We start from the raw sequence: 55,836 nt of genomic DNA on the forward strand, positions 1-55,836 counted from the left end.
GTCGATGCGGTCCTTCTTTTCCTTGACTTCCGACTCGGTGACGCCGCCGACGCGGATGACGGCTACGCCGCCGGAGAGCTTGGCCAGCCGCTCCTGCAGCTTTTCCTTGTCGTAGTCGGAGGTCGTCTCCTCGATCTGGCCCTTGATCTGGGCGACGCGCGCCTGGATGGTCGCCTTGGTGCCGGCGCCGTCGATGATCGTGGTGGTGTCCTTCTCGATCAGCACGCGCTTGGCGCGGCCGAGCATCTCGATGGTGACGTTTTCAAGCTTGATGCCGAGGTCTTCCGAGATCATCTGGCCTGATGTCAGCACGGCGATGTCTTCCAGCATCGCCTTGCGGCGATCGCCGAAGCCCGGCGCCTTGACGGCCGCAACCTTGAGGCCGCCGCGCAGCTTGTTGACGACCAGCGTCGCCAGAGCCTCGCCCTCGACGTCCTCGGAGATGATCAGCAGCGGCCTGCCGCTCTGCACCACCGCTTCGAGGATCGGCAGCATCGCCTGCAGATTGCCGAGCTTCTTCTCGTGGATGAGGATGTAGGGCTCTTCCAGCTCGACGCGCATCTTGTCGGCATTGGTGACGAAATAGGGCGAGAGATAGCCGCGGTCGAACTGCATGCCTTCGACGACGTCGAGTTCGGTCTCTGCGGTCTTGGCTTCCTCGACGGTGATGACCCCGTCATTGCCGACCTTGTCCATCGCCTTGGCGATCATCTCGCCGACGCTGGCATCGCCATTGGCGGCGATGGTGCCGACCTGTGCGATCTCGGCCGACGACTTGACCTTCTTGGCCTTCGCCTTGATTTCCACGACGACAGCCGCGACAGCCTGGTCGATGCCGCGCTTGAGATCCATCGGGTTCATGCCGGCCGCGACCAGCTTGGCGCCTTCGCGTAGGATCGAGGCGGCCAGCACCGTGGCGGTGGTGGTGCCGTCACCGGCGAGGTCGTTGGTCTTCGAGGCCACTTCGCGCACCATCTGGGCGCCCATGTTCTCGAACTTGTCGGCAAGCTCGATTTCCTTCGCGACGGTGACGCCGTCCTTGGTGATGCGCGGCGCGCCATAGGCCTTGTCGATGATGACGTTGCGGCCCTTGGGGCCGAGCGTGACCTTCACCGCATTGGTGAGGATCTCGACGCCGCGCAGCATGCGGTCGCGCGCGTCGGTGGAGAATTTTATTTCCTTGGCAGACATGATTTTTATCCAGTTCGTTCGGAGAAAATGAGGTCAGGCAGCTTTCTTGGCGGCCACGATCTTGTCGGTTGCAGCCGTCTCGCTCTTGTCGATGACGCCCATGATGTCGGCTTCCTTCATAATCAGAAGGTCCTCGCCGTCGATCTTGACCTCGGTGCCCGACCATTTGCCGAACAGGATGAAGTCGCCGGCCTTGACGTCGAGCGGAACAAGCGCGCCGGTTTCGTCGCGTGCGCCAGGGCCGACAGCGATGACTTCACCCTCCTGCGGCTTTTCCTTGGCAGTGTCGGGGATGATGATCCCGCCCTTGGATTTGATATCGCCTTCGGCGCGACGAATGACGACGCGGTCGTGGAGTGGCCGAAATTTCATGGGAACTTTCTTTCTGGGGCCGGCACAGGCGGCCACGCCCCCCTCTATAGACGCGTTGGCACTCGATAGATAGGAGTGCCAAAAATTATTCGCGGACCGCATTAAATATTCAAAAGTATTATTTCGGCTGGCCGTTTCGTGATATCCGCAGAATGTCAAATAATTCAAAAGATTGAATTTTGCCGATCGAGTGCCTATTTATCGGACAAGTTCACTTTCACGGTTTCAGGCACAAGGGAGATTTCTTCGATGGCCGAAGGCAATCAGACGATCATGGAAAAAGCTGAAGCCCGCTTTGTCGACAAGCAGAAGAAGACAGCGGAGAAAAACAAGGCAACCGCCGAATATATGTCCGAGGCAAGAGCCAGGGAGATCAAGACGGCAAGGCTGAGAGAGCTTCGGCTGGCCAAGGAAGAGGCCGATCGTGTCGCCGAGGCCCTCAATCCGACGCCGAAGAAGAAGCGGGTGACCAAGAAAGTCGCGGAGGCCAAGACATGAGCCTCACCTTCCCCAACCGCAGCCGCAGCTATGACGAAGCGGGCCAGCGCATCCGTTTTGTTGGCCATGACGGCATGTTCCAAATCTCCTTTTCCGTCGCTGCCGACGCCATGGCCAAGATGCGGCCGGGCACTGCTGCCGACGAAGCCGGTTATCTCCAGACATTCGACACCGAGAGCAGCGCCATCCGCGAGGTGGCGTCTAAGGCTTACGACCGCACCCACAAGAGCATGTATGTGCTGACGGCGGCCGATTTCGGCTGAAACGGCGGCGAGTTGGCGCTCACCGCGGTCAGGTCTTGCGCTCGGCCCTTTCGCGGCGTTTGACGTCGCGGACATTCATCTGCACGACCATGTCCTCGGCCTCGCGCGGCCCCATCCCGACCATCACCTTTTGCCGGACAACCGCAGGCTGGCCGGTGAAGACATCGATGATGCTCCAGCTCTGGGGAAGCTCCATGCGCAGCGTGTAGCGGTTGGCCATCCCGGTCAGCCTTGCATCGTGAAAAACACGGCGCCCAGGATCAGCACCGTCCAGGCGACGACCGACAATTTCAGCACCATGCCGCCATGCACCGCCACGAGCTTCCGCAGGTGCGACACACCTGCCGACGAGACCGGTGCCGCCGCCAGGGCGACAGGGGCCTTGAGGCCAAGTTTTCCAAAGACGGGCAGCAGCGACGGTTCACGCACGAAAGGCCTCGAATGTCAGGGAAAAGCGAAGCAAGAACGCTCGGCTCCCTTCCATAGCACTCTTTTCGCGGGTGCCGGCATGCCAAATGCAAGACAGGACTGCTTTAACGGCCGGTCCGCACCGCCTTGGTAACGCACAAATCTATTCGTGGGGGCTGACTGCCCGTGGGGCAGATTGGGACTGCTGTCGACGCGAAATTTTGGAGGCCTCGCCTCGGGATCGAACCGAGGCTTCAGAGATTTGCCGTCTCCAGCGTAGCCGCTCCGCCACGAGGCCATGGCTGTTGAAGTAGCGGCCAAATATTTACGGAAAGGTTAATCCCCGAGGGATTGTTCAGAATTTCGGCGCGATCTTCAGAGCGTCCGCCAGCACATATGGCGGCCAGGCTTGCTGCCCCGCAGCGCCAACCCTTTGCCGGACCTCGCTTCCCGCGCACGCTGCGATCTTTCACGCCTCGAGCGGCAGCCCGCCCCGTCTCGACCGAGGGCCTCCAGCACTGCGACTGGCGCTCTTCCCCTGAGCTACGTGCTGCCGGCGCTGCTTTACCCCCGCGTTGCATTCGGAGGAAGAGAGCCGAAGGCCCAACCAGTTTTTTCCCTTGAACGGCGATCCGATCTGGCCTAGCTTCATCTGAGAAAAGGTTTTCTCAAACAATTTCGATCGGGCTCGGCTACCTGCCGGGCCTCATTCAGGTCGGTAAGAGAAAACCTTTTCCCAACCAAGGACTTTCGGCGCGATGCCATCGGACGATCTGCCTGTTCCGGTCTTTTCCAAGCCAGTCACCTTGCGTGACGTGGCGGCGCAGGCCGGCGTCAGCGTCGCCACCGCATCCAAGGCGCTCAACAGCCAGGGCCGGATGACAGCCGAGACGCGCGAACGCATTCGCGAGACCGCCCGGCGGCTTGGCTTCCGGCCCAACAGCCTGGCGCAGAGCCTGCTCAGGCGGCGCAGCTTCACCGTCGGCCTGCTCACCAACGATACCTATGGCCGCTTCTCGCTGCCGCTGATGTCGGGCATTTCGGACGCGCTGGTCGACAATGGCGTCTCGGTGTTCCTGTGCAATGTCGAGGAAGATCCGCGGCTGGGCCAGATGCATGTCGACGCCATGCTCGACAAGCGCGTTGACGGCATCATCGCCACCGGCAAGCGCATCGATCGCCATCTGCCCGTCGACCTCTCCAATCTGCGCGTCCCGGTGATCTATGCCTTCACGCAGCCCGACCCCGACGCCGTCGCCTTCGTCTCGGACGATGTTGGCGGCGCCCGGCTGGCCGTCGAGCATTTCTGCCGGCTTGGCCGCAAGCGCATCGCCCACGTCACCGGGCCGGCGAGCTTTGCCGTGGTGCACGCGCGAGTCCAGGCTTACCGCGACGTGCTCGTCGAAAACGGTCTCCCGGTCAGCGAGCCGCTGCTCGGCTCCTGGTCGGAAGCCTGGGGTCACCAGGCGGTTGCGCAACTGTTCGACGGCAAAAGCGAAAGGCCGGACGCGGTCTTCTGCGGCAACGATCAGATCGCGCGCGGCGTCATCGATGCTCTGCGCGAACGCGGCCTCGACGTCCCCAGTGATGTCGGCGTCATCGGTTTCGACAATTGGGAGATCGTGGCCGAGGCGACGCGCCCGCCGCTGACCTCTGTCGACATGAACCTGGTCGCGCTCGGGCGCGAGGCCGGGTTGACCCTGCTTTCGCTGGTCGGCGGCAAGCCCGCCGCGCCGGGCATTCGAAAACTGCCGTGCCGGCTGGTGGTGCGGCAGTCATGCGGCCATCCGCCGGGTGGCTGAAAACGAAGCGCCGCGCAATCGGCGCCAAGCCGCGGACCGCGGCCAACCTTGGAGGAGGAGAACATGAGGAACCTGATTGCCGAACTGGCCCTGGCCGCTGCCGTTCTGGGCGGCGGTCTCGGTACTGCCGCCGCCGAGACGGCCAACATCTGGGTGCGCGCCGACGGCTCGAATTTCATGCCGAGGATCGTCGATGCGTACAACAAGGCGCACACCAACCAAGTCAAGCTCGACATCATTCCCAATGCCGAGATCATCCCGAAATACGGTGCCGCGGCCGCCGGCGGCACAGCGCCCGACGCGCTGTCGCTCGACCTGATCTACACGCCCTCCTTCGCCGCAGCCGGCCAATTGGAGGACATCACCGACTGGGCAAAGTCCCTGCCGTATTTTGCCAGCCTGTCGCCGGCGCATGTGAAGACCGGCACCTACAAGGACCACATTTACGGCCTGCCCTTCTCCGCCGACGCCTCGGTGCTGATCTGGAACAAGAAGCTGTTCAAGCAGGCCGGCCTCGACCCCGAAAAAGGTCCGGCCAACTGGGCCGAGATCGCGGCCGATGCCGAGAAGGTCAATGCGCTCGGCGGCAACATCAAGGGCTTCTACTTCTCCGGCAATTGCGGCGGCTGCAACATCTTCACCTTCACGCCGCTGATCTGGGCGTCTGGCGGCGACATCCTGAGCGAAGACGGCTCGAAGGCGACGCTGGACAGCCCACAGCTGCGCGGCGCCATCGATCTCTACCGCTCGATGGTCAAGAAAGACCTGGTCCCGGCAGGTGCGCAGACCGACACCGGCGCCAACTTCTTTGCCGCCTTCGCCGCCGGCAATATCGGCATCTCGCCGTCCGGCGCCTTCGCCATCGGTGCGCTCAACACCCAGTATCCCGATATCGACTACGGCGTCACCTTCCTGCCGGGCAAGGACAGCGGCTGGTCGTCCTTTGCCGGCGGCGACAATTTCGTCGTCACCAAGGGCACCACGAAACTGCCCGTGGTGAAGGAGTTCCTCGACTTCGCCTATTCGCTCGAGGGCCAGACCATCCTCGCCAAATACGGCAGCCTGCCGGTGCGCGGCGACATCGCCAAGGAGGCGCTGAAGGATCTCGATCCGCGCTACCAGGTCGCCGCCGAGGCCATGGCCAAGGGCAAGACACCCTATTCGGTGGTGTTCAACGACCTGATCAACTCCGCCAACGGGCCGTGGACGCAGATGATCAACGAGGTCTTCTTCGGCGACGATGTCGACGGCGCCATCGCCAATGCGCAGGAGACGATGCAGTCGATCATCGACCAGGCGCCGCAGAAATAAGCGCCAACCCCACCTCCCCCTCGAGGGGAGGTCGGACCGCAGGTCCGGGTGGGGTCGCCTCGGCAGTGCTCGACGTTCCTTTTTCGTCAGTGCGCTGCGCAGAGGACCCCACCCCCGGCCTTCGGCCGGACCCTCCCCTCAAGGGGGAGGGGGACGCAGCGCCAAGGGAACAGCCATGACCGTCATCACCGCAGCAACCCCTGCCCCGCCCCGCGCCCGCAAGGTCGCCAGCCGCCAACAATGGATCGGCCTGCTCTATGTCGCGCCGGCTGTCGCGCTGGTCGTCGTCTTCTTCCTGATCCCGCTCGGCATGACGGCGTGGATGTCGCTGCACAATTGGCCGCTGATGGGCGAGCACAGTTATATCGGCCTCGGCAACTACGTCGCCATCCTGCGCGACACCAGGTTCTGGAACGCGCTGCGCTTCACCGCCTACTACACCGTGATCGTCACCATCGCGATCTTCGTGGTGGCGTTTCCGCTGGCGCTGTTCGTCGAAAGGCCGCGTCCGCTGACCAATCTCTACCGGACCATGTTCTTCATGCCAGCGGTGGTCGGTTTCGCCTCGGCCAGCCTGCTCTGGTCATGGCTGTTGAACGTCGATTCCGGCCTGTTCAGCCCGGCCGCCTATGACCTTGGCCTGATCGACAGGAAGTTCAACCTTCTGGCCACCTTCCAGCCGGCCTTCTGGTCGATCATCGCCATGGTCGTCTGGAAGGTCGCCGGCTTCACCATGATCATCCTGATGGCCGGCCTGCAATCGATCCCGCAGGACCTGCAGGAGGCGGCCGTCATCGACGGTGCCGGTCCGTTCGCCAGGTTCCGGGCGATCACCTTGCCGCTGATGCGTCGTACGCTGGCGCTGGCGCTGATCCTGTCGGTCGCCGGCTCGATCCTCGCCTTCGACCAGTTCTACATCATCCTGCGCGGCGGCCCGCGCAACCAGACGCTGACGGCGGTCTATTGGATCTTCAACCAGTCCTTCGTGTCGTTCAAGCTCGGCTATGGCGCGGCACTTTCCATGGTGCTGCTCGTCGTCCTGGTGGCGCTCAGCCTCGTCCAGCTTTGGCTGTTGCGCAAACCCGAGGGGCTCGACTGATGGCGCAGGCCGCCTCCCGCAACCGCAAGCTCCTGGCCCGTATCGGCGAGCATTCGACCGGCATCGTCGCCTCGGTGCTGTTTGCCGCGCCGATCGTCTGGGCGGTGCTGTCGGCGTTCAAGCCGGCGGCCGAAGCACGCCTGCCGCCGCTGCCGCCCTGGCCGACGACAGGCTTCTCGCTGGAGAACTACGCCACGCTCAACAGCTTCGGCGACGGGCTGTGGGTCTCGGCGCAAAACAGCATCTATGTCTCGGTGATGACGGTGGTGCTGTCGGTGGCCGTCAGCGTGCTGGCCGGCTACGGCTTTTCGCGGTTCCGGTTTCCGTTCAAGGACCTGTTCTTCATCCTCATCCTGTCGACGATCATGATCCCGTTCCAGTCGATCCTGACGCCGATCTTCCTGGTGCTGACCAAGCTTGGCCTGCACAACACGCTGACCGGCCTGGTCGGCGTCTATGTGACGCTGCAACTGCCGTTCTCGATCTTCATGATGCGCAACGCCTTCGACGCGGTGCCGCGCGAAATCGAGGAGGCCGCCCGCATGGACGGCGCCAGCAATCTCACAATGCTTTTGAAGGTGATGCTGCCGCTGGTCTGGCCGGGCGTAGTCACCATCGCCCTGTTTGCCTTCCTCGGCGCCTGGAACGAATTCCTCGCCGCCCTCGTGCTGATGACCGACCAATCCAAGTTCACGCTGCCGGTGATGATGACCGCACTGCAGTCGGGCCGCTTCGGCGCCATCGACTGGGGCGCGGTGCAGGCGGGCGTCACCGTGATGATGGTGCCTTGCCTCATCCTGTTCCTGGCGCTGCAGCGCTTCTACATCCGCGGCCTGATGGCCGGGGCCGTCAAATAGAATGGAGTGAGTTCATGACCGCATCGCCATCCGCAAAAACCGGAGACCCAAAGCTCGCCTTCCGCCCGCTGCCGGTGCCGCAGGTCGACGTGCACGGCTTCTGGGGCGACCGCGCCGACGCGGTGGCCACCCGCACCGCCGACATCCTCTACGAACGCTGCGTCGAGGCACGCATGCTGGAGCAGATCGATCCGGACCGGCCCTCACCCGGCGTCGTCATCCCCTTCCACTCGCCCTCGCCCGACGAAGCCGACCGCCAGGGCGCGGAATTCACGGGATCGACGGTGACCACGCAGATGTTCTGGGATTCCGATCTCGGCAAGACCATAGAGACCGCGGCCTATTCGCTCTACCGGCGCAAGAACCCGCAACTGGAGAAGAAGATCGACGCCGTCATCGACATGTATGGCAGACTGCAGCAAGAGGACGGCTATCTCTCCAGCTGGTACCAGCGCATCCAGCCCGGCAAGCGCTGGACCAACCTGCGCGACTGCCACGAGCTCTACTGCGCCGGCCATCTGATCGAGGGCGCGGTCGCCTACTACCAGGCGACCGGCAAGCGCAAGCTGCTCGACATTATGAGCCGCTATGCCGACCACATCGCCTCGGTGCTGGGGCCGGAGCCCGGCAAGAAGAAAGGCTATTGCGGCCATGAGGAGATCGAGCTGGCGCTGGTCAAGCTGGCGCGGGTGACCGGCGAGCGGAAATACATGGAGCTGGCGAAATACTTCATCGACCAGCGCGGCCAACAACCGCATTATTTCGACGAGGAGGCGCATGCCCGCAACGCAGACCCCAAGGCCTACCATTTCAAGACCTATGAATACAGCCAGTCGCACATCCCGGTGCGCGAGCAGGACAAGGTCGTCGGCCATGCGGTCAGGGCGATGTACCTTTATTCGGGCATGGCCGACATCGCCACCGAATATGGCGACGAAACGCTGCGGGTGGCGCTTGACCGGTTGTGGGACGACCTCGCCACCAAGAGCCTCTACATTACCGGCGGGCTCGGCCCGTCGGCGCACAATGAGGGCTTCACCAGCGACTACGACCTGCCCAACGAGAGCGCCTATGCCGAGACTTGCGCCGCCGTCGGCTTGGTGTTCTGGGCCAGCCGCATGCTCGGCATGGGACCGAACGCCCGCTACGCGGACATGATGGAACGCGCGCTCTACAATGGCTCGATCTCCGGCCTGTCGCTCGACGGCTCGCTGTTCTTCTACGAGAATCCGCTGGAAAGCCGGGGCAAGCACAACAGATGGAAATGGCACCGCTGCCCCTGCTGCCCACCCAATATCGGACGCATGGTCGCCTCGATCGGCAGTTATTTCTACAGCCTGGCCGACGATGCGCTGGCCGTCCACCTCTATGGCGACTCGACCGCCCGTTTCGACATGTCGGGCGTCCCGGTCAGCCTGACGCAGACGAGCCGCTATCCCTGGGACGGCGCCGTCGAGATCACGCTTGAACCGCAGGCGCCCGTCGAATTCACCTTGCACCTGCGCATTCCCGCATGGAGCGCCAATGCCCAGTTGAAGGTAAACGGCGAAGCCATCAAGCTGGCTGAAATCACCAGCGACGGCTACGCCGCGATCAAGCGGACATGGAAAAAGGGCGACAATGTCCGGCTCGATCTCGAAATGCCGATCGAGCGGCTCTATGCCAACCCGCAGGTGCGCCAGGATGCCGGCCGCGTCGCGCTGTCGCGCGGTCCGCTGATCTACTGTGTCGAGGCAACCGACAACGACAGCCAGCCGCATCGCCTGACGCTGCCGCGGACGGCCACCATCGAAGCGCAGCACCGGCCGGAACTTCTCGGCGGCGTGGTGACGCTGTCAGCTACCGCGCAGGCCGATGCCGTGGACGACTGGCAAAGCGGGCTGTACAGGCCCGAGGCGCCGGCCACCGCGCAGACGCGCTTGACCGCCATTCCCTATTTCGCCTGGGACAACCGCGAGCCCGGTGAGATGCTGGTATGGCTCAGGGACGGCTGAACGACCGGCGTCCGATCTCCTCGGCCACCAGTTCCTGCAACCGCCACAGATTGCGGTCGCGGATGCCGCAGGCTTCGAGGTGGCGGATCGTCTCGAAAAGATATTGCGCGCCCGAGCCCCAATGACCGACGGCTGTGACCAGCGTCGCCGCGATCGTCTGCTTGTCGAGCTTGCCGGCATAACGCGGATTGGCGGGATCGACGACGAAGCCGAGCGCGCGGCATGGGCCGCCTTCGGTCCTGACCTGCAGCCAGCGCGGCACGTTGACGGCGGGCAGGATGGTCATCTCGCGGCGCAGCAGCGCTTCGAGATTAGCCGCCACCGGCTCCGCGATCTCGAACACCATGCCCTGGCACTGGCCGCCGCGATCGAGCGCCATCATCAAGCCGGGCTTTTCGACCGTGCCGCGAAAACGCTGCACCGTGAAGCAGAACGAACGATGCCAGCCGCTGGCCACCGCGCGTTCTCCGCCCCTCACCTCCCCGGCGGGCTTCCACAGCAGCGAGCCATAGGCAAATAGTTTCAGCGGCCCGGCCGGAGCGCCGGCCAGCAACTCGTCGCGGATGCGCGCATAGTCGGCATCGGTCATGTGAACCATGCCCGGCGTCGGTCCGGCATCCTCGACAGCACGCATGGTGTGGGCGACCAACGCCTCGGTCAGCGCCATCACCAACTTGCGCGGGGCCCCCGCCGATGCGGTGGAAATGGCCTTGCTCATCTTCGCGCTCCCAGCCTCACCGCCATGTTGCCGAAGGCTGGAAGATTCTCAAAGCGTGCAGCCGAGATAGATCACGAGTGGCCGATACCGCTCTTGCGTGAGCGTCTTGGAACAATGTTGCCGGCAAACTGTTCTGTTCCTTGCCGGAGGATGCCATGAACGACGCGTCGGCAAAGCCCGTTGGCCCCGTCCTTTCATCGGCGGAGCGCGTCAACACGCTGTCGCATTTCCACCGCGCCGAGATCGCTCGCATGGCGGGATGGCGCGACCGGCTCGACCTGACGACCAACTGGGCAATCACGGTGGCGGCGGCGCTGCTTTCGGTATCACTGTCGACGGCGAGTGCACATCACGGCGTGCTGCTGTTCGCCATGCTGCTGATCCTGTTGCTGCTGTGGATCGAGGCGCGCCGCTATCGGTTCTTCGATTTCTATCGGGCGCGCGTACGCCAGTTCGAACGCCACTATTTCGCGCAGATCTTTTCCCCGCAGCCCGACTTCGCCTCGGACTGGCTGCTCATCGTCGGCGAAGGCCTGCGCGCGCCAAAGTTCCTGCTGTCACAGCGTGTCGCGCTGGCGCGCCGCCTGCGGCGAAATTACCTCTATCTCTTCCTGATCCTGCTGCTGGCCTGGGTCCTCAAGATATCGACCCCGAGCCTTCAGGCCGGAAGCGTCAGGATCGGCTTTGTCGGCTCGCTTCGCGAGGCCGTCGACAGTGCCGCCCTCGGCCCTATTCCCGGCCTGGCGATCGTGGCAATTGTTGCGGCATTCTATATCGGGCTGCTCGCCTTCGCTTTTTTCGCGGCAGACGACGACGGCGAACTCTCCTTCGGCGACGTCCATGTCTGACAGCAATGTCTGGCGACAGGCGGCTGCAACGCAAATGGACGCCCGTGCGTTGTGATGGTCAGTCGCCGCGGCGTTTGAGGGAACCCATGACCTGTCGATCGGCAACGACGTCACGCAACATTGCGCTGGCCCTTATGCTGGCCGTGTTCGGCATGGCGCCGACAGGCCAGGCCTTGGCCGCGCAGCCGACCGGCCACGCCTCTGGCATGGGCGGCTCGGCGGAGGGGCTGTTTGTCGCCGAGATCGTTCTCTTGCTCCTGGTCGGCCGCGGCCTGGGCGAGATCTTCCAGCGCTACGGCCAGCCGGCGATCATGGGCCAGCTGATCGGCGGCATCCTGCTCGGGCCTTCTCTGTTCGGCTGGCTGTGGCCCGAGGCGCAGCACCTGATCTTCTCGACCGACCCGGCGCAAAAAAGCATGATCGACGCGGTCTCGCAGCTGGGCATTCTGCTGCTTCTGCTCTTGACCGGCATGGAGACCGACCTGCGCCTCGTACGCCGGGTCGGTGCTGCCTGCTTTTCGATCTCGATCACCGGCGTCGTCGTGCCTTTCGTCTGCGGCTTCGCAATGGCGCAGTTCCTGCCCGACGCGCTGCTGCCCGATCCGGCGCAGCGCATCGTCGCCGGGCTGTTTCTCGGCACCGCGCTGTCGATCTCCTCGGTCAAGATCGTTGCCATGGTGGTGCGCGAAATGAACTTCATGCGCCGCAATCTCGGCCAGGTCATCATCTCCTCGGCGATCATTGAAGACACGATCGGCTGGCTCATCATCGCCGTCACCTTCGGCATCGCCACCAATGGCAGCCTGCAGCTCTTTCCGCTGGTCACCACGGTCGCCGAGGTGGCGCTGTTCATGGTGTTTTCCTTCACCATCGGCCGCCGTCTGGTGTTCACGCTGATCCGCTGGAGCAACGACTCTTTCCGCAGCGAGTACGCCGTCATATCAGTCATCCTGATCATCATGGGCGTGATGGCCCTGATCACCAATCTGATCGGCGTCCACACCGTGCTCGGCGCCTTCGTCGCCGGCATCCTGGTCGGCGAATCGCCGATCCTGTCCAACCACATCGAGGGCCAGTTGCGCGGCGTCATCACAGCGCTGTTCATGCCGGTGTTCTTCGGCATGGCCGGCCTTTCGGCCGACCTGACAGTGCTTACGGATCCGACCCTGGCGCTGCTGACGCTAGCGCTGGTGGTCATTGCCAGCATCGGCAAGTTCGGCGGCGCCTTCATCGGCGGCAGGATTGCCGGCATGTCGCTGAAGGAAGCGACCGCCGTCGGCAGCGCCATGAACGCGCGCGGCTCGACCGAGGTCATCGTCGCCAGCATCGGCCTGTCGATGAACATCCTCTCCCACAACCTCTTCACAATGATCGTCACCATGGCCGTCATCACCACGCTCGCCATGCCGCCAATGCTGCGCTGGGCGCTCGGCCGCCTGCCTGTCAACGATGACGAGAAGCAGCGCGTCGACCGCGAGCTGCTCGACGAGCGCGGTTTCGTCTCGAAGCTGGAGCGCTTGTTGCTGCTGGTCGACGACAGCCCGGTCGGCAAGTTCACCGCCTATCTCGGCGGGCTGATCGGCGGTGGCGGCGGCATGCCGACCACTTTGCTCCATCTCAAGGACGGCAAGCTCGCCGACCCGACCCGCGACAAGGGCCCGGAGCGGTCAGTGAGGGAGGTCAAGAAAGGTGCGCAGAAAAGCGCCAAAGCCGTCAGCAAGGCCGAGGACACGTTGGTCGAGAAAGTCCATCTGACCACCCGCACCGAATCCGAGGCCACCGCTGCCACGATCGCCGAGGAAGCCCGCAAGGGCTACGGCCTGCTGCTGCTTGGCCTGGAGAACGCGTTCACGGCGAAGGGGTCGTTCACACCGGCGCTGAACGACATCACCGAGGGGTTCGACGGTCCACTGTGCCTGGTGTTGAACGGCGCCATATCCACCGGCAAGATGCCGGTGCTGCGGACGGGAACCACCATATTGGTCCCAGTCAACGGCACCGAAGTGTCACGCCGCGCCGCCGATCTGGCCCTGGCGCTGGCGCGCCCGCACCGGGCGCGGGTCAAGGTCCTCTACGTGTCGCAGGCGGCACGGCAAGGCCGCAAGACCACCTCCGTCTCGCATCGGCGCGAGGAAGCCATGCTGAAGGACATTGCCGATCTGGCGGTTCGTTATGGCGTGCAGGTCGACACCGCCATCCGCACCCGCGCCACGCCGGACTTGGCGATCGCCAGGGAGGTCGCCAAGGGCGCTGCTATGGTGGTGATGGGTGTCACGCAAAGGCCGGGCGAAGAGCTGTTCTTCGGCGATACCGCGACGGCAGTGCTTGCCGCCGTCTCTTGCCCGGTCGTGCTTCTGGCCAGCGAACGTATCCGCCCCACGGAGGCCAAGGTGAAGCCGGCGGCCGAGATCGGCGCTTGATCGCCCTTCGGTGGGGCTTCGGCGCCTAGATGCCGAAGAACTGCTTGCCAATCACGTAGCCCAGCGCCGCCACGACCAGCGGGAACAGCGCCGGTGCCGCCTTGCCGAACAAGGAAACTTTGGTGTCTTTTGGCGGCATGTAACGTGCGTTGCCGAGATTCTTGGTCATGGCCTACCCCGCGGTCGATCTCTTCATTAGCGAATACTGAATGACATCATGACCGTATTAACGGCTTGCAAACAAATTAGATTGAATAGCCGACCATTGCCCGTCTGTCCCTCGACCTAATTCCCGTCAACCAAAGGAAAATCAGCGCTCGCGGGAACCGAATGGCTCGTCCCGTGTTGTGGCGTTCGGGGGCATGATGTTCGAGATTTCATCAAACACCAACAACAGTTCGGCCCACTTGTGGCCGAACAGGCCGCGCCCCGCCGCGAAACCGGACCGGTCGACAGAATTTTCGATTGTCCGGAGACTGTGACATGTCAGCGAAACCCAATTCAACCTCGACAAAACGCCGACCGAACCATGAGACGCCATGCCAGACTCCAGCACTGTCGTAGTCGATCGTAGGCATGCTTTCCTGGCGGGCGGCGGCCAGCTTGGTTGCCTGATCGCGGCCTTCGATTGGGCATCGACCTCGATCGGGCCAATCGAAGGCTGGCCGCAAAGCCTGAAGACGGCGGTGTCGCTTATCCTGCGCTCGAACGTGCCGATCGTCATGCTGTGGGGCGAGGACGGTGTGATGATCTACAATGACGGCTATTCGGAATTTGCCGGCGGCCGCCACCCCCGGCTTCTCGGCTCCAAGGTGCGCGAAGGTTGGCCCGAAGTGGCCGACTTCAACGACAACATCATGAAGGTCTGCCTGGCCGGCGGCACGCTTGCCTATCGCGAGCAGGTGTTGACGCTCAATCGCACGGGAAAACCCGAGCAGGTATGGCTCGATCTCGATTATTCACCCGTGCTCGACGAAAGCGGCCAACCGGCAGGCGTCATCGCCATCGTCATCGAAACGACCGAGAAGGTCGCGGCCGAACGCTGGCGGTCGGGCGAGCGCGACCGCCAGCGGCAGATGTTCGAACAGGCACCCGGTTTCATGGCCATGCTGTCTGGCCCGCAGCATGTCGTCGAACTGACAAACGCCGCCTACATGCAACTTGTCGGCCACCGTGACATCGTCGGCATGCCGATCCGCCAAGCCTTGCCCGAGGTCGAGGGGCAAGGGTTTTTCGAGCTGCTCGACCAGGTTTTCACCTCCGGCGAAGCCTTCATCGGCTACGCGCTGAAGGCCGAATTGCAACGCACGCCTAGTGCTGCGACCGAAGAACGCTTCATCGACCTCGTCTACCAGCCGGTGCGCAACCCCTCGGGCGAGGTCTTCGGCATCTTCGTGCAAGGTGTTGACGTCACCGACCGACTGATTGCCGAACAGGCGCTGCGCCAGAGCGAGATGCAGTTTCGCACCTTCGCCGAAGCGATGCCCAATCATGTCTGGACCGCCACGCCCGACGGCTTGCTCGACTGGTTCAACCCGCGCGTCTACGACTATTCAGGCAGCAGGCCGGGAGAACTCGATGGCCAGGCCTGGGGCGCCATCGTGCATCCCGACGATATCGGCCCAGCCGCCGAAAAATGGGGGCAGGCGCTGGGGTCGAGCATGTCCTACGAAACCGAGTTCCGGCTGCGGCGGCACGACGGCGCCTACCGCTGGTTCATAGCGCGCGCCGTTCCGATCCGCGACACCGACGGTGCTATCCTGCGCTGGATCGGCACCAACACCGATATCGATGACCAGAAGCAGACGACGCAAGCCCTGCAGCAAAGCGAGCGCCGCTTGCAGCTTTCGCAAAATGCGGCAGGCATCGCTGCACTGGAGCTCGATATCGCCAGCGGGACCGTGGTCGGCTCCGAGGGCTTCTGGGGTCTCTGGGGGCTTTCCGCGCGCGAGAGCGTGCATATCAGCGTTCTGGAAAACATCGTCATTCCCGAGGACAAGGACGTCCGTTCCAACCCGGAGACGCGCAAGCAGGGCACTGCGGCGCCCGCCGTGGAATACCGCATTCGGCGGCCCGACAATGGCGAATTGCGCTGGCTGTCACGCCACATCGACTTCGTCCATGACGAGACCGGGAAGCCGGTCAAGATGTTCGGCGTCATTCAGGACGTCACCGACCGGCGCGAGGCCCAGGCGAGACAGGAGCTTCTGACCCACGAACTCGAGCACCGCATCAAGAATATCCTGGCAATGGTCGCGGCCATTGCCTCGCAGACCTTGCGCAACACCGACATCGCGACCGCCAGCGCCACCTTCAACGAGAGGCTGCGAGCCCTGGCAAACGCCCACGACATTCTGAACAAGACCCGCTGGACCAGCGCCTCCATCCGCGAGGTGGTCGACAACACCATTGCCGCCTTCCCGATCGACCAGATGTCGGTTTCAGGACCGGCGCTGCCGATCAATCCGAAAATGGCGCTGACGCTCGCTCTCGCCGTCAACGAACTCGCCACCAATGCGCTGAAATATGGCGCACTGTCGACGTCGGACGGCAAGGTGTCGATCGAATGGTTGCTGCAGGCCGCAGCCGGCAATTCAGGCGAAACGCGACTGATCTGGCGCTGGCGTGAAAGCGACGGTCCGCCGGTGACGCCGCCCAGCCGGCGCGGCTTCGGCCGTTTCCTCATCGAGCGCGTCTTTGGCACCGACTTCGGCGGGTCCGTGAAAATCGATTACCATCCCGACGGCGTCGAATGTGTGTTGAACGCGCCGGCACCCCAGTTGCCGACAGCGCCCTACTGACCCAGATAGAGCGTGCCATGACAATTCAGTCTCCTGCCACAATCCTTATCGTCGAAGACGAGGCTTTCCTGCTGTTTGCCATCGCCGACGAATTGCGTGAGGCCGGGTTCGACGTGCTGGAAGCCACCAACGCCGACCAGGCGATCAGGCTTTTGGAGACACGGCAGGATATCGCCATCCTGTTCACCGACATCGACATGCCGGGGTCGATGGACGGCTTGCGCCTGTCGGCCGCCGTGCGGGACCGCTGGCCGCCAATCAAGATCATCGTCACCTCCGGCAAGCGCCGGCCGGCGCAGGATGCGATGCCGAGTGGCGGCGTCTTCCTGCCCAAGCCGTACGCCCCGGAGACGGTCGCCGCGACCATTCACGGACTGCTCGCCTAGGACGGCAGTTGCAACAACATCCGGACAGGCGAGAACTAGGAGTACCCGAAAGATCGTTGACGACCAGAAAGATAGAGCCGGACCTCGATTCAAAGAATGAACGCCGACTCCTGTCCGTCGGTGCAGTTCGTCCAGACGCGGATTTAAAAATCTGAGACGCTATGTCGGACTGGCTACACCTCGTTCGTCCTTGGGGTATCGAACAGGCATTCATGAAAGGATCCAGCAATGCCCGGCACCGTACGTTTGCACCACGTTCTGACGACCAGCCCTGAAAAGGTCTATCGCGCCTTCGTTGAAGCGGACGCGCTGGCCAAGTGGCTTCCGCCAAACGGCTTCACCTGCACGGTCCATAATTTCGAAGCAAAGGTCGGCGGCACATTCAAGATGTCGTTCCGCAATTTCACCACGGGCGACAGCCACTCCTTCGGCGGCGAGTATCTCGAACTCGTTCCGGGCGAGCGCCTCCTCTACACCGACAGGTTCGACGATCCCAACCTGCCCGGCGAGATACGGGTGACCGTAGTCTTGAAAAAAGTGTCGGTCGGCACTGAAATCGACATCACCCAGGCCGGCATTCCGGACGTCATTCCGGTCGAGGCCTGCTATCTCGGCTGGCAGGAGTCGCTCAGAAATCTGGCAAAGCTCGTCGAGCCCGAGATCAATCAATAGGCTGCGGATGGCCGGGAGAACCGTCGTTTCTGGCCTGCCGAAGCCTGAAACTTGGACTGTGGCGGGAACTGCCCTTTATCGCTAGCAATTCATCGTCGATGAAGAATGCAGCGGAGGCTGAAAAAGCATGACTCTGACCAACCGAGACATCGTCGAGTTGACGGCGTGGCGGCGCCAGCTGCACCAGGCCCCGGAAATCTCGAATGAAGAGGAGAAGACGGCAAGGGAGGTCGTCGCCTTCCTCGCCGATACGGGGCCGGACAAGGTGCTGACACAGCTCGGCGGGCACGGCGTCGCGGCCATATATGACAGCGGCAAAGCGGGGCCGACGGTGCTGTTCCGTTCGGAACTCGATGCCTTGCCTATCGAAGAACTTTCCGGCGTGCCGCATGCGTCGCGCGTGCCGGGCAAGTCGCATATGTGCGGCCATGACGGGCACACCGCGATCCTGGCATCCCTCGGCCGTCAGTTGGGGCGCGAGCGGCCTGCAAGCGGCCGCGTCGTGCTGATGTTCCAGCCGGCGGAGGAAACCGGCAATGGCGCGGCCGGCGTCGTCGCCGATCCCCGCTTCGGCGAGATCGCGCCGGATTTCGCTTTCTCGCTGCACAACCTGCCTGGCGTGCCGTTCGGCGAGGTGCGGCTCAAGCCCGGCGTGGTCAACTGTGCGTCACGCGGCATGCGCATCATACTGGAGGGCAAGACCGCCCATTCGTCCATGCCGGAGACCGGCATCTCGCCGATGCTGGCGATCAGTGAGCTGATGCCGGCGCTGCCGGCGCTCGGGCGCGGGACCTTCGCCGATGACGACTTCTCCATGCTGACGGTCACCCATGCCGCGATGGGCGAAGCCGTGTTCGGCATCGCCCCGGCTCACGCCGAGGTGTGGGCAACGCTGCGCACCCGGCGTGACGAGCGCATGGCGAACCTGTGCGCTGCCGCCGAAGCACTCGTCGCCAGGGTCGCGGGCGAGCATCGCCTTTCCGCCCGCTGGGACTATCACGAGATCTTCGTCGCCAGCGTCAACGCGCCGGACGCGGTGGAGCATCTGCGGCGCGCGCTCGATGAAGAGGGCGTATCGCACGGCGAAGAGGCCCTGCCGATGCGCGCCTCTGAAGATTTCGGCCTGTTCGGCCATAGTGCCAAGTCGGCGATGTTCTTCCTCGGTGCAGGCGAGCGGCACCCTGCCTTGCACAATCCCGACTATGACTTTCCCGACGACCTGATCCCGATCGGGTCAAGGATCTTCATGCGCACGGCACGCAATCTCCTGGGCTGACCCCGCCAACTCCAACGCCGAAAGGAACCCGCAATGCCAAAGATACCAAAGAACACGATTTGCCTCTGGTTCGACAAGGACGCCGAGGCTGCGGCGCGCTTCTACGCGGAGACCTTTCCCGACACCATGGTGGGCGCCGTTCACCGTGCGCCGAGCGACTTTCCGTCCGGCAAGAAAGGCGACGTGTTGACGGTCGAATTTACCGTTGCCGGCATTCCCTGCATCGGATTGAACGGCGGCTCCACATTCAAGCAGAGCGAAGCCTTCTCGTTCCAGATCGCAACCGACGATCAGCAGGAAACCGACCGCTACTGGAACGCCATCGTCGGCAATGGCGGCCAGGAGAGCGTGTGCGGCTGGTGCAAGGACAAATGGGGCGTGTCCTGGCAAATCACGCCGCGCACGCTGACCGAGGCCATGGCGACCGGCGGCGAAGAAGCCAAACGCGCCTTTGATGCGATGATGGAGATGACGAAGATCGACGTCGCGGCGATCGACGCAGCCCGGCGCGGCTGACCTCGATCGCAGCTGAGTTGCTATCTGACCTTGATGACGACCTTGCCCTTGGCGCGTCCTCTTTCGACATAGGCCAGCGCCTCATTGGTCGCCTCGAAGGGAAATATCCGGTCGACGACCGGGCGGATCGCGCCGGCTTCGATGAGCGATGCGATCTTGCTCAGCTGCTCGCCCTGCGCCCACATGAAAAGGAACGAGAACGTCACGCCTCGGCGCTTGGCTCTCGCTCGAATACCGCGGCTCAGCAGGCGAAGCACCAGCCTCAGCACCACGTTCAGTCCCTTTTCCCTGGCAAACTCCGGATCCGGTGGGCCCGAGATGGAGATGAGCTTGCCGCCCGGTTTCAGCACATTCAGTGATTTTTCAAGTGTCTTTGCGTCCTGGCTGTTCAAGACGACGTCGTAGCCCGAAAGGACTTTCTCGAAATCGTCTTTCCTGTAATCGACGACGACATCGGCGCCGAGCCCCTTGACCAGACCGGCACTCGCCGCGCTGGCGGTGGTCGCAATGGTCGCGCCGAGATGCTTTGCCAGTTGGATGGCGAATGTCCCCACGCCGCCGGAGCCGGCTTGAATGAAGACCTTCTGTCCCTTCTTCACCTTGGCCCTTTCGACGAGCGCCTGCCAGGCGGTCAGGCCGACCAGCGGGATCGAGGCCGCCTCCTCCATGCTGAGGTTCCCGGGCTTCAGGGCCACGTCGGCTTCATCCATGGCTATGAACTCGGCGAACGTCCCGATCCGGCCATCGCGCGGCCGCGCATAGACGTCGTCGCCGAGTTTGAACTTGCGGACTTTCGATCCCACGCGCACCACCCTCCCGGCCACGTCGTGACCCAGGATAAAGGGCCGGCGATAGGGCAGGATCAGCTTGAACTCTCCGGTTTTGACCTTGGAATCAAGCAGGTTCACCGCCGCGGCGTGGACCTCGACCAGGACATCGCTGTCCCCGAGTTTTGGCTCCGGCATTTCGGCCAGCCGCAGAGTGCCGTTCTTGCTGTATTTGTCGACGACGAATGCCTTCATGGCAGTAACTTTCTGAAAGTGATTTTGGTGCGTCGCATGTGCGTGAAATCCTGTGCTCGCTGTCGTTCAAACCGGCAGGCGGAACTGTTTGCGCAGGCTCTTGTCGAATATCCCCGCGGGAGCAAAGCGGCGCAGCAGGCTGACCTGGCGCGCAGCCTTGCCGGCGGTGTAGCGCCGTTGCGGACGGGCATCGGTCGCTGCCTTGACGACCACTTGCGCCACCACTTCCGGCCGATCGGCTACGGGCATCACATCGCGAAGCAGCGCTTCCAGCGTAGCTCGGGCCTGATCGTATTCCTGTAACGGCGAATCCGGTTGGATCCCGTTCTGGTCGAAGACAGTGCGAACGAATGCCGGCTCGATGACCGAGACGTGGATATTGAAGGCACGAACCTCGTGGTCGAGCGATTCCGAATAGCCCTCGAGCGCGTGCTTGACCGCCGAATAATGCGCTGAATACGGCGCCGGGACCAGTCCCAGCACAGAGCCGATATTGACGATGCGCCCCTCGCCACGCCGCCGCATCGACGGCAGCACCGCATTGGTCATGCGGATGACGCCGAACAGATTGACGTCGAACAGGGCCTGCACCTGTGCAATCGAGAATTCCTCGGCGCCTCCGAGCTGGCCGACGCCGGCATTGTTGACCAAGAGGTCGATCCGGCCGGTCTGCGAGAGCACCGTCGAAACGAGTGCGGCAACGGCCTCACCGTCGGTCACGTCGCAGATCAGCATGATCACCCCGTCCGGGTCGTTGCCGGCCTTGCGCCGGCTGGTTCCGAAGACGGTGAATCCTGCCCGCGCCAGGGCCTCGGCGCTGGCGCGGCCGATGCCCGAAGAGGCTCCGGTCACAACAGCGGTTTTTCCGGCATTCGTTTTCATTTCGTGCTCCAAACTCATGGGGGCTAGCTTTTTTACGTCCGTTAAATTACAGTCGTAATATCAGATTATGATCATAATGCAATAGCAGAAAGGAATAGCAGCCATGCGCTACGAAAAGGGCCGGAAGGACGCCTCGCGCGGCCGGATCTTGGAGGTCGCCGCCGACCGTTTTCGCGGCGACGGCATCGCCGCGTCCGGATTGGCGACCATCATGAGCGACGCCGGGCTGACCAACGGCGCCTTCTATCCGCACTTTCAATCCAAGGCGCAGCTTGTCCGCGAAAGCGTGGCGGCGGCGATGGAGCTTCAGGCTGAGCAACTGGGGGAAGCACTGGCTTCGGGCGTGGAGATGGCCATCGACACGTATCTGTCGGCCGAGCACCGGGACAATCCCGGAAAGGGCTGCGCGTCAGCTGCGCTGCTGCCGGAGCTCGCCCGTCAGCCGCCTGAAACGCGCGGCGCTTATACCGATCATTTGCTGGCCTTGGTGCGCCAGTTGGCGCAAGCGCTGCCGCAGGCCAAGGATCCGGAGGGCGTGGCGCTGGCTGTCTTTGCAACGCTCCTCGGCACGCTGCAAATGGCCCGCGCCGTGGGCGGAACGGAATTATCCAATCGCATCCTCTCGGCGGGGAAAGACGCGGCGAAGACGCTGATCGAGCAGCGTTAGCGCGGCAGTGTGCAAAGCGGTTCCGCTGCGGTCAAACGACGACTCGCTGTGGGATGGTCAGGGGCCGCGTCCGAAAGATCCGGCATCCCTGGCCAGAACCAGCTCAGCGTCGTCGGTGATATAGCTGACATAGCGATAGTCGCGGATGAAACTGATCTGACCTTCCCGCCACTCCAGCCACATGAAATGATGCGGTTTCTGGTCGGCATGGCTTTCGAACACAGCGATCACCTCGCGGCCGTCGAGCCAGGCCGGCGTCAGCCACACGCGGTCGCTTTTGGCGTAGATCGTGAAGAACATGCCGACATCCGCCGCACCCGAGCGCGGCTGGTGCAAGGACTGATGAAGCCTGACATCGTCGGCAAGCAAGGCGCGCAAGCCATCCCAGTCGCGCTGGTTGAACAGGGTCGCATAACGGATCACGGCGGCCGACGCGATGCGCGCACCGGGAAGTGCGGGCGCAGTGGCGTTGATCTCCCTCAACCGCGCACGACCACGCGCCAGATGCCCCTTCACCGCATCGACAGTGATGCCAAGCAGGGCGGCGATCTCGGCCAGCGGCTCGTCGAGCATATCTCTGAGGATGACGACACTGCGCTGGAGCACAGGAAGCCCCGCAAAGCGCGACACCGCGGTCTGTACAGCTTGCCTGCGCATCAGCGTCTCCACCGGGTCGGCTTTAGTGTCATCGGCAATTTCAAGCGCCGCCTCGATAGGCTCCGCCGCGCGGATTGCGCGGCTGCGCAGCAGGTCCAGCGCACGGTTGTGGGCGATGCGGAACAGCCAGGGCCTGAGCTGCGGCACCTCGCACAGCTCGTCCAGCGCAACGAAGGCGCGCGCAAACGTGTCCTGCACGACATCCTCGCCATCGATGACCGAGCCCATCAGGCGCGCGCAATAGCGGTGCAGCTCCGGCCGCATCGCGGCGGCAAGGGCAAGCAGCCCTTCCCGTCGGTCGCGGTCCGCGGCAGGATCTCGTTCGCTCAAGCCGCAGCACCCTCCATCACGGTTACGCCCGCGTCGCCATTGAGGCCAAAGACGACGCCCTCGGCATATTGCGGGTCCTCCAGCACGGAAACCACCCTGTCGCCGAAGGTCCGGGGCGGCATCGGCGCACCGAAGCGGGTGACGAATTGTTCGGGCGTGATGCCCATGGACCCGGCATAGGCGCCGGCCGCCGCATCGCCTGTTCCGGTGCCCAGGATCATCTGCCGCGGCACGATCACCTGAAAGCGGATGCCGAGATTCCTCTCCAGCGAGACGCCGTTGGCGTACTTCGCCATGAACCACAGCATGCGCTTGGCGCCGCCATAGCCGCCCGACATCTGCGATCCGGTGACGGCGGCACCGCTCGATCCCACCAGAACACGGCTGCCCGGCTTGAGCGGCAGGTTGAGCGCCGCCTGCAGCCAATAGAGCCCGGCCTTGACGTCGGTTTCCCAGGCGATTGAAAAATCTTCCCAGCTCAGTTGGTCCAACCGGCCCATCCGGGGCGTGACACCAGCATTCAGGACCACGACGTCAGGACGAACCTCGCCAAGAATGCGATAGGCCGCGCCCTCCTCCGCAACGTCGGCGCGGATGGTGGCGACCCCAAGCCCGGCTCCAACCGCGTCCAGCGTCTTGGCACCACGCGCGACCACGGTCACGCTGGCGCCCTGTTCGACCAGCGCTTCGACCAATCCGAGGCCAAGCCCGCGGCTGCCACCCGTGACCACGATCTTCCTGTCCTTGAGGCTCATTTGACCCTGCTCCTTAGCTTCACTGTAGCTAAGACGTTTGAGGGTCGGAAAAAGAGCCAAGGTTTGGCGAGGCGCGCTGTCGCGGCGACGATCCGCGACGTGCCGGCAATGCTGGCGATAGGGCGGAAGAAGCATGATGCCGCGCCGCGTGGGCAGTGGAGCGATTAGGGGCTGCATTGCATTAAGTGTGAAGCCCATCAATTGCGCTCATGTCACCCCCAGCCAAACAGCCGCGCCAAACGCTTCTTGAGCGGCCGCAGGGACAGGCGCCGACGCCGGGAGAATCCCGCAATCCTCTGCCGCACCGCATGCATGGCATCGGCGTGGATGGCATCGACGCTCATGGTGCCGTTCCCGAGCAAAAGGTCAGGGCCCGAGGCCGGGCGCATGATGCCACGCAGAGCCCGCTCATGCATCTCGGCGTAGCGGCTGTAATCCACCCCCGCCTCCCAGCCAGGCGGCCGCGTCAGAACGGACGGGTTATTATTGATTTCGAAGGTCTGGACCTGGCCGTCGACGATGCCGTAGTCAATGCGCCCATAGTCGATGCCGGCCAGTGCGAAGACACGCCCGATCTGCTCGGCATGCGGATTGTCGTCCACGTAAGCGCGGCTTTCGGCCCTGTCGGCCTCGGTGAAGCGGGTGCTCGGAAACTTGATGTACCAGTTCTCATTGATGAAGCAGTGCTGCGGATAGACGGTTGGGCCGACCTTGTAAGCCGAGTATTTGCGGAACCGCCCATCGGCAGAGGGAGCCGCGCCATATTCGACGATCATCAGGTCCGGGTCTTGACGGACATGGCCCGGCAGACGGGCAATCGCTGCTTCCAGCGCATCCGCGCCGTCGATCAGCCCGGTCAGCGGCGGCTCATGCTGGCTTTCCCAACGCACGAAAACTGGAAACCGGCGCACCGACTTGCGCTCACCCAGCCGATGCACATCGAAATGGTTGAGGCCCGCGGCCTTCAGACGTTTCAGCAAGTCAAAGCGGCGTGGCACGATTGCCGGATCGTTGAGCAGCAACAGGCCTGGATTGAGCGAGGCGATGCGCTCATGGAGGGAGACCGCCGCCTGCAATTGAGCCGGCGCCAGCCTTTCAAAATCCGTAAAGATGAAGGTGCCGGGAGCGAGGGGGTCGAGCCTCGCGGCCAGCTCGTAGGGAATGATCCGGACAAGATCGCCAAGCCCATGCTGGTAATAGCCAAGCAGTACGCCCATCGTGTAAGCGTGTTGGCGCGTGCAGAAATAATAGATCGGTCCCTGATTGTTGGTCATGGCCGGGTGTCGATATCCGGGCGTGCACGGCACACGACTGTCTTGGCCGACAAGATTGGACTTCCCGCAAGGCAATGCATACCGAATCCCCCTCCAATGCTCTGTTCAAATCCGGCCGGCATCCCTGGCAAGGGATTCGCGCCGGTGCTTTCGCAGGTGCCGCGGACACCTATGCTATCCACGATGAAATGCGACGGCGCGCTCCGGTCTGGCAGGCGCCGTGGGGCGATGTCTATCTCACCGGCTACGATCTCGTTTCGAGCAGCCTCGCCAATCGCAAGCTTTCGCACGTACCGCCGGCCGATGTAATGGCGGATTCGGATTCCGCGATCCGCGACTGGCTGATCTATCAGGAGGGCAGCGCTCACGCCGCCCTGCGCCAGGCCCTGCAGCAGCCCTTTGTCGGCAAGGGCATGCCGGCTTTGCGTCCCATTGTAGCTGAAACGATCGAAGGCCTCATGGGCGATTCCGGCTTGTCCGGGACCACCGAAGTCGTGGCCGCCTTCACGCGCGCCGTGCCCGAACGTGTCATCTGCCGCCTGCTTGGGGTACCGGACCAGGACATGCCGATGATCCGGGCATGGTCGGGTTCGATCCGCGCCCTTCTCGATACTGGTTTCGATGATGCCTTCGGCGGCGCCAACTCCGCCGACGAGATGTCCTGCTACTTCGTCGAGCATCTGCGTCATCTGCTTGCCGCTGGGCGAATGCCGCCGCTGCTGACCGGGCTGGCCGGCGTGGTCGATGCGTTGGGGCTGACGGCTGCCGGTCGCAACATCGCCTTCCTGGCCTTCGCCGGTCACGAGACCACGGTGCACCTCATCGGCAACATGCTGTTCCATCTTGCTCACCAGCCGGCCCAGTGGGCGGCCCTGCGGGCCGACCGCCGGCTTGCTGCCAGGGCCGTTGCCGAAACGCTGCGGCTGGAAAGCCCGGTGCAGAAGATCTGCCGCTGGCCACTCGAGCCTGTAATCATCGGCGGCCAGGAAATCGAAAAGAACCGGCTCATGGTGCTGCTTGTCGGCGCTGCCAACCGCGACCCGGCCCAGTTTGCCGACGCATCGCGTTTCGACCTCGGCCGGGCCGGCAGGCAGAACCTGGCCTTCGGCCGGGGCGCGCATGTCTGCATCGGCAGGGCGCTGGCCGAAATGGAAGGTATCGCGGTGCTGGAAGCCGCACTCACCCACTGGAAAACCGTCGAGCCTGTTGCTGCACGTTGGATGGACAATTCCTCGATCCGCGGCCTGGATGCGCTGACGTTGCGGCTGACGGCCTGACCGGATGGTCGCTTGTCCGGTTTTCATGCCTTTGCGCGGCCCGGGATTTTCCGCGACATGGGATGCCGCATCATCCTAGGCGTCCTCCTTGTCCGCCCCGAGTGCCGCGAGAAGCGCTGAGTCCGACCGGGTGAGCAGAACCGGCGCCTTCATTCCGGCAATGCCCGTGCCGCCCTTCATGCGGTGGCGCTTCAGCCTGCCATAGAGGTCGTCCACGCCGGTCGTCCGCAGCGGCCCCAACTGGCCGATGCGGCGGGCATACTCATATTGCGGATTGGCCTTGAGCGCATGGTCGAGGCCGTCGCCAAGCACCTCAACGGCCCGCCCTGGACCAGTGTCGACGAAAAGCCGGTAGTGCGGGTGCGGCGTCGCGACCGCCACCAGCAGCGAATAGGTACGATGGTCGAGACCGGCCTCGGCCAGCGAGCGCACGACAAAGGCTTCCGTGAGCTTTTCCCCACAGAGATCGGACACCATGCCGATACGCCCGCTGAAGCGCAGGCGCGGCGTGTCGCCGGTGAACCCGGTGACTTCGACCATGTCTTGCGTATCGTAGCGATAGAGGCCGGAGCCTGTGGTCACGATAAGCCGGTAGGTCAGGCCTGCCTCCAACTGCCACGCGAAATAGCTGGCACCGCTGTCATCGACAAATTCAAAAAACCCGCTTTGCGATGCCAGGATGCACCCGGACCCGTCGCCATAGGGAAATGAAACGGCAGCTTCGGTAGACATCAGCCCTTTGGACTGGATGAAGACATGCGGAAATTGCGCCTGCAATGCGGCGGCAAAGCCACTGCTGGAGGCGTCTGTCCAGCAGCTGATCGTGTCGAGGCGAGGCCAGATCGCCGACAGCTGTGAACTTCCAAGCGCGCCTTCCAGCGCAGCAATGCGGCGGCGCACCACGTCCGGCGGCCGCACGGCGCCCAGCCTGTCCGCAAGCTCGGGCAACAGGCTCTCGGCGTCGCGCTGCATCGCGCGCAGGATTTCGGTGAGATAGGTCGGGCTCCAGACCCAGATCAGGCTCAGATCCTCGGACGCCAGCAGGTGCAGGCAGGTCTGCCTTTGCCACTCGGCGAAATCGGAGAGCAGCCTCAAATCCATCGGTACCGCCGAAACTTGGATCAGGCTATCGCGCAAGGCGCCGAAATAAGCAAAAGGAACGGGACTGCCCAACCTGCGCGCACCGACGCGCTCGCTTGCGCCGCGGCCTACCGGGCTTAGCGCGAAATAGCTGTGCCCTTGCGCAACGCCCGGCCGACGCCGTATCAGTTCCGACATCCAAGGATAGAGACAATCGGTGTAGGCCTGCAGGCCCGTGTCGGTATACGGGATGTATTTCGCGCCACCGGAACTGCCGCCGGTTTGCTCGATAAACCGGACCGGCTCGGCAGTCAGCACATTCTCCTCTCCGGCGACGACACGATCGATGTATGGCGACAAGGCCTCGTAGCCGCGGATCGGCACGAGATCGCGAAAGGACTCGGCCGAAGCGATGGTGGCAAAGTTGTGGTCACCACCAAACACAGTCGCGGGATTGGCTTCTACAAGCCGCCGCAAGAGGCAGCGCTGCGTGGCCTCGAGCTGACCGAGCCGCGCCCGAAAACCGGCATCCCCGGCCGCGGTCGCGCCGGCAATCCGGGCCCAGGCTTCAGCGCCCATCTTGCAGCCCTTCGGCAAAACTCGCGGCGGCATAGCGCTTCAGATTGCCGAGTTCGAATTCCGCGAGGCAGGCAAGTTCGACACCTCGGAAGTAGAAGGGATTGGCCCGGAGAAAGAAAGCGGCAAAACGGTTGCGGAATGCTGTTTCCTCGACATCTGCCCACTTTTCCCGCAAGTGGCCCTGCGACAGGCCGAAGTCGATCAGTCCGGTCGACGGCTCGAATTGACGCCCGTACCGGGCAGTTGCGATTGCATCGCGGATCGTCTGCAGGCGGGCCGAAACCGGGCCATCGACGGCTGGAACGAAGTCGCAGAAAAAATTGGGGAGAATGCGGAACGTCCTATGCCCTCCGATGATGGAGAACCAGAACAACCGGCCCGCCACCGCGGCCTTGGCAGCGCCGGCCGCGCGAAAGAAACCGCGCAGCAACACGGGGTCGCCCCAACGCGCGGAATGGAGAACGGTATCGCCGGAGAAGAGATAGTGAACAGTCTCCCCGCCGACGGTCTGCGGCCTGACAAGGTAAGTCGAAAAGCCGATAATCTCCCGGTTGCACCGGATGATCACGACAGCATCCTTTTCGGTGAGATCGCGTTCGAAAACATTGCGATCGACTGCCTCGTAGTAGGTCTCATACAGGGCAAACATCCGGTCGCGCTCGTCAGGCGTCAGTTCCCGCACCGGCGTGGTTGTCGAGCCAATGGAACCGATCTCATCCGCAGTACTTTGCACGCAATCTTGCCGCCTATGTCAGACCCCCCGCAAATCGAATATCAGTCATGGGTTCAATAGTTCAACCCGCACCAACCCGAATCTTTATGAGCATTTGTCTCGACATTGCGGGCGATAGCCCTTGCGAGTTCGCCGTCCCACCCGACACTGTCGGTCAAAGCGGCCGCATTGGCCGCCATGGCATAGTGCGTTGGACAGCGGCCGGCGAGCACACTGCCGGTCGACCGCGAAATTGTTCGACCGCTACTTTCGGCTTTGGTCTGCTATCTTCATCGGAAGCCCAAAACTGCCTGTCCGCTTTCGGCCTAAAATGCGATGAAAGCGCTGCCGGTGCATGCGGCGGCATCCCAGCCAATTTTGCTCAGAAGTCGAGAGCGACCATCATGCCGCGGACTTCGGCCATTTCCAGCAGCAGGTCTTGCAGTCTTTCGTCCAGCGCGGCACCGGTCAGCGCCAGAAGCTCGGTGATGCTCTCTCTCATCGATATGACGGCGGCGCCTGTCTTCTCGGCGAGCAGCCGTCCGATGGCAGCCCGGATCAGCTCGTCCTGATCAGACATCGCTTCACCTCCCGACGCACTGCAACCTCCCCTTGCTTTCCATGCCTCACCGCCGCTTTCGACAACAGGGCGTGATTTCCCATAGGGTATGATTTTCGATGCGACATCGGGCAGCTTTGCTCATGCCAACAGACCGTCTCGATGAGCCCGCCAGTCGTTCAACACCGACAATGAGGGCAGCGGCGAAAAAGGGCCGGGCTGGACCGTTTCTACCGCTGCAAGCAGCGCCAGCGGCACTTCGTGCCGATAAAGCCCAATGCACACGCCCCCTTCGACCGTTGCCGGCAATTCCGTGATTGTGTCGAAAATCGAAAACGTACCCGTCGGCTCTTCCACGATTTCGAAACGCCCCACCCGAAACCTCCTCTGCACAAAAGTCGCGACCAACGCGGACATCCCCCAAGTGGTTCCCTGAGGCCGGCACTTTTTTTCGCGCCTTGGTTGTAGCGCATGCCGGCAGCACAGTCATGCCCGCAGGGCGCATAGTCAAAATCGCTACGCACATTTTAAATCTTGACGCGTGTCAATTTTTTATAAAACATGCGCAAACGCCGGCATGGCATCGGCCGGCGCTCTGGGAGGAGCAATGCCTGACATCGAAAAGCGCCCGAACCGGGGCTGCGACCCGCACACCACAAAGCGGGCAGCAGCCTGTTGGCGGATCGTCGCGCCAGGCACTGGGGTTGCTTGCGCGCGGTCGGACATTGCAGTCGCCGGACAGCGACATTGATGCAGCCCATAAAACAATCAGGAGGAGGAAAAACCATGCGCGTGTTCAATTGCCTGAAACTCGGCACCAGCCTGCTTGGCTCCGGCATGCTTGCCACCATCGTCTCAGCGCCCGCCCACGCCGAGGATGCGGCGAAAGTCGCGGCCATCGTCAAAGGCCTCGACAACCCGTTCTTCCAGACCATGCAGAAGGGCATCGAGGAGCAGGCCAAGGCCAACGGCGTCAATGTCAGCGTCCAGGCCGCCGCCAACATGGGTGACGCCACCGGCCAGGCCGACCGCCTGACCGCCATGGCCATGCAGGATTTCGATTGCTACCTGGTCAACCCGATCAGCGTCTCCAACCTCGTCCAGGCGCTGGTGCCGGTCGCCCAGAAGAAGAAACCGATCGTCAACATCGACTCGACCATCGACCCCGAGCAGGCCAAGGCCGCCGGCTTTGCCGTCTCGACTTATATCGGCACCGACAATGTCGCCGCAGGCGCGCTGGCCGGCGAAGAGATGCTGAAGCTGGTGCCGAAAGGTTCCAAGGTCGCGCTGGTCGCTGGTATCGTCGGCGATGTCGGCTCCAACGCCCGCATCAAGGGTTTCAGGCAGGCAGTGGAAGGAAAACTCGAAATCGTGGTGATGGTCAGCGCTGACTGGGATCGCGAGAAAGCGTTGACCGCCGCCACCGATATCCTCGCCGCCCATCCCGATCTCGCCGGCTTCTTCGCCGCCAACGACATCATGGCGCTCGGCGTCGAGCGCGCCGTGCGGACCTCGGGCAAGGACGTCAAGGTGATCGGCCTCGACGGCATCGTCGATGCGCTGAAGTCGATCGCATCAGGCGAACTCACCGCCACCGTCGCGCAATACCCCTATGTCGTCGGCGCCATGGGCGTCGAAGCCTGTGCTATCGCGGCCAAGGGCAAGGAACTGCCGGCCAACGTGCCGGCGCCTGTGCTGTTGATCAACAAGGACAATGCCGAAGCTTCGCTGAAGAATTTCCCGCGTCCGGGCGGCGACTATCCCGATCCCTTCCGCGAGATGCTGAAGTGAGCACACCTGCAGACAACGCGCCCGCCGCCCATTCGGCGGGTGCGGAGGAGAGCCGTCCCTCCCTGGCGGCTCTCCTCCTCGATCCCTCCTTCTGGGCCGACTGGGCATCCGTCGTCGGCCTGGTCGGCCTCGTCATCGTCTTCGGCATCGCGCAGCCGGTCTTTCTCAGCGTCGCCAATCTGCAGGCGCTGCTGCTGGCGGCGGCGATCCTGGTCGTGCTGTCGATCGGCCAGACCTTCGTCATCGCCACCTCGGGCATCGACCTGTCGCTGGCGGCAGCCGTCATGCTCGGCGCCATCATCCTCGGCCTCGTCAATGCCGCCGGCTACGGCATCTTCATCGCCTGCGTGCTCGCGGTTCTCGCCACCAGCGTGGTCGGCTTCCTCAACGGGCTGATCATCACGGCAGGCAAGATCCCCGACTTCGTGGTGACGCTCGGCACGCTGTCGGGCATCACCGGCCTTGGCCTCATCCTGTCAGGCGGTGAACCGACCATGGTCGGCTCGACCTTCCTGCTCAGGCTCGCCTCCGGCTCGCTCGGACCGTTCGGTTATCCGGTCTGGGTAGCGATCGCAGCCGTCATCGTCGCCCATATCGCGCTCTACCACACGCGCTTCGGCGTGCATTTGCTGGCGACCGGCGGCCAGGCGGAAAGCGCCGGCGCGCTCGGCATCCGCACCGACCGGGTCAAGATCGCCGCCTATACGATTTCCGGTCTCTGCGCCGGCATCGCGGCCATTCTCCTGGTCGCCCGCATCGGCTCGGCCGAACCGCAGATCAACACCAGCCTGCTCTTGAATTCGGTGGCGGCGGTGGTGCTGGGCGGCGTCAGCCTGTTCGGCGGCCGCGCCAGCATTCTGGGACCGGCGATCGGCGCGCTGATGCTCACCGCACTCGTCAACGGCCTGACCTTGCTCAACGTCTCGGCTTTCTACCAACCGCTTGCCGTGGGCGCTATCGTGGTGCTGGCGGCGCTGATCATGCGGTATCAGAAATGAGCGCGCCCCATCACATCCCCGCCGCTGAGGCGATCATCGCCTGCGAAGGGCTGAGCAAGCATTTCGGCGGCATCCGCGCCTTCACCGACGTCGCCTTCCAGGCCCGTCGCGGCGAGGTCACCGCCGTCATCGGCGACAATGGCGCCGGCAAGTCGACGCTGATCCGCAGCCTGGTCGGCGTGCATCAGCCCGACGCCGGCAATCTGTTCTTCGACGGCCGCGCGCGGCCCTTCGCCAACCCGGACGAGGCGCGCAAGGCCGGCATCGAGACCGTGCACCAGAACCTGGCGCTGATCGACGAACTGACGGTCGCCCAGAACTTGTTCCTGAACCGCGAGATCGTGCGCCGCATCGGTCCCTTCGCTTTCCTCGACCGCAAGGCGATGAAACGCGAGGCCCGCTCCATGCTGTCGCGGCTGTCGATCAACATGCCGTCGGTCAACCAGCGTGTGCGACGCCTGTCGGGCGGCCAGCGGCAGGCGATCTCGATCTGCCGCGCCGTCGGCTCCGGCGCCAAGCTGGTGGTGATGGACGAACCGACGGCAGCACTCGGCGTGCAGGAGACGGCCAATGTCGAGGCTCTGATCCGGCGTCTGCGCGAGCAGTCGGTCTCAGTCATCCTGGTCAGCCACAATTTCGATCAGGTCCGCCGCCTGTCCGACCAGATCTGGGTGATGCGGGCGGGAAAGATGGCAGCGACGGTGCGCGCTTCCGAAACATCAGGCAACGAGCTCGTCGCGCTGGTCACCGGCGCGGCATAGTCCTGCAGCATCAGATTTGAAATCAAAAGGGAGTTTGCCGGTGGCACCAATTCGTGTCGGACTTGTAGGTCTTGGAGAGGTCGCGCAGTCGATCCATCTGCCGGTGCTAAGCGATCAGCGCGGGCGCTGGGTGATCGCGGGCGTGTACGATGTGTCGCCGAGTCTGGTGGCACTGTGCACCTCGCAACATCCGACGGCAAAGGCCTTCGAGACGGCCGAGGCCCTGATAGCGTCACCCGACATCGACGCGGTGTTCGTGCTGTCATCCGACGACACCCACAGCCGCTTCGTGCACGCGGCGATTGCCGCCAACAAGCACATCCTGCTGGAAAAGCCCGCCTGTCTGACGGTGCGCGAGATCGACGATCTGCTGGCGCTGATGCCGGGCTACGACAAGACCCTGTTCGTCGGCTATATGCGCCGCTACGCGCCGGCCTATCTGGCCGCCAGGGACGAGCTGCCGGCCTTCGCCGACATCACCCATGTCCGCATCTTCGACCTGATCTCTGAAGGCCGGCATTTCCTCAAGAAGAGCCAGAACGTCCTCTATCCCAACGACATAGACCCCGCCCTGCTGGCGCGTGGTGCCAAGGAGCGCGACGCGCTGATCCGCGAAGTGGTCGGCGCCGATGCGCCGGCCGATCTGGTGCGCGCCTATCGCGGGCTGACGGCGCTTTCCTCGCACCACATTTCGGCGATGCGCGGGCTGATCGGCGAGCCGGCGCGCGTGCTGGCCGCGCACCGCACCAATGGCGGCGCCAACACATCGGTCACCTTCGACTACGGCCATTTCGCTTGCCTCTACGACGCGGTGGTCGACGATCTCGGCCTGTTCGACGCCATGATCGAGGTCCGCTCCAACACCAGGCGCGTGCGCATCATCTACGACACGCCCTACATCCGCAGCCTGCCGACGCGGCTGGAAGTCACCGATGCCGGCCCGCTTGGCCCGGTGACGAAAACCTTCGGCCCGCTCTACGGCGATGCTTTCTCGAATGAACTCGAGATTTTCCACCGCCACATCATCGAAGGCACAAAGCCGCTAACCGACCTCGCCGATTCACGCCGCGACCTGGCGCTGATGGCCGAGATCATCGAGCGGATGAAGGAAAGTGGCGGGCGCTGAGGCGCCGCCTGCCGCCTACTTCCCACAGTGATGGTCGTTGATCTTGTTCACCGCATTCGCGTCGGGTCCGACGCGATGGTAGGAGCACGCGCCGGCGGCCGTCGTCACCAACTGCTGATCGTAGTAGCGCGGGCCGCCGAACAGGATGTCGATGAGATCGCCTTCGGCGGGAACATAGCGTTCGGATTGCACCCGGCGGTCGTGATGCCGGTCGCCAGCGAACGCCGGGGCACAAACGCTTGAGCCCATGGCGACAGCGAGAGCTAGGATCGCAACGCATTTCGTGGTCATCGGCACACCCTTCTGGCCATTCCGGAATCACACTATACATCCAAAACCGCCAGCCGGACAAAAGTTCCGAGAAGACCGCGATAGGCTCTTGCCGAAGCCAGCTGCCTCGCTCATCCATAGGATTGTAACGAAAGCCTGGAACCAGTGATGACCGATGCCAGCCTTCATCTCGTCGAAGCGACGATCGAGCAACTGCGCCGGGCGCTCGATGACGGCACCGTCACCAGCGTCGAACTGGTCGGGGCGTATCTGAGGCGCATCGCGCATTTTGACCGGCACGGCATCGCCCTCAATGCCGTTCCCGTGCTCAATCCCGCGATGTTCGAGGAGGCCGCCGCTTCCGACCGGCGCCGCCGCAACGGCGCCGTGCTCGGGCCACTCGACGGCATCCCCTACACCGCCAAGGACAGCTACAAGGTGTCAGGCCTGACGGTCGCCGCCGGTTCGCCCGCCTTCGAGCATCTCATTGCCAATGAGGATGCCTTCACCATCGCCCGGCTGCGCGCCGGCGGCGCTGTTCTGATCGGGCTGACCAACATGCCGCCAATGGCCAATGGCGGCATGCAGCGCGGCGTCTATGGCCGCGCCGAGAGCCCTTACAATGGCGACTATCTGACCGCCGCCTTCGCGTCGGGCTCGTCCAATGGCTCCGGCACGGCGACAGCGGCCAGCTTCTGCGCCTTCGGGCTTGGCGAGGAAACCTGGTCGTCCGGCCGCGCGCCGGCCACCAACAATGCGCTGGTCGCCTACACGCCGTCGCGCGGCGTCATTTCGGTGCGCGGCAACTGGCCCCTGGTGCCGACCATGGATGTCGTGGTGCCGCACGCGCGGACAATGCCCGACATGCTCGAATTGCTTGACATCATCGTCGCCGACGATCCCGAGACGCGAGGCGATTTCTGGCGCGCGCAGCCCTGGGTCAAGCTGCCGAAAAGCTCCGATGTACGGCCGCCCCGCTATACCGATCTCGCACTGGCGGGATCGCTGAAAGGCAAGCGCCTAGGCGTGCCCAGAATGTATATCGGCAGAGACAGCGAGACCGATGCGCCGATCGAAACCCGCGCCTCGGTACTTGTCCTGTGGGAACAGGCAGCGGCCGATCTCACGCGGCTTGGCGCCGAGGTGGTCGAGGTCGATTTTCCCGTCGTTTCCAACTATGAGCGCGACCGCCCCGGTGCGCACACCATGGTCGAGCGCGGGCTGATGCCCCCAGAGTTCGCCGATCGCGAACTCTGGGATCTCTGCATCTGGGGCTGGGACGACTTTTTGCGCGCCAACGCCGACCCGGCGCTTCCCGATCTCGTCTCGGTCGACGGCCCAAAGATCTTCCCGCAGCCGCCGGGCACGCTGCCCGACCGCTATGAGGGCGGCTTCGACCTGAGGGAATATGTCGAGCGGGCGCGGTCCGGCGTCACGCCCGTCACGGAAATCCCGACGATTGAAGAAGGCCTGAAGGGCCTCGAAGCGACAAGGCGGATCGATTTCGAGGACTGGCTGGACGCCCATGGCATCGACGCCGTGGTGCTGCCCGCCGCCGCCGATGTCGGACCGGCCGATGCAGACATCGACGAGGCGTCCGCCGCCCTTGCCTGGCGCAATGGCACCTGGGTCGCCAACGGCAATCTGGTCTGGCGCCATTTCGGCATCCCCACCGTCACCGTGCCGATGGGAACCATGGCCGATATCGGCATGCCGGTCGGCCTCACTTTTGCTGGCAAGGCCTACGACGACGAAAGGCTGCTGCGCATGGCCGGCGATTTCGAACGTGCCAGTCAGCGCCGCACCAGCCCGCCCCGCACGCCGGAACTTGCCGACGATGTGTTTTCAGGCCGCCCCGCCCGAGCCGGCGACAGCAAGGCGCCAGCGTTCGCCATCACGCTTGCCGCCGAGACGCGAGCTTCCGGCGGTCAGGACGAGATCATCATCGAGCTTGACCTGCTTTGCGAAGTAACTGAGGCGGCCAGCGTCCAAGTGGATGTCAACGGAGAGGCCGTTGCGCTGCAACGGAACGGTCCGCGCTTCAGCGGACGAGCGCTCGTCCCGGCCGTCGAGCATCAGCGGCTGCACAGCGTCTGGCGAGGTCCGTACGGGTCGATCGTGACGGCGGTGGTGCGCTTGGATGACGGGCGAACTGCCGGCGCTTATGCTATCACCTGCGGCATTGGATAAGGAAATCAGTCCGCATGAACGATCGTCTACCCCGTCGCAACAAAGCATTGGTTGCAGCCTTCGTGGCGGTTGGCGTTGCGGGCATTCTGCTACGACCTTTCTACCCCAAAAGCATCTTATCGCGATGTTCGCTATGTCCGTCGTCCTTGCTATCTTCTCCGGATGGGTACTGCTTCAGGATAGGCTGAAACCGTCCACGTCGAGAGGCGAGACGCGCCTTGTCGTTTCACTTTTTGGAGCGGGCGTCGGTTTGGGTATTTGGGGAATGTACATCACCCTTCACTCCATTTTTGGGTGAACAGGCGCAGCTCTTACGCGCCGACAAGCGCATAAGCCCCAGACACAGCAGGAGCAGCGTTTCCAAGTGGTCTCTCAATCCGTCCTGATCCACACGCCTTTCGTGTTCAGATATTCGTCGAGATGCTCGGCGCCGCCCTCGCGTCCGTAGCCGCTCATCTTGTAGCCGCCGAACGGCACCGCCGGGTCGATGGCGTGGTAGGTGTTGACCCAGACCGAGCCGGCGCGCAGGCGGTTGGCCAGTTGATGCGCCTTGCCAAGGTCGCGGGTGAACACGCCGGCGCCCAGCCCGTAGGGCGTGTCGTTGCCGCGCCGCACCACCTCGTCCAGCGTGTCGAACGGCAGCGCCGAAATCACCGGGCCGAAGATTTCCTCCCGGGCGATGCGCATGTCGTCGGTGACGCCGGAAAACACGCTCGGCGCGATGAAGTTGCCGGCGCCGAGCGCGCCCTCGGCAATGCGGTTGCCGCCGGTGACCAGCCTTGCGCCTTGCCTGGTACCGTCCTGGATGAAGCCTGTGACGCGTTCGAGCTGGCGGGGCGAAATCAGCGGTCCGATCTCGGTCTCGGGGTCGGCGCCGTCGCCGATCCTGAGTTTTGCCGCAAAGGCCGAGACCCGCTCGACGAATTCGTCATGGATCGGCCGTTCCACGAACAGCCGCGAGCCGGCGATGCAGATCTGGCCGGAGTTGGCGAACACCGACATCGCCGCGATCGGCACGGCGCGCTCGAGATCGGCGTCGGCGCAGACAATGACCGGCGACTTGCCGCCGAGCTCCAGCGAAACGCGTTTCATGTTGCCGGCCGAGGCTCGCAGGATGTTCTGGCCGGTCGCTGTCGAGCCGGTGAAGACGATCTTGTCGACGTCCATATGGGCGGCAAGCGGCGCGCCGGCTTCCGCACCCGCGCCGGTGACGACGTTGACGACGCCGGGCGGCACGCCGGCCTCCATCATCAGCGCACCGATCAGCAGCGGCGTCAGCGGCGCTTCCTCGGAAGGTTTCAGCACGATGGTGCAGCCGGTCGCCAGCGCCGGACCGATCTTCCAGATCGAGGCGGCGGTCGGCGCGTTCCAGGGAATGATGGCGCCGACGACACCAACCGGTTCCTTGCGCGTGTAGGAGATGATCTCGCCCGGCAGCGAATTGCCGATCGTGTGGCCATGGATCGACGTCGCCATGCCGGCATAGAAGCGCAGCATGCCGAGCACGCGGTTCTTGTTGGCCAGCGTGCGCACGATGGGCATGCCCATATCCGTGGTGTCGGACAGCGCGATCTCTTCCCAGTGGCGCTCCATCAGGTCGGCGATCTTGAGCAGCAGCACCTGGCGCTCATACGGCTTGAACCGGCTCCACGGTCCATCGAAGGCGCGCCTGGCCGCCGCCACGGCAAGGTCGATATCGCTGGAGTCGGAGAGCGGCACGGTGCCGATCACAGCGCCGGTTGCGGGGTTGCGCGTCTCGAAGGTCCGGCCGCTGAGCGCATCGCACCAGGCGCCATCGATCAGCATCTTGCGGTGCCGGCCATCGATGGGCGTGTGCAGCGGCAAATCTCTTACCGGTACGGTCATGCTCGTGTCCTCAAAACCTGGCGAGCGGCCCAAACAAGGCCGCGCTCGACAATCAGCGCAATCTGCGGCACCGCAAACTCATCCGCAGTGTGCCCAAGGGAACTCTTGAAACCTTGCCCACGCCATAGCGACGCTTCCAGACGACCGGCATGACGCCGCCGCCTTTCCCTGGGAAATGCGCGTCGGTGAAGGTAGTCGTGGCCAGCACCTCGTTCCCCGGATCGACATGCATGTAATACTGCTCCGTCCGATAGGCGGAAATCACTAGCGACCGGTGTGATCGGGTCGTCCGGCCGCTAAGACGGTAACGAAGCCAGCCATTCTTCCCAAAATTCCTGCTGCATTTGGACGAAAACCGGAACCACGTCGACGCCATCATCGAATATGTCAACCAGATCCGTCTCTTGGGGAAATTGTCCCATCTTCACCTTGCAGGCTATCAATCCGCGACTCTTCTCCATCACGGTATTCTCGGGATATACATTCGCGCTCGCGCCATAACAAAAGGGCAATAAGCCATCGACTTCCAGCCTCTGACGTATCTGAAATAGAGCTTCGAAAAAGTCTTCTTCTTCGGCCTTGATAACCTTGTCCCGGTAGCCGCATGTTAAGCTGCAAACGGCACCGTCAACGTGCAGTGTAAACACGGCTTCCTCGTCTCCGCCTGTGCCCCCTCCGACCAAAAATACAGTTCGCTGATGATCCATTCCATCCCCCTCGCCATTCGCCGGATGGTAATTCGATAGCAACCGGTTTTCTAGCCATTACGGGAACGCAGATACCGCTGCCGCCACCGTTCGCGGCTCTCTTTTGCAATTGGCGAGCGACGGAGATTAGTCGCGCGCCGCCCAAAGCAAACCGCGCTCGACAATCAAGGCCATTTCCGGGACCGCGAACTCGTCGGCATTGTGTCCGAGAGCGCTGTAGAAGACCTTGCCCGCGCCATAGCGACGCTTCCAGACGACCGGCATGACAACGCCGCCTATTCCCGGGAAATGCGCGTCGGTGAAAATGGTCGTGGCCAGCACCTCGTTGCTCGGGTCGACATGCATGTAATACTGCTCCGACCGGTAGGCGAAATCACTGACGCCCTTTGTGATCGGGTCGTCCGGCCTGGTGACGGCCACTGTGTAGTCGATGATGTCGCCGGGATGCGCGACCCATTGGCCGCCGGTCATGAACTGATAGTCGGGCTCGTTGCGAAAACTGTCGCCCATCGTGCCATGGAAGCCGCCGAGGCCGCTTCCCCCGCGAACGGCAAGCGTCAGGTTCTGCAGTTCGGCCTTCTCAATCGTCGACATCGTGATCACGGGCACGATGAGATCGAAGGAAGCAAGCTGCGGATCGGCGAACATCGCCGTGCCCTGGCCCAGCGTGACGTCGAACCCGTTCCGCTCAAGCAGGTTGCGAACGATCTTCGCGCTCTGTTCCGGCGTATGGCCTTCCCAGCCGCCCCAGGCGATCAACGCCTTCTTCGCCATGGTGTACCTCCCTGGAGTTATCCGCCTTGATCCGAAACGTCAGCGCCAGCCCAGCGCCGGCGCCACATGGGTCAGGATCGCCTCGATGACATGCGCATTGTAGTCGACGCCGAGCTGGTTCGGAACGGTGAGCAGCAGTGTGTCGGCCTCGGCGATCGCCTCGTCCTGCGCCAATTCCTTGATCAGCACATCGGGCTCGGCGGCATAGCTGCGCCCGAAGATCGCCCTAGTGTTCTCCTCGATGAAGCCGATCTGGTCGCGGCTCTCATTGCCGCGTCCGAAATAGGCGCGGTCGCGATCGTCGACCAGTGCAAAGATGCTGCGGCTGACCGAGACGCGCGGCTCGTGGCTGTGGCCGGCCGCCTTCCAGGCCTCGCGATAGATGCGGATCTGCTCGGCCTGCTGGATGTGGAACGGCTTGCCGCTCTCGTCGAATTTGAGCGTCGAACTCTGCAGGTTCATGCCGAGCTTGGCCGCCCATTCCGACGTGGCATTGGTGGCCGCACCCCACCAGATCCGCTCGCGCAAACCCTCCGAATGCGGCTCGAGGCGCAAGAGGCCGGGCGGATTGGGGAACATTGGCCGTGGATTGGGCTGGGCGAACCCCTCGCCCCGCAGCGTCTCGAGGAAGACCTCGGCATGATGCCGCGCCATGTCGGCGTCGCTCTGGCCTTCCGGCGGCGCGTAGCCGAAATGGCGCCAGCCATCGATCACCTGCTCGGGCGAGCCACGGCTGATGCCAAGCTGCAGGCGGCCGCCGGCGATGATGTCGGCAGCGCCCGCGTCCTCGGCCATGTAGAGCGGGTTTTCGTAGCGCATGTCGATGACGGCGGTGCCGATCTCGATGCGGCTGGTCCTGGCGCCGACGGCCGCCAGCAGCGGGAACGGCGACGCGAGTTGGCGGGCGAAGTGATGCACGCGGAAATACGCCCCGTCCGCGCCAAGCTGCTCGGCGGCGACGGCCAGCTCGATGGACTGCAAAAGCGCGTCCGAAGCCGAGCGCACTTGCGATTGCGACGAGGGCGTCCAGTGCCCGAACGACAGGAAACCGATTTTCTTCATAGCCATGCGATATAAGGATGCGCGCCAGGCTTCAATGCAAAAGAGATTTTTCGACGCGCCGATCGAGGCTCATGCATCGCTGAAGGCGCCGACGCCTTTTGCGATGAGGTTCGTCGCCATGACCAGCGAGACGATTGCCGCGGAATTGAAGACCACGACATGCCTGGCGGCAAGGCGAGGCTTGCGAACGGAGTCTCCGCACTATGAACACGTCCACCACATGTTGCTTACAGGCACAGTGCGATGTCAGAGTTGGCTCTTGAACCGTCAACTCGGACGCGCGTAACATCGCGTCATCTGAATTGAGTCTGCTTTATTAGTCCGGGCTAACCGCCGGATTGGTTTGGATATTTCCTTGAACACGCAAGCAATCGGCGGCGCGCCGGAGCGCGGCAAATCGTTTGCCCATGTGGCGGAAGCCTCCTGGGGCAAGGGCCTCAGCACCTTGCTCCGCATCGTGCGCATGACGCTGCGCCATCCCTGGCAGGTCGCCATCACCATCGCCTCGACCTTCATTGCCGCGACTTTGCAGCTTTTCATTCCACGCCTGCTGGGACGCGCCATCGACCAGGCGCAGGGCGTCATGGCCGCGGGTGCCGGGGCCGCGGCGGAACAGGCGCTGTGGAACACGGCGCTGACGCTGCTTGTCGTCTCGATCCTGCGCGGCCTCTTCACCATGGCGCAGAACTACTATGGCGAGGCCGTCGGCCATCGCACCGGCTATGAACTGCGGCTGGCTTTCTACGAGAAGATCCAGCGCCTGAGCTTCGCCTACCACGACAGGGTCCACACCGGCGATCTCATCACGCTCGGCCTGCTCGATCTCGACGGCGTGCGCATGTTCTTTTCCACCGGCATCCTGCGCGTCGTCCTGCTCGGCGTGCTGATCGGCGTCGGCGCCTATCTCCTGATCAACACCGATCTCGTGCTCGGGTTGCTCAGTCTGAGCTTCGTGCCGTTCGTCGCCTGGCGGTCCTCGGTCACCCAGCTCAAACTGCGCAGCACCTGGCTGACTTTGCAGGAGCGCCTCTCGGTGCTGAGCCGGGTGATGGATGAGAACCTCGGCGGTATCCGTGTCGTGCGGGCCTTCGCAGCGCAGCGGCATGAGCTGGAAAAATTCGACCGCGCCAAGCTGTCGGCGCTGGAACTTGCCAATCAGCGCGTCGACATCCGCGTCGCCAACACCAGCGCCATGAACTTCTCGTTCCTGGCCGCCATGGGGCTGGTGCTGTGGTTCGGCGGCCAGAAGGTGATCGCAGGCCAGATCAGCGTCGGCACGCTGGCGCAGTTCCTCACCTTCATGACCATCCTGCAGATGCCGGTGCGCCAGCTCGGCCTGATGGTCAACTCCTTCGCGCGCGCCTCGACCTGCGGCACCCGGCTGTTCGAACTGCTCGACGCCGAGCTAGACATCGAGGACGCACCCGGCGCCAAGGATCTCGTCATCACCGACGGCGTGCTGCGCTTCGACGATGTCGGCTTCCGCTATGAGGGCGCGGGCGGCCGCCCGACGCTGTCGGGCATCTCGTTCGAGGCCCGGTCCGGCGAGACCATCGGCATTGTCGGCCCGCCGGGCAGCGGCAAGTCGACCATCGCGCATCTGATCCCGCGCTTCTACGACGTCACGTCGGGCTCGATCACCATCGACGGCCAGGACATCCGCGCGGTGACGCTGCAATCGCTGCGCAAGGCGGTCGGCGTCGTGCAGCAGGATGCGTTCCTGTTCACCACCTCGATCGAGAACAACATCGCCTACGGCAATCCCTGGGCGCGCGAGACCCGCATCGGGCAGGCCGCCGAGTACGCCCAGCTGCACAATTACATCATGGGCCTGCCGGCCGGTTACACCACGGTCGTCGGCGAACGCGGCGCATCGCTTTCCGGCGGCCAGCGGCAGCGCCTGACCATTGCGCGCAGCCTGATGCTGCGGCCATCGGTGCTGGTCTTCGACGATTCGACCGCGGCCATAGACGCCGGCACCGAACAGCGCATCCGGGCGGCGATGAAACGCTTCGCCAGGGACCGCGTCACACTCATCATCTCGCACCGGCTGAGCTCGCTGATGCATGCCGACCAGATCCTGTTCGTCGAAGGCGGCCGGATCGTCGAGCGCGGCACGCATGAGGAATTGCTGGCGCTGGGTGGACGCTATCGCGCGCTGTACGACCTGCAGCTGCGGCCGGAAGACGACCGGCCGGCGGCCATGGGAGCCGCGTGATGTCGACACAGAGCGACGACGACAAGGAAGACACCAGCGGCCGGCCGACGAAGGCGGTCGTCGGCTCGCACCGCGACGACGAAGAGGTTTTCGGCAAAGCCTACGACCCGCGCATCGTCAGGCGCATCTGGAGCTTCGTGAAACCATATCAGAGCCGGATCTTCATCTCGGTCGCCGCAGTGCTGGTATTCACGCTGACGCAGTTGGCGATCCCGCTGGTCATCCGCTACGCCATCGACCACGGCATGACGGCAGGCAAGCTCGACCAGTCGGTGATGATCGCCGCGATCATCACTTTCGCCGTCATCATCCTGATCAACTATGCCGCAAGCTATGTGCAGGAAAGCGTCGTCGGCAAAGTGGCCGAAAACGTGCTCTCCGATCTGCGCCGCGCCATGTTCAGCCACCTGCAGCGTGTCTCGCTGAGCTTCATGGACAAGACCGAGGTCGGGCGGCTGATGTCGCGTCTGCAGGGCGACGTCAATTCGATGCAGGAGTTCCTCGAGACCTCGGTCATGTCGGTCGGCGACATCGTGCTGCTGTTCGGCATCGTCAGCGTGCTTTTGTGGCTGGATTTCCGGCTCGGCCTGCTGACGCTGTCGACCATGCCGGTGCTGTTCATCGTGCGCCTGTTCTGGCTGCCGCGCGCCAAAGTCGCCTTCATGGCCGCGCACGAAACCAACTCGATCGCCAATGGCGCGCTGGCGGAAGGCATCCACGGCGTGCGCACGGTGCAGAGCCTGGAGCGCCAGCACGTCAATTTCGACCTCTATGACGAGAAGGTGCTGGCCAATCTCAATGCCCATCTGACGTCGGCGAAATACGCGCAGGTGATGGTGCCGATCGTCGACACGCTGACCGGCATCGCCATGGCGACCGTCATCGTCGTGGGTGGTTCGATGGTGCTGTCGCACAGCCTCGACATCGGCGTCATGGTGGCGTTCCTGTTCTACATCCAGCGCTTCTTCGACCCGATCCGCTCGCTGACCATGCAGTACAGCGTCATGCAGCGCGCCATGGCTTCGGGCCAGCGCATTTCCGAAGTGCTCGACGTGCCGGTCGATGTCAGCGACAGGCACGGTGCCGTGGCGCTGTCGCGCAACATGGACGGTTCGGTCGAGTTCAGGAACGTCACCTTCGGCTATAGGCACAACCAGCCGGTGCTGAAGAACATCTCGTTCCGCGTCAACCCGGGCGAGACCGTAGCCCTTGTCGGCCCAACCGGATCGGGCAAGTCGAGCTCGATGGCCCTGGTGCACCGCTTCTACGATGTGTGGTCGGGTGAAGTCCTGGTCGGCGGCCACGATGTGCGTGACCTGACCCAGGATTCGCTCGGCGATCAGGTCGCCATGGTGCTGCAAGAGCCGTTCCTGTTCTCCGGCTCGGTGCTGGAAAACATCCGCTACCACAAGACATCAGCCAGCCGCGAGGAGGTGGTGCGCGCCGCACAGGCCGTTGGCGCTCACGACTTCATCGAGAACCTGCCAGATGGCTACGACACCGAACTCGAGCAGCGCGGCGGCAATCTCTCGCTCGGCCAGCGCCAGTTGATCAGTTTTGCGCGCGCACTGGTGGCGGATGCAAAGATCCTCGTGCTCGACGAAGCCACGGCCAGCATCGATTCCTACACCGAGATGCTGATCCAGAAGGCGCTGATCACCCTGCTTGAAGGCCGCACCGGCCTAGTCATCGCCCACCGTCTGGCCACCATCCGCGGCGCCGACCGGATCATCGTGCTGCAGAACGGCGAGATCGTCGAAAGCGGCAACCACGAACAGCTAATGGCAAGAAAAGGCCTCTACGCCCGCCTCTACAACATGAATTACGCCTCCTTCGACGACATTTCCGAAGGCGAGCTGGAACTGGAAGCGGCGGTCGGCAAGGCGACGTGATTGGGCCTACTAATGACCACAGGCGCCTACGCCATTTCGGGGCGTTTTGAACCCTCGCGGATCGCCTTGTGCACGCCGCGCTGCAGGTCCATGAATGCAGGGCTTTCCATCACCTCTTCGCGGCGCGGGCGCTCGATGTCCACGTTGAATGTCTGCGTGATACGCCCCGGGCCGATGCCCATGACGACGATGCGGTCCGACAGATAGACGGCCTCCTCCACATCATGGGTGACAAACAGGACGGTCAACCTGTGTTCCTCCCAGATCTGGGTCAGCAGTTCCTGCATCTGATGCCGGGTCAAGGCATCGAGCGCTCCGAAGGGCTCGTCCATCAACAGCATCTTGGGCCGGTAGGAAAGCGCGCGCGCAATGGCGACGCGCTGTTTCATGCCGCCCGAGAGTTCGGCCGGATAGCGGTCGGCGCTGTCGGACAGCTTGACGAGTTCGAGATGCTCCAGCGCGATCCTGCGGCAGGTCGGGCGATCGTAACCGGCGGCCTTGAGCGCAAACTCGATGTTCTGCCGCGCCGTCAGCCAGGGAAGCAGCGTGTAGGACTGGAAGACGACGCCACGGTCGAGACCCGGCTGCAGGATCGGCGCGCCATCGATGCTGAGATCGCCGGCGTCGAAGTCCTGCAGCCCGGCCACGATCGACAGCAGCGTGCTCTTGCCGCAGCCCGACGTGCCGACCAGGGAGACAAACTCGTTGTCGGCAAGATCGAGATTGATGTCGCGCAGCACTTCCGTGCGCCGCTCGCCGGTGCCGAAGCTCTTGTGCAGACCGGCGATCCGCAATTTGGGGTTCATCGGCTGGACCTCATTGCGAGCGGCCCTCTTGCTTGAACAGCACCTTTTCCAGCGCCTTCATCACCTGGTCGGTGATGAGGCCAAGCAGGCCAAGCAGCAGGATGTAGCCGATGATGGTGTTGGTCTGGAAATAGCGCTGCGACACGGTGATGCGATAACCGAGCCCCGAAGTCGCCGCGACAAGTTCGGCCAGCACCAGCCAGGTCCATGCCCAGCCCAGGCTGATGCGCAGCGTATCCCAGATACCCGGCAAGGCGCTGGGCACGACGATGCGCGTCAGGATCTTGCGATCCGGCAGGCCTAGCGTGCGCCCAAGGCCGATGAAATCGGCTGGAACCCGTTTCACATTGTCCATGATCATCAGCACCTGCTGGAAGAAGGTGCCGATGAAGATGATCAGGAACTTCTGCGAATCGCCGGTGCCCGCCCACAGGATGGAGAGCGGCACGAAAGCCACGACCGGCATGTAGCGAATGAAATCCACCAGCGGCTCGATGGCCGCTTCCCAGGGACGGAAACTGCCGATCAGCACGCCGATCGGTATCGACAGTGCCGAGGCGATAAGGAAGCCGATGGAGATACGGTACATCGAGGCTTTGAGGTCCAGCCACAACGTGCCGTCGGTCGCGAGCTTGGCGATCTGCATAGCGACGCTGCCCGGCGATGGCAGGAAGATCGGCTTTACCAACCCCAGTCCGGTCGCCGCCCACCAGGCAAGGCCGAGTCCCACGAACACGGCCACCGCGATCACCAGGAAGCGCGACCTGGCGATGGGCACGCCGATCCCGGAGAATCGGCGACGCCTCGCCTGTTTCGTGGGACGAGCCGGATCGGTTTGAGCGGGACGCTCCCCGGGCATCTGCGTCACCACCGCGATCCGGCCTTGGTCATTCCGCCGCCTTGACGAAGAACGGGTCGATCATCTGCTCCGGCGTCACATCGGCCTGCAGCAGCTTGGCGTTCTTGGCGGCGGCTTCGACATCGGCGAAGGTCTTGGTGGTGAAGTCGCCTGTAAGCGCCGTCTTGTTTTCGGCGAGCGAGTAGTAGCGCACGCCATCAAAGGCAGTGTTGAGGTCCTTGACGTCCGAACCGACAGCCTTGGCGATGATGGCGCGGCCACCGGGCGTGTCGGCGTTGTAGTCCTTGAGCGCCGCGTCCCAGCTCTTGATCATGGCCAGCACCTGGCCGGGCCGCGACTTGATCACCTCGTCACGCACCACCAGCACGTCGCTGATCAGGCCGGGATCCTCGCCGGCGGTGAACAGCAGCTTAAGGTCCTTGTTCTGCGCCATGGCGACGGTGAGGTACGGTTCATAGGTCACCGCGACCGGCACCTGGCCGGCGATCAAGGCGCTGCCGGCATCGGACGCCGGCATCGGAACCGGCTTCACGTCGTCGATCGACATGCCGTTCCTGGCGAGCGCGTATTTGAGCAGGATGTCGCTCGTCGTGCCCTCCTCGAAGGCGACCTGCTTGCCCTTGAGGTCCGCGATGGAGGTGACGTCCTTGCCGGCGATGATGGCGTCGGCGGTCATGGAGACGTCGAGCAGCAGCACGATCTTCACCGGCAGGCCGGCCGCAACCATGCCCATCGCCGTGTGGGTGGCGATGTTGGCGGCGTCGAGCTGGCCGCTTGCAAGGGCTGCGTTGATGTCCTTGTCCTCGGCGAAGTTGACGATCTGGACGTCGCTCAGCCCGTTTGTCTTGAACAGGCCCTTGGCCTCGGCGACATGCCACTGGCCATAGCCGAGCCAGGGCTCGATGCCGATCTTGAACGCTCCTGCCTCGGGCGTGGTGGGAATGGCCGCATCGGCTGCGTAGGCTGCCGGGGCGGCGGCCAGCCCGATGGCGGCGGCCATCACGAGCGCGCGAAATTGTCCTGTTAGGTTACGCATCATCTTTGTTCCCCTTGATGATCAGACCGCTTTTTCCAACCCAGGCAGCCGGTCTGGTGAGACTGCGGGTTTCTGCTCTTGCGGCACTGTGCCTCGGCGTCTTACCTGCCACTTCATGGTGAAGTGCGAGGATATTTCAGCGTCAGCGGCAGCGGATGTCAAGGCTAAAATACATACATGCATATACAAGTTGGGAAGACTCAATTTTCCACCTTGGTCCGGTGCATCGCCTGCCCTCTCCGCAGCCATCACTCAGGCTTTTCCGGATCGATCCGGTCTAGGAAATCGGTCACCCGATCGGCTCCGGCAACGGGTTCGCTGCCGACCATGACCGCGACTGAAAAGGCAATGAGCGAGGAGACCGGCGTGTGGCTGCGCGCACCGGCGCGCAGGTTCATGACCAGCGTCGGTGACAGGAAAAGACCGGCCCGCAGCACCGCCCGCCAATCGACCGGCAGCATGCCGCGCCGTTTGAGCTCCAGCAGCAATGGCCGCCACAGCGCTGTCGCCTTGACCTCCAGCAGGTCGCGGCGGACGGGGCTCAGGTCCCAGTCCGTATCGACATGGAGTAGGTTTCCGTCCAGCCGCGTCTGGGCGCGAAAAGCCTCTGTCGCGGTCGCCGGATCATAGAGCCAGAACGGATGGGCGAAGATGTTGTGGAACGTCGCCTTCACCTCCGCCAGCAGCGTCGGGATATGCGAGCCGGCAAAGGCGGGATCGAAGAAGGACAGCTCCGCCCTCCCCGCTTTCGCCGTGTACCAGACATTGGCGTTGTGGGCGTCGCCATGCGCCACCACGCCGCCTGCATCGGCAAGCCGCTCCGGCCGCAAGAGCTCTGCGGCGGCATCGAAAAGCTCACCGACGCTGTCGGTGTACTGCTGGCCGTTGATGACGAATTTCAGCCGGGAAAACCGATCCCAATCCAGCTCGGCACCGGGAAAGACGAACGGCTTGCCGACATAGAAATCGGCCAGCCGGCCGCCTGGCGACAAGCGTGTGTCGGCATCGATCAGCCGCTCATGAAACAGCCTGTGGATCGGCTCCGCCGAGACCTCCGCGACAGTCACCGGATGCAGTGTCTCGAGATAGACCTTGAGCAGCCTGGCCGACAGGTCGCGCTCGGCAAGAACGGCTTCTCGCCGCTTGCCGGCATCGTCCTGCGCATCCAGCGCGAACAGCACATCCGAAAATCTCGGATCCGTGCGGCGGCGATAGACAAGGATCTGCTCGCCGGGCTGGGCCGACATATGCACGGGCTGGTCGACCGGCAGGCCGGCGCGCGACAGGATCTCGGCGCGGTAATACTCGCCCGTCATCGCCTCTTCCCGCTCCTCCTGATGGAACTTGAAGAAGTAGGCGTTGCCGTCGTCCTCGAAGAAGCCGTTCAGCGAATTGAGGCTGTATTTGTCGAAGTTGACGCGCACATTGCGGGGGCTCATCGCGAACAGGTCGCCCAGCAACGCCGCCAGCGCGCTTTGTGCTTCGGCAACATCATGCTGCGCGAGTGCCCGGATCTGCGCCGTGCGACTCGGTGTCTGCGTCATCTGTTGTCCTTCTTGGCCCGTCCATTCGAGAGCGAAAGCGTCCTCGTCAGCACATGTATATGCATTGACAACGAAACCGCTCCGGCTTGCATTCGTCCTGCTTCCGTTAGCTGCTTTTTGAAGGGGAATAGCGGCTGCCGAGCGAGTAGCGGCTGCCGGCATAAGTCAGCTTGCTGATGGTGGCCACCACCGCGCCTGTCCATGTCCGGCGGTGCAGGAAAAGGCAGCAGGCCCCGACATCGATGCCCAGATGCCGTGCCGTCTCGGCGTCGGCCGGAATTGCGGAAATAATATGCTCGACCTCGGTCACCGGAGTTTTCTGCATGAGATAGTCATAGGTCGCCGTCTTCGAAAAATCCTGCTTGTCATAGTCGGGGATGAGGCTCGGATTGACGAAACGCTCTTCCAGTTGCACCGGCAAATCGTTCTCGAAATTGACGACGACGGAATGATAGATCGAGACACGCTTTGGAAACTCGAACGACAGCGCCAGCTCCTTTGTCGGCATGATGGTTTCGAGGACGAGGACTTCGGAGCGATGCCTGTTGCCGCGCTCGACGATCTCGGCTGCGATGTTGTTGATCTCGATCAGCGTCGATTGCGGCCGCGGTGGCGCGATGAAGGTTCCCACACCTTGCAGGCGGATCAGGAACCCGGCCGAGGTCAACTCTCTGAGGGCCCGGTGAACCGTCATCCGCGACACGCCGAGTGAAGCCACCAACTCATTCTCGGACGGCAGCTTGCGATCCTTGCCCCACCGGCCCGTTCCGATGTTCGCCAGGATGTAGTCCTTCACCTTCTCGTAAAGCGGGCTGGCCGTGTCGGGCAAAGTGATCATTTCAAAAGTCCTTTCCGGCGATTCATCGGAAATCACGACTGCTCGACAGGTTGCCGCATGCGGATGATTGTTTTCAAGCCGTCGCTGCGCCCCGCCAACAGCCGCTCATAGGCAGCCGGAATGTCATCCAGGCCGATCTCCTGGTCGATCAGCGCCAACAGCGGTTCGCTGAGTTCACCCAGCATCCGCACCGCCTCGGGCAATTCGTCGGCAAAGGCGTGGCATCCCAGCAACCCGATTTCGCGTTCGACCAGCGTGTTGGGATCGATGTCGAGGCGGCCGTGGAAGATGCCGACCATGGCGATCGTGCCGCCTGGATCGACAACGCCGAGCAACTGATTGAGTGCCGCGATGCTGCCGGTCGCCTCGACGGCCGCCACCAAGGGGGCATTGGCGGTTGCGGCGGCAATGGCATCCCGGTTCAGATCGACAATCGTTGCCCCCGTGACCTGCGCCACCCGGGCGCAACGGGCCTGGTTGCGGTCGGTTACGAGCACGGTGCCCGCAAAAGTTCGAGACAGCAGCAGCGCGGCAAGACCGCCGATAGGCCCACAGCCGACGACCAGCACGGAGCCGGCCGTTTTCGGCAGGCGCCGCACCGCGTGCAGCGCCACCGCCAGCGGCTCGGCCATCGCCGCGACCCGCTCGTCGAGCCCGGCATCGATGATATGCAAAAGCCGCGCGGGCACCACCGCCTGTTCGGCAAACCCGCCGTCGCAGATTTCTCCCACAAAGCCCAGCGACACACAGAGATGCCGCCTGCCGCCATGACATTGCGCGCAGTCTCCGCACCAGAAACGGGAATCGGCGACCACCCTGTCGCCGACGGCGACGCTAACAACGCCAGCGCCGATGGCAGTCACCGTGCCGGTCAGCTCATGGCCGACCGTCGAAGGCGACCGGCTTATCCACTGGCCCGTGCGGAAATTGTGCAGGTCCGAACCGCAAATGCCGGCGGCGTCGACCCTGAGCTTCACCCAGCCTGCATCCGGCACGCCCGGGGTCGCGATGTCCTCAACGCGCAGATCGCCGGGTCCATAAAGTCGAGCAGCCTTCATCGCGATCGTTTCCGCTCAGCCGGCGAGATAGCGGTCGCGGATCTCCGAGACCGCGTTCTCATGCGAGCTGAAGCCCTCGTAGCGGGCGAGCCTGCGGGCGTGCAGGGCAAGTTCGGGGTAGGCCGTCGAGGTGACATAGCCGACCGACGAGCGCTTGACGAAATCCGTCACCGAAAGCGGCCCATAGGTCCGCGCCCAGCGGCTGGTCGGCAGCACCGCATTGGGTCCAAGCACGAAATTGGCCAGCGTCACCGGCGTGTGCGGACCCATCAGGATTTCGGCGGCCTCGGTAATGCGCCCGAGATGCGCAAAGGGCTCTTTCGACAGGATTTCGAGGTGCTCGGGCGCGTAGTCGTTGATGAAGCGGTAGCTGTCTTCCAGCGACGCGGTCAGCACGATGCCGCCGCGCTTGCCGGTCAGCACTGCACGTGAAAACTCGACACGCTGCTCGGTCATCCGCGACCAGTGCTCAGGAAGTGCAGCGAGTGCAGCTTCGGCGACCTTGCGGCTGTGCGTCACCAGATAGGCCGAGGAATCCGGCCCGTGCTCGGCTTCGATGAGAAGATCAAGCGCGGCAAGGCCGCCGTCGACGCTATCGTCGGCAAAGATGATCGCCTCCGACGGGCCGGCCGGAAGGCCTGTGTTGATGACCGACGACAGCACGCTCTTGGCCGCGACCACCCACGGGCTGCCGGGACCGACGATCTTGAGCGCGGGCTTCACCGTCTCCGTGCCGTATGCGACCGCGGCAACCCCTTGCGCGCCGCCGCATTTGTAGACGGTTCCGACGCCGGCGAGGCGCGCGGCGACCAGCGTTGCCGCATCCACCGAGCCATCCGATGTCGGCGGCGTCACGATGGCGATCTGCGGCACGCCGGCAATCACCGCCGGCACCGACGTCATCATCGTCACCGACGGAAAGGCGCCCTTGCCGCGCGGAACGTAGAGCGCAACGGACGCGATCGGCGTGTACCGGTCGCCGGCATAGGCGCCCGGCCGGACTTCCTTGAGCCACATCGTTTCCGGCTTCTGCTCCTCATGGAAATGCCTGATGTTGTCGATGCCGAACTGGATGCTCTCGACGACGTCCTTTTCCACCTTGTCGAACGCCGCGTCGAACTCGGCTTCCGACACCTGCAGTTCGCCCTCGGCGACATTGGCCTTGTCGAGTTCCCTGGCGAAGCGGATCAAGGCGGCGTCGCCTTCGTCCTTGACGGCCTGGATGATCGGCCGGACCTTCTCGACGAAGACCGTCAGATCGGCCTCGGCACGCTTCAGCAGACTGGCGCGCTGGTCGGCATCGATGGATGACAAATCGTGGAAGCTGATGTCGGACATGACTGCTCGTTCTCCTGGAACTCTTGGAACGCAATGACGGTTGGCGCAGGCCGGCCACATGCTGCGGGCCGACAGGCCGACCCGGGACAAGGATCAAAGCCGACGAGAGGCTTCACTTGGGCAAAAGTATATACATGTATGTATGATGGTCGCCAGCAATTTTTCCATCATCCTTCCCGTCGAAACTGCGAGACAAACCTGCTTCGTCAGATCGAGGCGAGAAAGCCGCCATCGACCGGAATGGACTGGCCAGTTATGTAGGCCGCCGCATCCGAAGCGAGGAACACCGCGATGCCATGCAAATCGGAGAGATCACCGAAGCGCCGCTGCGGGATCTTGGCCAGCATGGAGTGCTGCCATGCCTCGTTGCTGTAAAAAACGTCGGTCATCGCCGTCCTGAAATAGCCCGGCGCAATGGCGTTGACCCTTATGCCAAGCTCCGCCCACTCCGCCGCAAGGGCGCGGGTCATGCCGAGCAGGCCCGACTTCGACGAGCCATACGGCACCGCGGTGGGGATTCCGACTTCGGATGTCAGCGAGCACAGATTGATGATGACACCAGGACGGCCGGCGTCGCGCATCTGCCGCGCGGCGGCCTGGGCGCAGAAGAACGCTCCCTTGAGATTCGTGTCGACGATCCTGTCCCACAGCGCCTCGTCGACATCGAGCGAGGGCCGCACCTCCTCCACGCCGGCATTGTTGACGAGAATGTCGAGACCGCCAAGCAGGCTGGCAGCCTCTGCGGTGGCTGCGCTGCAGTGACCGACATCGGTGACGTCGAGGGCAACGGCATGCGCCACCCCGCCGGCGGCGCGGATGGCTGTCGTTGTGTCCTGCAATGAGGCCAGGCTGCGCGCAGAGACCGCGACGTCGGCGCCGGCAGCACTCAGCGCTTCGGCGATGCTGCGCCCGATGCCTCGGCTTGCGCCGGTGACAAGCGCCTTCCTGCCGGAGAGATCGAAGAGAGAAGCGTTGCGCATGTGATCCTCCTTGCCGGTGTCGGTTTCCGCTTCAGAGTCGAGACTATCAGGTTAAGTTACATATACAAGCATATACAAACTATTTCGGCTACGGTACGGATGACGAAATCCACCGCAGAGGAGCCCGCCCGTGTCGAAAGCCTCGGATATGGTCCGCGCCGAAGTCAACCGCCTGTCGCCTTACAATTCCGGGCTGACCGTTGACGAGGTCATGGAGCGATACGCACCGGTCAGAATCGCCAAACTGGGCTCGAACGAAAACCCGCTCGGGCCCAGCCCGACCCTCGCCACGACGATGCATGCCGGCTCCGAGATGTTCCGCCTCTATCCGGACCCTGCCGGGCGCAAGCTGCGCCAGGCGATCGGCGACAAATATGCCGTCACCGAGGACCAGATTATCCTCGGCAACGGTTCCGAAGACCTTCTCTCCGTCATCAGCCGTGCCGTGTTGCGGCCGGGCGACGCCGTCGTCACGCTCTATCCGTCGTTCCCGCTGCATGAGGACTACGCGACGCTGATGGGCGCTACCGTCAAGCGCGTTGTCGTCAACGACGATCTGACCATCAATGTCGATGCGCTGGTCGAGGCGGTGCGCGAACGGCCCCGCATGCTGCTGTTCTCGAACCCGATGAACCCGGTCGGCAGCTGGCTCTCCGGCGGCGATCTGTCGAGGGTTCTGGATGCGACGAGCGACGAGACGCTGATCGTCATCGACGAAGCCTATGCCGAATATGCCGAGGGCGACGACTATGCGTCATCCCTGCCCTATCTCGGAAAGCTGGACCGGCCCTGGATCGTGCTGCGGACCTTTTCCAAGGCGTTCGGCCTGGCCGGATTGCGGATCGGCTTCGGCATCGTCGGTGACCCGGAGCTGCGCGCGCTGCTCGATCGCGTCCGCACGCCTTTCAACGCCAACGCGGTGGCCCAGGCCGCCGCGCTGGCGGCGCTCGCCGATGAGGATCATCTTGCCAGGGTCGTCGCGCTGGCCAGGGCGGAGAGAAAACGCGTCGAGACTTTCCTGGCGAGCAAGGGCCTCGACGTCGCCGCCTCCAGGGGCAATTTCCTGTTCTTCAACTGCCGGCAAGATGCTTCCGTCTTCGTCGAAGGCCTGTTGCGGCAAGGCGTCATCGTCAAGCCGTGGAAGCAGCAGGGTTTTGACACCTATATGCGCGTCAGCATCGGCTCGGCTGCGGAGAACGACCACTTCATGGCCGTTCTGTCGGAGCTGTTGTGAATACACGCTTTGATCGGGATTCGGAACGGACCAGCCAAATTGACCTGCTCCTTGCTGCAGCGAGGTACCAGTTCGGGCACGATGTCACGCTGCGGCGCAATTCGTCGAATGAGGCAGCAGATTTTTTTGAGCTTCAGGCCGACAGCAGGCCTTAACTTTCGCGGCGTGGGTTTTTACATCTCTGGGGTCTGCAAACGATCGACGCTTGAGGAGGCTCCCTTGCAGCAACCAGATGACATCGCCGCCCGCCGATTGGGCATTCTCATCGAGCAATATGTGGAAGCGCGCAAAAAACGATACGGCTATGTGTCGACCGAGCAGGCCTATCGGGCCATCCGGCACGTCCTCAAACCCGCCATTCCCGATCGCGAACTCGACGACATGGTCGCCACACTTGCCGTCAAGAACGGGCTGGCGGTCGTTTTCGACCGCCAAACCAAAGCGTCCGCCGATGACGGAGCTCCGAGGCCAAGCCCCTAGATTGACGCACATCTGCAGGGCGCCATATCAATACGGGGCCAAACGCATCGTTCGGCCCCGCATCGATGTGCATCGCCGGAGGAACCTGCGATACACCTGCGCCGTGGGCCTGTGTGCCGCAAGCCGACGGGCGTGGCGGCTTCAAGCGGCGGTGCTGACCTGGCCCGGCTCGAGGATCGACTTGACCTTGCCGGCCACCGCGCGTCCCAGATCGGCATTGTTTGCGGCGGTGAAATGAATTCCGTCGACACCGTCCGTGGTGAGGTAATCGCCGGCGTTGAGGAAGTCGATCTTCATGAAATCCGCCATCGCCTTGTACTGCCTGGCCAGTTCCCTGGATTTTTCGTGCCCGCCGCCGAACATGCCCTCGAACCATGGATCGGGCATCGGGGTCAGCGGCGGCGGCGCAATGACCAGCGCCTTGGGGGCCGGATAAGGCGTGCCGATGCCGCCGGCACTGGTCAGGATCTGCCCGACCAGTTTCGCCATTCCATTGGCGATCTCATAAGGCGTCCGGCGGAAATAGGACTTGGTGTCGTTGGTGCCGAGCATGACGATGACCAGGTCCAGCGGCAGATGGCTGGCGATGGCCGAGGGCAGGTAATTGGCGCCGTTCAGGCGCGGATCGTTGGGGTCGTCGAGACATGTCGTGCGCGCGCTCAGGCCTTCCTCGATGATATGGTAGCCCTCCCCCAGCGCCGCCGCCATCACACCGGTCCAGCGCTGGTCATAGGGGTAGCGGTAGGTCGGCGACCCCTCCTTGACAGGAACCCAGCCCCAGG

The 55,836-nt window shown here is 63.5% G+C and carries 54 protein-coding genes, 1 tRNA gene and 1 pseudogene (2 of these 56 running past the window's edge); 25 read left to right on the forward strand and 31 right to left on the reverse strand.

Annotation, left to right across the window (positions count from 1 at the left end):
- Both groL and MESCI2_RS0103405 read right to left on the reverse strand, forming a co-directional pair.
- Positions 1-1,191: the 5' portion of a chaperonin GroEL gene (gene groL / locus MESCI2_RS0103400; protein ID WP_027035324.1), read on the reverse strand. Its footprint begins 441 nt before the window's first position; only the first 1,191 of its 1,632 coding nucleotides appear in the window; its start codon is at positions 1,189-1,191; its stop codon lies beyond the left edge, outside the window.
- Between the two features lie 33 nt (positions 1,192-1,224).
- Positions 1,225-1,563 (reverse strand): co-chaperone GroES, encoded by a 339-nt coding sequence (locus MESCI2_RS0103405; protein ID WP_027035325.1) that lies wholly within the window; start codon positions 1,561-1,563, stop codon positions 1,225-1,227.
- A 249-nt stretch (positions 1,564-1,812) separates the two neighbouring features.
- Between MESCI2_RS0103405 and MESCI2_RS0103410 the strand changes: the two genes are divergently transcribed.
- The gene (locus MESCI2_RS0103410; RefSeq protein WP_027035326.1) at positions 1,813-2,061 is read left to right on the forward strand and encodes a hypothetical protein; all 249 of its coding nucleotides are present in this window, start codon (positions 1,813-1,815) and stop codon (positions 2,059-2,061) included.
- Complete coding sequence (locus tag MESCI2_RS0103415; protein ID WP_024503907.1) at positions 2,058-2,324, forward strand: DUF1488 domain-containing protein; 267 nt, start codon at positions 2,058-2,060, stop codon at positions 2,322-2,324. Before MESCI2_RS0103410 ends, MESCI2_RS0103415 begins: the two co-directional genes overlap by 4 nt.
- A gap of 28 nt (positions 2,325-2,352) precedes the next feature.
- Here the strand turns inward: MESCI2_RS0103415 and MESCI2_RS0103420 are convergent, their stop codons facing one another.
- The 3 genes from MESCI2_RS0103420 to MESCI2_RS1000000137815 all read right to left on the reverse strand — a co-directional run bounded on the left by MESCI2_RS0103420 (position 2,353) and on the right by MESCI2_RS1000000137815 (position 3,030).
- Positions 2,353-2,544 carry a hypothetical protein gene (locus MESCI2_RS0103420; protein ID WP_024503908.1) on the reverse strand — a complete coding sequence of 64 codons (192 nt, stop codon included), beginning with the start codon at positions 2,542-2,544 and terminating at the stop codon, positions 2,353-2,355.
- 5 nt (positions 2,545-2,549) lie between these two features.
- Complete coding sequence (locus MESCI2_RS0103425) at positions 2,550-2,753, reverse strand: hypothetical protein (protein ID WP_024503909.1); 204 nt, start codon at positions 2,751-2,753, stop codon at positions 2,550-2,552.
- A gap of 201 nt (positions 2,754-2,954) precedes the next feature.
- Positions 2,955-3,030 (reverse strand) — tRNA-Cys (locus MESCI2_RS1000000137815).
- A gap of 460 nt (positions 3,031-3,490) precedes the next feature.
- Between MESCI2_RS1000000137815 and MESCI2_RS0103430 the strand changes: the two genes are divergently transcribed.
- From MESCI2_RS0103430 to MESCI2_RS0103450, 5 genes are all read left to right on the forward strand, one after another.
- Positions 3,491-4,534: a LacI family DNA-binding transcriptional regulator gene (locus MESCI2_RS0103430; protein WP_027035327.1), complete on the forward strand. Its 1,044-nt coding sequence runs from the start codon at positions 3,491-3,493 to the stop codon at positions 4,532-4,534.
- Between the two features lie 63 nt (positions 4,535-4,597).
- Positions 4,598-5,845, forward strand: a complete 1,248-nt coding sequence (locus MESCI2_RS0103435) for an ABC transporter substrate-binding protein (protein ID WP_027035328.1) — start codon at positions 4,598-4,600, stop codon at positions 5,843-5,845.
- Between the two features lie 175 nt (positions 5,846-6,020).
- On the forward strand, positions 6,021-6,944 hold the full coding sequence (locus tag MESCI2_RS0103440) for a carbohydrate ABC transporter permease (RefSeq protein ID WP_027035329.1): 924 nt from the start codon (positions 6,021-6,023) through the stop codon (positions 6,942-6,944).
- Complete coding sequence (locus MESCI2_RS0103445; RefSeq protein WP_027035330.1) at positions 6,944-7,801, forward strand: carbohydrate ABC transporter permease; 858 nt, start codon at positions 6,944-6,946, stop codon at positions 7,799-7,801. The genes MESCI2_RS0103440 and MESCI2_RS0103445 overlap by 1 nt, the downstream gene beginning before the upstream one ends.
- A gap of 14 nt (positions 7,802-7,815) precedes the next feature.
- Positions 7,816-9,795 carry a glycoside hydrolase family 127 protein gene (locus tag MESCI2_RS0103450; RefSeq protein WP_027035331.1) on the forward strand — a complete coding sequence of 660 codons (1,980 nt, stop codon included), beginning with the start codon at positions 7,816-7,818 and terminating at the stop codon, positions 9,793-9,795.
- Here MESCI2_RS0103450 and MESCI2_RS0103455 read toward each other — a convergent pair.
- Positions 9,782-10,513, reverse strand: coding sequence for a gamma-glutamylcyclotransferase (locus tag MESCI2_RS0103455; RefSeq protein WP_027035332.1), 732 nt, complete (start codon positions 10,511-10,513; stop codon positions 9,782-9,784). The two genes, MESCI2_RS0103450 and MESCI2_RS0103455, sit on opposite strands and share 14 nt — an antisense overlap.
- A gap of 155 nt (positions 10,514-10,668) precedes the next feature.
- Here MESCI2_RS0103455 and MESCI2_RS0103460 point away from each other — a divergent pair, with 155 nt between their 5' ends.
- Both MESCI2_RS0103460 and MESCI2_RS0103465 read left to right on the forward strand, forming a co-directional pair.
- A complete protein-coding gene (locus MESCI2_RS0103460; RefSeq protein WP_027035333.1) occupies positions 10,669-11,361 on the forward strand; it encodes a DUF2270 domain-containing protein in 693 nt (230 codons plus the stop codon).
- A 206-nt stretch (positions 11,362-11,567) separates the two neighbouring features.
- Positions 11,568-13,781: a cation:proton antiporter gene (locus MESCI2_RS0103465; protein WP_032900390.1), complete on the forward strand. Its 2,214-nt coding sequence runs from the start codon at positions 11,568-11,570 to the stop codon at positions 13,779-13,781.
- A 25-nt stretch (positions 13,782-13,806) separates the two neighbouring features.
- On the opposite strand, the gene MESCI2_RS1000000136495 is transcribed toward MESCI2_RS0103465, so the two are convergent.
- Complete coding sequence (locus MESCI2_RS1000000136495; RefSeq protein ID WP_081738578.1) at positions 13,807-13,950, reverse strand: hypothetical protein; 144 nt, start codon at positions 13,948-13,950, stop codon at positions 13,807-13,809.
- 370 nt (positions 13,951-14,320) lie between these two features.
- Here MESCI2_RS1000000136495 and MESCI2_RS1000000136085 point away from each other — a divergent pair, with 370 nt between their 5' ends.
- The 5 genes from MESCI2_RS1000000136085 to MESCI2_RS0103500 all read left to right on the forward strand — a co-directional run bounded on the left by MESCI2_RS1000000136085 (position 14,321) and on the right by MESCI2_RS0103500 (position 19,432).
- A complete protein-coding gene (locus MESCI2_RS1000000136085) occupies positions 14,321-16,582 on the forward strand; it encodes a PAS domain S-box protein (protein WP_050596443.1) in 2,262 nt (753 codons plus the stop codon).
- Between the two features lie 17 nt (positions 16,583-16,599).
- Complete coding sequence (locus tag MESCI2_RS0103485; RefSeq protein ID WP_027035336.1) at positions 16,600-16,968, forward strand: response regulator; 369 nt, start codon at positions 16,600-16,602, stop codon at positions 16,966-16,968.
- Positions 16,969-17,196: 228 nt separating this feature from the next.
- Entirely contained in the window at positions 17,197-17,640 is a 444-nt protein-coding gene (locus MESCI2_RS0103490; protein ID WP_027035337.1) for an SRPBCC family protein, read from the forward strand.
- Between the two features lie 127 nt (positions 17,641-17,767).
- Positions 17,768-18,916, forward strand: a complete 1,149-nt coding sequence (locus tag MESCI2_RS0103495) for an amidohydrolase (protein ID WP_027035338.1) — start codon at positions 17,768-17,770, stop codon at positions 18,914-18,916.
- 42 nt (positions 18,917-18,958) lie between these two features.
- Positions 18,959-19,432: a VOC family protein gene (locus MESCI2_RS0103500; RefSeq protein WP_027035339.1), complete on the forward strand. Its 474-nt coding sequence runs from the start codon at positions 18,959-18,961 to the stop codon at positions 19,430-19,432.
- A gap of 20 nt (positions 19,433-19,452) precedes the next feature.
- Here the strand turns inward: MESCI2_RS0103500 and MESCI2_RS0103505 are convergent, their stop codons facing one another.
- Positions 19,453-20,454: an NADP-dependent oxidoreductase gene (locus MESCI2_RS0103505; protein ID WP_027035340.1), complete on the reverse strand. Its 1,002-nt coding sequence runs from the start codon at positions 20,452-20,454 to the stop codon at positions 19,453-19,455.
- Positions 20,455-20,520: 66 nt separating this feature from the next.
- Complete coding sequence (locus tag MESCI2_RS0103510; RefSeq protein WP_027035341.1) at positions 20,521-21,336, reverse strand: oxidoreductase; 816 nt, start codon at positions 21,334-21,336, stop codon at positions 20,521-20,523.
- Positions 21,337-21,439: 103 nt separating this feature from the next.
- Between MESCI2_RS0103510 and MESCI2_RS0103515 the strand changes: the two genes are divergently transcribed.
- Positions 21,440-22,003: a TetR/AcrR family transcriptional regulator gene (locus MESCI2_RS0103515; protein WP_027035342.1), complete on the forward strand. Its 564-nt coding sequence runs from the start codon at positions 21,440-21,442 to the stop codon at positions 22,001-22,003.
- A gap of 57 nt (positions 22,004-22,060) precedes the next feature.
- Here the strand turns inward: MESCI2_RS0103515 and MESCI2_RS0103520 are convergent, their stop codons facing one another.
- The 3 genes from MESCI2_RS0103520 to MESCI2_RS1000000136090 all read right to left on the reverse strand — a co-directional run bounded on the left by MESCI2_RS0103520 (position 22,061) and on the right by MESCI2_RS1000000136090 (position 25,019).
- Positions 22,061-22,990 carry a sigma-70 family RNA polymerase sigma factor gene (locus tag MESCI2_RS0103520; protein WP_027035343.1) on the reverse strand — a complete coding sequence of 310 codons (930 nt, stop codon included), beginning with the start codon at positions 22,988-22,990 and terminating at the stop codon, positions 22,061-22,063.
- Positions 22,987-23,745, reverse strand: a complete 759-nt coding sequence (locus MESCI2_RS0103525; RefSeq protein ID WP_027035344.1) for an SDR family NAD(P)-dependent oxidoreductase — start codon at positions 23,743-23,745, stop codon at positions 22,987-22,989. Before MESCI2_RS0103525 ends, MESCI2_RS0103520 begins: the two co-directional genes overlap by 4 nt.
- Before the next feature lie 212 nt (positions 23,746-23,957).
- Positions 23,958-25,019: a hypothetical protein gene (locus tag MESCI2_RS1000000136090; RefSeq protein ID WP_050596444.1), complete on the reverse strand. Its 1,062-nt coding sequence runs from the start codon at positions 25,017-25,019 to the stop codon at positions 23,958-23,960.
- A 74-nt stretch (positions 25,020-25,093) separates the two neighbouring features.
- On the opposite strand from MESCI2_RS1000000136090, the gene MESCI2_RS0103540 reads away from it, so the two are divergent.
- Complete coding sequence (locus MESCI2_RS0103540) at positions 25,094-26,296, forward strand: cytochrome P450 (protein WP_027035345.1); 1,203 nt, start codon at positions 25,094-25,096, stop codon at positions 26,294-26,296.
- A 75-nt stretch (positions 26,297-26,371) separates the two neighbouring features.
- Here MESCI2_RS0103540 and MESCI2_RS01000000134190 read toward each other — a convergent pair whose 3' ends face one another.
- The 4 genes from MESCI2_RS01000000134190 to MESCI2_RS0103560 form a co-directional block, all read right to left on the reverse strand.
- The gene (locus MESCI2_RS01000000134190; RefSeq protein ID WP_050596445.1) at positions 26,372-27,955 is read right to left on the reverse strand and encodes a GH3 family domain-containing protein; all 1,584 of its coding nucleotides are present in this window, start codon (positions 27,953-27,955) and stop codon (positions 26,372-26,374) included.
- Positions 27,945-28,688 (reverse strand): hypothetical protein, encoded by a 744-nt coding sequence (locus MESCI2_RS0103550; protein ID WP_027035346.1) that lies wholly within the window; start codon positions 28,686-28,688, stop codon positions 27,945-27,947. The genes MESCI2_RS01000000134190 and MESCI2_RS0103550 overlap by 11 nt, the downstream gene beginning before the upstream one ends.
- A gap of 361 nt (positions 28,689-29,049) precedes the next feature.
- The gene (locus MESCI2_RS0103555) at positions 29,050-29,247 is read right to left on the reverse strand and encodes a hypothetical protein (RefSeq protein ID WP_027035347.1); all 198 of its coding nucleotides are present in this window, start codon (positions 29,245-29,247) and stop codon (positions 29,050-29,052) included.
- Positions 29,248-29,367: 120 nt separating this feature from the next.
- Positions 29,368-29,601, reverse strand: a complete 234-nt coding sequence (locus MESCI2_RS0103560; protein ID WP_081738613.1) for a hypothetical protein — start codon at positions 29,599-29,601, stop codon at positions 29,368-29,370.
- Between the two features lie 411 nt (positions 29,602-30,012).
- On the opposite strand from MESCI2_RS0103560, the gene MESCI2_RS0103565 reads away from it, so the two are divergent.
- The 4 genes from MESCI2_RS0103565 to MESCI2_RS0103580 are packed head-to-tail and all read left to right on the forward strand — an operon-like array spanning position 30,013 to position 33,902.
- Positions 30,013-31,017 (forward strand): sugar ABC transporter substrate-binding protein, encoded by a 1,005-nt coding sequence (locus tag MESCI2_RS0103565; protein ID WP_027035349.1) that lies wholly within the window; start codon positions 30,013-30,015, stop codon positions 31,015-31,017.
- The gene (locus MESCI2_RS0103570) at positions 31,014-32,015 is read left to right on the forward strand and encodes an ABC transporter permease (RefSeq protein ID WP_027035350.1); all 1,002 of its coding nucleotides are present in this window, start codon (positions 31,014-31,016) and stop codon (positions 32,013-32,015) included. Before MESCI2_RS0103565 ends, MESCI2_RS0103570 begins: the two co-directional genes overlap by 4 nt.
- Positions 32,012-32,776, forward strand: coding sequence for an ATP-binding cassette domain-containing protein (locus MESCI2_RS0103575; protein ID WP_027035351.1), 765 nt, complete (start codon positions 32,012-32,014; stop codon positions 32,774-32,776). Before MESCI2_RS0103570 ends, MESCI2_RS0103575 begins: the two co-directional genes overlap by 4 nt.
- Positions 32,777-32,816: 40 nt before the next feature.
- Complete coding sequence (locus tag MESCI2_RS0103580; RefSeq protein ID WP_027035352.1) at positions 32,817-33,902, forward strand: Gfo/Idh/MocA family protein; 1,086 nt, start codon at positions 32,817-32,819, stop codon at positions 33,900-33,902.
- A gap of 15 nt (positions 33,903-33,917) precedes the next feature.
- Here the strand turns inward: MESCI2_RS0103580 and MESCI2_RS0103585 are convergent, their stop codons facing one another.
- Positions 33,918-34,193: a hypothetical protein gene (locus tag MESCI2_RS0103585; RefSeq protein ID WP_027035353.1), complete on the reverse strand. Its 276-nt coding sequence runs from the start codon at positions 34,191-34,193 to the stop codon at positions 33,918-33,920.
- Between the two features lie 147 nt (positions 34,194-34,340).
- Here MESCI2_RS0103585 and MESCI2_RS0103590 point away from each other — a divergent pair, with 147 nt between their 5' ends.
- Positions 34,341-36,362 (forward strand): amidase, encoded by a 2,022-nt coding sequence (locus MESCI2_RS0103590; protein WP_027035354.1) that lies wholly within the window; start codon positions 34,341-34,343, stop codon positions 36,360-36,362.
- Between the two features lie 372 nt (positions 36,363-36,734).
- Here the strand turns inward: MESCI2_RS0103590 and MESCI2_RS0103600 are convergent, their stop codons facing one another.
- The 5 genes and pseudogenes from MESCI2_RS0103600 to MESCI2_RS0103620 form a co-directional block, all read right to left on the reverse strand.
- Positions 36,735-38,228 (reverse strand): aldehyde dehydrogenase family protein, encoded by a 1,494-nt coding sequence (locus MESCI2_RS0103600; protein WP_032900302.1) that lies wholly within the window; start codon positions 38,226-38,228, stop codon positions 36,735-36,737.
- Positions 38,225-38,524: pseudogene (locus MESCI2_RS1000000138720) on the reverse strand (ThuA domain-containing protein); the annotation flags it as partial. The gene MESCI2_RS0103600 and the pseudogene MESCI2_RS1000000138720, both read right to left, overlap by 4 nt.
- Positions 38,525-38,935 carry a hypothetical protein gene (locus MESCI2_RS0103610; protein ID WP_027035357.1) on the reverse strand — a complete coding sequence of 137 codons (411 nt, stop codon included), beginning with the start codon at positions 38,933-38,935 and terminating at the stop codon, positions 38,525-38,527.
- A 126-nt stretch (positions 38,936-39,061) separates the two neighbouring features.
- Entirely contained in the window at positions 39,062-39,709 is a 648-nt protein-coding gene (locus MESCI2_RS0103615) for a ThuA domain-containing protein (RefSeq protein ID WP_027035358.1), read from the reverse strand.
- Positions 39,710-39,748: 39 nt separating this feature from the next.
- Positions 39,749-40,771: an LLM class flavin-dependent oxidoreductase gene (locus tag MESCI2_RS0103620; protein ID WP_027035359.1), complete on the reverse strand. Its 1,023-nt coding sequence runs from the start codon at positions 40,769-40,771 to the stop codon at positions 39,749-39,751.
- A gap of 355 nt (positions 40,772-41,126) precedes the next feature.
- Between MESCI2_RS0103620 and MESCI2_RS0103630 the strand changes: the two genes are divergently transcribed.
- Entirely contained in the window at positions 41,127-42,989 is a 1,863-nt protein-coding gene (locus MESCI2_RS0103630) for an ABC transporter ATP-binding protein (RefSeq protein ID WP_027035360.1), read from the forward strand.
- A complete protein-coding gene (locus MESCI2_RS0103635) occupies positions 42,989-44,881 on the forward strand; it encodes an ABC transporter ATP-binding protein (RefSeq protein ID WP_027035361.1) in 1,893 nt (630 codons plus the stop codon). The genes MESCI2_RS0103630 and MESCI2_RS0103635 overlap by 1 nt, the downstream gene beginning before the upstream one ends.
- Before the next feature lie 26 nt (positions 44,882-44,907).
- Here the strand turns inward: MESCI2_RS0103635 and MESCI2_RS0103640 are convergent, their stop codons facing one another.
- From MESCI2_RS0103640 to MESCI2_RS0103675, 8 genes are all read right to left on the reverse strand, one after another.
- On the reverse strand, positions 44,908-45,687 hold the full coding sequence (locus tag MESCI2_RS0103640) for an ABC transporter ATP-binding protein (protein ID WP_027035362.1): 780 nt from the start codon (positions 45,685-45,687) through the stop codon (positions 44,908-44,910).
- A 10-nt stretch (positions 45,688-45,697) separates the two neighbouring features.
- Positions 45,698-46,465, reverse strand: a complete 768-nt coding sequence (locus tag MESCI2_RS0103645; RefSeq protein ID WP_197031501.1) for an ABC transporter permease — start codon at positions 46,463-46,465, stop codon at positions 45,698-45,700.
- A 109-nt stretch (positions 46,466-46,574) separates the two neighbouring features.
- Positions 46,575-47,582, reverse strand: a complete 1,008-nt coding sequence (locus MESCI2_RS0103650) for an ABC transporter substrate-binding protein (protein ID WP_027035364.1) — start codon at positions 47,580-47,582, stop codon at positions 46,575-46,577.
- Positions 47,583-47,830: 248 nt separating this feature from the next.
- Entirely contained in the window at positions 47,831-49,126 is a 1,296-nt protein-coding gene (locus tag MESCI2_RS0103655) for a hypothetical protein (protein WP_027035365.1), read from the reverse strand.
- A gap of 106 nt (positions 49,127-49,232) precedes the next feature.
- On the reverse strand, positions 49,233-49,964 hold the full coding sequence (hutC, locus tag MESCI2_RS0103660; protein WP_013530484.1) for a histidine utilization repressor: 732 nt from the start codon (positions 49,962-49,964) through the stop codon (positions 49,233-49,235).
- A gap of 32 nt (positions 49,965-49,996) precedes the next feature.
- On the reverse strand, positions 49,997-51,022 hold the full coding sequence (locus MESCI2_RS0103665) for a zinc-dependent alcohol dehydrogenase (RefSeq protein ID WP_027035366.1): 1,026 nt from the start codon (positions 51,020-51,022) through the stop codon (positions 49,997-49,999).
- Between the two features lie 15 nt (positions 51,023-51,037).
- Complete coding sequence (gene hisD / locus MESCI2_RS0103670) at positions 51,038-52,360, reverse strand: histidinol dehydrogenase (protein WP_027035367.1); 1,323 nt, start codon at positions 52,358-52,360, stop codon at positions 51,038-51,040.
- A 206-nt stretch (positions 52,361-52,566) separates the two neighbouring features.
- A complete protein-coding gene (locus tag MESCI2_RS0103675; protein WP_027035368.1) occupies positions 52,567-53,340 on the reverse strand; it encodes an SDR family NAD(P)-dependent oxidoreductase in 774 nt (257 codons plus the stop codon).
- Between the two features lie 130 nt (positions 53,341-53,470).
- On the opposite strand from MESCI2_RS0103675, the gene MESCI2_RS0103680 reads away from it, so the two are divergent.
- Together MESCI2_RS0103680 and MESCI2_RS01000000134195 are read left to right on the forward strand one after the other, a co-directional pair.
- Entirely contained in the window at positions 53,471-54,574 is a 1,104-nt protein-coding gene (locus MESCI2_RS0103680) for a histidinol-phosphate transaminase (RefSeq protein WP_027035369.1), read from the forward strand.
- Positions 54,575-54,682: 108 nt separating this feature from the next.
- Entirely contained in the window at positions 54,683-55,054 is a 372-nt protein-coding gene (locus MESCI2_RS01000000134195) for a hypothetical protein (protein WP_245270203.1), read from the forward strand.
- Positions 55,055-55,195: 141 nt separating this feature from the next.
- On the opposite strand, the gene MESCI2_RS0103690 is transcribed toward MESCI2_RS01000000134195, so the two are convergent.
- On the reverse strand, positions 55,196-55,836 hold the 3' portion of the coding sequence (locus MESCI2_RS0103690) for an SGNH/GDSL hydrolase family protein (RefSeq protein ID WP_027035370.1). The gene runs 43 nt beyond the window's last position; the window shows 641 of its 684 coding nt (coding positions 44-684); its start codon lies off the right edge, out of view — the gene reads right to left on this strand; it ends in the stop codon at positions 55,196-55,198.

The sequence above is a fragment of the Mesorhizobium ciceri WSM4083 genome (assembly GCF_000519305.1).
Lineage (GTDB): Bacteria > Pseudomonadota > Alphaproteobacteria > Rhizobiales > Rhizobiaceae > Mesorhizobium > Mesorhizobium ciceri_B.

Excerpts from the sequence above, each read along its gene's own strand:
- MESCI2_RS01000000134190 (WP_050596445.1), bottom strand. The coding sequence starts at position 27,955 with ATGGGCGCTGAAGCCTGGGCCCGGATTGCCGGCGCGACCGCGGCCGGG.
- MESCI2_RS0103420 (WP_024503908.1), bottom strand. The coding sequence starts at position 2,544 with ATGGCCAACCGCTACACGCTGCGCATGGAGCTTCCCCAGAGCTGGAGC.
- MESCI2_RS0103455 (WP_027035332.1), bottom strand. The coding sequence starts at position 10,513 with ATGAGCAAGGCCATTTCCACCGCATCGGCGGGGGCCCCGCGCAAGTTG.
- MESCI2_RS1000000136090 (WP_050596444.1), bottom strand. The coding sequence starts at position 25,019 with ATGACCAACAATCAGGGACCGATCTATTATTTCTGCACGCGCCAACAC.
- MESCI2_RS01000000134195 (WP_245270203.1), top strand. The coding sequence starts at position 54,683 with ATGAGGCAGCAGATTTTTTTGAGCTTCAGGCCGACAGCAGGCCTTAAC.
- MESCI2_RS0103675 (WP_027035368.1), bottom strand. The coding sequence starts at position 53,340 with ATGCGCAACGCTTCTCTCTTCGATCTCTCCGGCAGGAAGGCGCTTGTC.
- MESCI2_RS0103620 (WP_027035359.1), bottom strand. The coding sequence starts at position 40,771 with ATGAAGAAAATCGGTTTCCTGTCGTTCGGGCACTGGACGCCCTCGTCG.
- hisD (WP_027035367.1), bottom strand. The coding sequence starts at position 52,360 with ATGTCCGACATCAGCTTCCACGATTTGTCATCCATCGATGCCGACCAG.
- MESCI2_RS0103505 (WP_027035340.1), bottom strand. The coding sequence starts at position 20,454 with ATGAAGGCATTCGTCGTCGACAAATACAGCAAGAACGGCACTCTGCGG.
- MESCI2_RS0103415 (WP_024503907.1), top strand. The coding sequence starts at position 2,058 with ATGAGCCTCACCTTCCCCAACCGCAGCCGCAGCTATGACGAAGCGGGC.
- MESCI2_RS0103430 (WP_027035327.1), top strand. The coding sequence starts at position 3,491 with ATGCCATCGGACGATCTGCCTGTTCCGGTCTTTTCCAAGCCAGTCACC.
- MESCI2_RS0103405 (WP_027035325.1), bottom strand. The coding sequence starts at position 1,563 with ATGAAATTTCGGCCACTCCACGACCGCGTCGTCATTCGTCGCGCCGAA.
- MESCI2_RS0103485 (WP_027035336.1), top strand. The coding sequence starts at position 16,600 with ATGACAATTCAGTCTCCTGCCACAATCCTTATCGTCGAAGACGAGGCT.
- MESCI2_RS0103640 (WP_027035362.1), bottom strand. The coding sequence starts at position 45,687 with ATGAACCCCAAATTGCGGATCGCCGGTCTGCACAAGAGCTTCGGCACC.
- MESCI2_RS0103590 (WP_027035354.1), top strand. The coding sequence starts at position 34,341 with ATGACCGATGCCAGCCTTCATCTCGTCGAAGCGACGATCGAGCAACTG.
- MESCI2_RS1000000136495 (WP_081738578.1), bottom strand. The coding sequence starts at position 13,950 with ATGACCAAGAATCTCGGCAACGCACGTTACATGCCGCCAAAAGACACC.
- MESCI2_RS0103515 (WP_027035342.1), top strand. The coding sequence starts at position 21,440 with ATGCGCTACGAAAAGGGCCGGAAGGACGCCTCGCGCGGCCGGATCTTG.
- MESCI2_RS0103665 (WP_027035366.1), bottom strand. The coding sequence starts at position 51,022 with ATGAAGGCTGCTCGACTTTATGGACCCGGCGATCTGCGCGTTGAGGAC.
- MESCI2_RS0103655 (WP_027035365.1), bottom strand. The coding sequence starts at position 49,126 with ATGACGCAGACACCGAGTCGCACGGCGCAGATCCGGGCACTCGCGCAG.
- MESCI2_RS0103615 (WP_027035358.1), bottom strand. The coding sequence starts at position 39,709 with ATGGCGAAGAAGGCGTTGATCGCCTGGGGCGGCTGGGAAGGCCATACG.
- MESCI2_RS0103650 (WP_027035364.1), bottom strand. The coding sequence starts at position 47,582 with ATGCGTAACCTAACAGGACAATTTCGCGCGCTCGTGATGGCCGCCGCC.
- MESCI2_RS0103440 (WP_027035329.1), top strand. The coding sequence starts at position 6,021 with ATGACCGTCATCACCGCAGCAACCCCTGCCCCGCCCCGCGCCCGCAAG.
- MESCI2_RS0103525 (WP_027035344.1), bottom strand. The coding sequence starts at position 23,745 with ATGAGCCTCAAGGACAGGAAGATCGTGGTCACGGGTGGCAGCCGCGGG.
- MESCI2_RS1000000136085 (WP_050596443.1), top strand. The coding sequence starts at position 14,321 with ATGCCAGACTCCAGCACTGTCGTAGTCGATCGTAGGCATGCTTTCCTG.
- MESCI2_RS0103575 (WP_027035351.1), top strand. The coding sequence starts at position 32,012 with ATGAGCGCGCCCCATCACATCCCCGCCGCTGAGGCGATCATCGCCTGC.
- MESCI2_RS0103460 (WP_027035333.1), top strand. The coding sequence starts at position 10,669 with ATGAACGACGCGTCGGCAAAGCCCGTTGGCCCCGTCCTTTCATCGGCG.
- MESCI2_RS0103510 (WP_027035341.1), bottom strand. The coding sequence starts at position 21,336 with ATGAAAACGAATGCCGGAAAAACCGCTGTTGTGACCGGAGCCTCTTCG.
- MESCI2_RS0103410 (WP_027035326.1), top strand. The coding sequence starts at position 1,813 with ATGGCCGAAGGCAATCAGACGATCATGGAAAAAGCTGAAGCCCGCTTT.
- hutC (WP_013530484.1), bottom strand. The coding sequence starts at position 49,964 with ATGATCACTTTGCCCGACACGGCCAGCCCGCTTTACGAGAAGGTGAAG.
- MESCI2_RS0103610 (WP_027035357.1), bottom strand. The coding sequence starts at position 38,935 with ATGGATCATCAGCGAACTGTATTTTTGGTCGGAGGGGGCACAGGCGGA.
- MESCI2_RS0103540 (WP_027035345.1), top strand. The coding sequence starts at position 25,094 with ATGCATACCGAATCCCCCTCCAATGCTCTGTTCAAATCCGGCCGGCAT.
- MESCI2_RS0103635 (WP_027035361.1), top strand. The coding sequence starts at position 42,989 with ATGTCGACACAGAGCGACGACGACAAGGAAGACACCAGCGGCCGGCCG.
- MESCI2_RS0103450 (WP_027035331.1), top strand. The coding sequence starts at position 7,816 with ATGACCGCATCGCCATCCGCAAAAACCGGAGACCCAAAGCTCGCCTTC.
- MESCI2_RS0103465 (WP_032900390.1), top strand. The coding sequence starts at position 11,568 with ATGGGCGGCTCGGCGGAGGGGCTGTTTGTCGCCGAGATCGTTCTCTTG.
- MESCI2_RS0103435 (WP_027035328.1), top strand. The coding sequence starts at position 4,598 with ATGAGGAACCTGATTGCCGAACTGGCCCTGGCCGCTGCCGTTCTGGGC.
- MESCI2_RS0103585 (WP_027035353.1), bottom strand. The coding sequence starts at position 34,193 with ATGACCACGAAATGCGTTGCGATCCTAGCTCTCGCTGTCGCCATGGGC.
- MESCI2_RS0103445 (WP_027035330.1), top strand. The coding sequence starts at position 6,944 with ATGGCGCAGGCCGCCTCCCGCAACCGCAAGCTCCTGGCCCGTATCGGC.
- MESCI2_RS0103490 (WP_027035337.1), top strand. The coding sequence starts at position 17,197 with ATGCCCGGCACCGTACGTTTGCACCACGTTCTGACGACCAGCCCTGAA.
- MESCI2_RS0103600 (WP_032900302.1), bottom strand. The coding sequence starts at position 38,228 with ATGACCGTACCGGTAAGAGATTTGCCGCTGCACACGCCCATCGATGGC.
- MESCI2_RS0103565 (WP_027035349.1), top strand. The coding sequence starts at position 30,013 with ATGCGCGTGTTCAATTGCCTGAAACTCGGCACCAGCCTGCTTGGCTCC.
- MESCI2_RS0103495 (WP_027035338.1), top strand. The coding sequence starts at position 17,768 with ATGACTCTGACCAACCGAGACATCGTCGAGTTGACGGCGTGGCGGCGC.
- MESCI2_RS0103555 (WP_027035347.1), bottom strand. The coding sequence starts at position 29,247 with ATGTCTGATCAGGACGAGCTGATCCGGGCTGCCATCGGACGGCTGCTC.